The 57671-nt window shown below is 59.9% G+C and carries 48 protein-coding genes and 1 pseudogene (2 of these 49 running past the window's edge); 19 read left to right on the top strand and 30 right to left on the bottom strand.

Annotated elements, in window-relative coordinates; genetic code table 11:
- Window positions 1-74, top strand: partial view of a thermonuclease family protein gene (locus C8J36_RS20190; protein WP_132537139.1) — the 3' portion only. 445 nt of this gene lie to the left of the window's left edge; 74 of the gene's 519 nt are visible here — the last part of the coding sequence; the start codon falls outside the window, past its left edge; the stop codon is at window positions 72-74.
- A gap of 94 nt (window positions 75-168) precedes the next feature.
- Window positions 169-1368 (top strand): DUF1173 domain-containing protein, encoded by a 1200-nt coding sequence (locus tag C8J36_RS20185; protein WP_132537138.1) that lies wholly within the window; start codon window positions 169-171, stop codon window positions 1366-1368.
- 210 nt (window positions 1369-1578) lie between these two features.
- On the opposite strand, the gene C8J36_RS20180 is transcribed toward C8J36_RS20185, so the two are convergent.
- Window positions 1579-3150: a DUF4062 domain-containing protein gene (locus C8J36_RS20180; RefSeq protein ID WP_132537137.1), complete on the bottom strand. Its 1572-nt coding sequence runs from the start codon at window positions 3148-3150 to the stop codon at window positions 1579-1581.
- Window positions 3151-3626: 476 nt separating this feature from the next.
- Here C8J36_RS20180 and C8J36_RS20175 point away from each other — a divergent pair, with 476 nt between their 5' ends.
- Window positions 3627-3866: a WGR domain-containing protein gene (locus C8J36_RS20175; RefSeq protein WP_132537136.1), complete on the top strand. Its 240-nt coding sequence runs from the start codon at window positions 3627-3629 to the stop codon at window positions 3864-3866.
- Between the two features lie 60 nt (window positions 3867-3926).
- Here C8J36_RS20175 and C8J36_RS20170 read toward each other — a convergent pair whose 3' ends face one another.
- The 14 genes from C8J36_RS20170 to C8J36_RS20105 form a co-directional block, all read right to left on the bottom strand.
- Window positions 3927-4355: a helix-turn-helix transcriptional regulator gene (locus C8J36_RS20170; RefSeq protein WP_132537135.1), complete on the bottom strand. Its 429-nt coding sequence runs from the start codon at window positions 4353-4355 to the stop codon at window positions 3927-3929.
- A gap of 320 nt (window positions 4356-4675) precedes the next feature.
- Window positions 4676-4813, bottom strand: coding sequence for a hypothetical protein (locus tag C8J36_RS25040; RefSeq protein ID WP_165915119.1), 138 nt, complete (start codon window positions 4811-4813; stop codon window positions 4676-4678).
- A 343-nt stretch (window positions 4814-5156) separates the two neighbouring features.
- On the bottom strand, window positions 5157-5348 hold the full coding sequence (locus C8J36_RS20165) for a hypothetical protein (RefSeq protein ID WP_132537134.1): 192 nt from the start codon (window positions 5346-5348) through the stop codon (window positions 5157-5159).
- 66 nt (window positions 5349-5414) lie between these two features.
- Entirely contained in the window at window positions 5415-5726 is a 312-nt protein-coding gene (locus C8J36_RS20160; protein WP_132449355.1) for a DUF736 domain-containing protein, read from the bottom strand.
- A 951-nt stretch (window positions 5727-6677) separates the two neighbouring features.
- Complete coding sequence (locus tag C8J36_RS20150) at window positions 6678-7838, bottom strand: MFS transporter (protein WP_132537133.1); 1161 nt, start codon at window positions 7836-7838, stop codon at window positions 6678-6680.
- 132 nt (window positions 7839-7970) lie between these two features.
- Window positions 7971-9245 (bottom strand): glycosyltransferase, encoded by a 1275-nt coding sequence (locus C8J36_RS20145; protein WP_132537132.1) that lies wholly within the window; start codon window positions 9243-9245, stop codon window positions 7971-7973.
- Window positions 9246-9271: 26 nt separating this feature from the next.
- Window positions 9272-11662, bottom strand: coding sequence for a xanthine dehydrogenase family protein molybdopterin-binding subunit (locus C8J36_RS20140; RefSeq protein WP_132537131.1), 2391 nt, complete (start codon window positions 11660-11662; stop codon window positions 9272-9274).
- Window positions 11662-12132, bottom strand: a complete 471-nt coding sequence (locus tag C8J36_RS20135; protein ID WP_132537130.1) for a (2Fe-2S)-binding protein — start codon at window positions 12130-12132, stop codon at window positions 11662-11664. The genes C8J36_RS20140 and C8J36_RS20135 overlap by 1 nt, the downstream gene beginning before the upstream one ends.
- A complete protein-coding gene (locus tag C8J36_RS20130) occupies window positions 12116-12988 on the bottom strand; it encodes an FAD binding domain-containing protein (RefSeq protein WP_132537129.1) in 873 nt (290 codons plus the stop codon). Before C8J36_RS20130 ends, C8J36_RS20135 begins: the two co-directional genes overlap by 17 nt.
- A 69-nt stretch (window positions 12989-13057) precedes the next feature.
- Window positions 13058-13924 carry an inositol monophosphatase family protein gene (locus C8J36_RS20125; RefSeq protein ID WP_132537128.1) on the bottom strand — a complete coding sequence of 289 codons (867 nt, stop codon included), beginning with the start codon at window positions 13922-13924 and terminating at the stop codon, window positions 13058-13060.
- A gap of 10 nt (window positions 13925-13934) precedes the next feature.
- Window positions 13935-14981, bottom strand: a complete 1047-nt coding sequence (locus tag C8J36_RS20120; protein WP_132537127.1) for an aldose epimerase family protein — start codon at window positions 14979-14981, stop codon at window positions 13935-13937.
- Between the two features lie 93 nt (window positions 14982-15074).
- Window positions 15075-16961, bottom strand: a complete 1887-nt coding sequence (locus C8J36_RS20115) for an FAD/NAD(P)-binding protein (RefSeq protein ID WP_165915118.1) — start codon at window positions 16959-16961, stop codon at window positions 15075-15077.
- 180 nt (window positions 16962-17141) lie between these two features.
- Window positions 17142-18542: a fucose isomerase gene (locus C8J36_RS20110; RefSeq protein WP_132537224.1), complete on the bottom strand. Its 1401-nt coding sequence runs from the start codon at window positions 18540-18542 to the stop codon at window positions 17142-17144.
- Window positions 18543-18681: 139 nt separating this feature from the next.
- Window positions 18682-19353: a hypothetical protein gene (locus tag C8J36_RS20105; RefSeq protein WP_132537125.1), complete on the bottom strand. Its 672-nt coding sequence runs from the start codon at window positions 19351-19353 to the stop codon at window positions 18682-18684.
- Window positions 19354-19895: 542 nt separating this feature from the next.
- Between C8J36_RS20105 and C8J36_RS20100 the strand changes: the two genes are divergently transcribed.
- Window positions 19896-20651 carry an SDR family oxidoreductase gene (locus C8J36_RS20100; RefSeq protein WP_132537124.1) on the top strand — a complete coding sequence of 252 codons (756 nt, stop codon included), beginning with the start codon at window positions 19896-19898 and terminating at the stop codon, window positions 20649-20651.
- 185 nt (window positions 20652-20836) lie between these two features.
- Window positions 20837-21856 (top strand): LacI family DNA-binding transcriptional regulator, encoded by a 1020-nt coding sequence (locus C8J36_RS20095; RefSeq protein ID WP_132537123.1) that lies wholly within the window; start codon window positions 20837-20839, stop codon window positions 21854-21856.
- Here C8J36_RS20095 and C8J36_RS20090 read toward each other — a convergent pair.
- The 9 genes and pseudogenes from C8J36_RS20090 to C8J36_RS20050 form a co-directional block, all read right to left on the bottom strand.
- Window positions 21773-22111: pseudogene (locus C8J36_RS20090) on the bottom strand (Lrp/AsnC ligand binding domain-containing protein); the annotation flags it as partial. The gene C8J36_RS20095 and the pseudogene C8J36_RS20090 overlap by 84 nt on opposite strands.
- 104 nt (window positions 22112-22215) lie before the next feature.
- Complete coding sequence (locus C8J36_RS20085; RefSeq protein WP_132537223.1) at window positions 22216-23157, bottom strand: hypothetical protein; 942 nt, start codon at window positions 23155-23157, stop codon at window positions 22216-22218.
- Window positions 23157-23630 (bottom strand): hypothetical protein, encoded by a 474-nt coding sequence (locus C8J36_RS20080; RefSeq protein WP_245506653.1) that lies wholly within the window; start codon window positions 23628-23630, stop codon window positions 23157-23159. The genes C8J36_RS20085 and C8J36_RS20080 overlap by 1 nt, the downstream gene beginning before the upstream one ends.
- A complete protein-coding gene (locus tag C8J36_RS20075; protein WP_132537120.1) occupies window positions 23608-24630 on the bottom strand; it encodes a zincin-like metallopeptidase domain-containing protein in 1023 nt (340 codons plus the stop codon). Before C8J36_RS20075 ends, C8J36_RS20080 begins: the two co-directional genes overlap by 23 nt.
- 1221 nt (window positions 24631-25851) lie before the next feature.
- A complete protein-coding gene (locus C8J36_RS20070; RefSeq protein WP_132537119.1) occupies window positions 25852-26442 on the bottom strand; it encodes a hypothetical protein in 591 nt (196 codons plus the stop codon).
- 665 nt (window positions 26443-27107) lie between these two features.
- A complete protein-coding gene (locus tag C8J36_RS20065; protein ID WP_245506652.1) occupies window positions 27108-27449 on the bottom strand; it encodes a hypothetical protein in 342 nt (113 codons plus the stop codon).
- Window positions 27446-28324, bottom strand: a complete 879-nt coding sequence (locus C8J36_RS20060) for a hypothetical protein (RefSeq protein WP_132537118.1) — start codon at window positions 28322-28324, stop codon at window positions 27446-27448. The genes C8J36_RS20065 and C8J36_RS20060 overlap by 4 nt, the downstream gene beginning before the upstream one ends.
- Complete coding sequence (locus tag C8J36_RS20055; protein ID WP_132537117.1) at window positions 28321-28797, bottom strand: hypothetical protein; 477 nt, start codon at window positions 28795-28797, stop codon at window positions 28321-28323. The genes C8J36_RS20060 and C8J36_RS20055 overlap by 4 nt, the downstream gene beginning before the upstream one ends.
- Window positions 28798-28906: 109 nt before the next feature.
- Window positions 28907-30685, bottom strand: coding sequence for a ParB/RepB/Spo0J family partition protein (locus C8J36_RS20050; RefSeq protein WP_132537116.1), 1779 nt, complete (start codon window positions 30683-30685; stop codon window positions 28907-28909).
- A 394-nt stretch (window positions 30686-31079) separates the two neighbouring features.
- On the opposite strand from C8J36_RS20050, the gene C8J36_RS20045 reads away from it, so the two are divergent.
- The 6 genes from C8J36_RS20045 to C8J36_RS20020 all read left to right on the top strand — a co-directional run bounded on the left by C8J36_RS20045 (window position 31080) and on the right by C8J36_RS20020 (window position 37235).
- A complete protein-coding gene (locus C8J36_RS20045; RefSeq protein ID WP_132537115.1) occupies window positions 31080-31376 on the top strand; it encodes a hypothetical protein in 297 nt (98 codons plus the stop codon).
- Window positions 31377-31475: 99 nt separating this feature from the next.
- Window positions 31476-32417, top strand: coding sequence for a hypothetical protein (locus C8J36_RS20040; protein WP_132537114.1), 942 nt, complete (start codon window positions 31476-31478; stop codon window positions 32415-32417).
- 12 nt (window positions 32418-32429) lie between these two features.
- Window positions 32430-34034, top strand: a complete 1605-nt coding sequence (locus tag C8J36_RS20035; protein WP_132537113.1) for a serine protease — start codon at window positions 32430-32432, stop codon at window positions 34032-34034.
- 345 nt (window positions 34035-34379) lie between these two features.
- Window positions 34380-36341, top strand: coding sequence for an N-acetylmuramoyl-L-alanine amidase (locus tag C8J36_RS20030; RefSeq protein ID WP_132537112.1), 1962 nt, complete (start codon window positions 34380-34382; stop codon window positions 36339-36341).
- On the top strand, window positions 36265-36813 hold the full coding sequence (locus C8J36_RS25430) for a type II toxin-antitoxin system MqsR family toxin (RefSeq protein ID WP_245506651.1): 549 nt from the start codon (window positions 36265-36267) through the stop codon (window positions 36811-36813). The genes C8J36_RS20030 and C8J36_RS25430 overlap by 77 nt, the downstream gene beginning before the upstream one ends.
- A gap of 2 nt (window positions 36814-36815) precedes the next feature.
- Window positions 36816-37235: a type II toxin-antitoxin system MqsA family antitoxin gene (locus C8J36_RS20020; RefSeq protein ID WP_132537111.1), complete on the top strand. Its 420-nt coding sequence runs from the start codon at window positions 36816-36818 to the stop codon at window positions 37233-37235.
- 25 nt (window positions 37236-37260) lie between these two features.
- Here the strand turns inward: C8J36_RS20020 and C8J36_RS20015 are convergent, their stop codons facing one another.
- From C8J36_RS20015 to C8J36_RS19995, 5 genes are all read right to left on the bottom strand, one after another.
- Window positions 37261-42369: an N-6 DNA methylase gene (locus C8J36_RS20015; protein WP_132537110.1), complete on the bottom strand. Its 5109-nt coding sequence runs from the start codon at window positions 42367-42369 to the stop codon at window positions 37261-37263.
- Between the two features lie 294 nt (window positions 42370-42663).
- Window positions 42664-43272 carry a DUF1419 domain-containing protein gene (locus C8J36_RS20010; protein ID WP_132537109.1) on the bottom strand — a complete coding sequence of 203 codons (609 nt, stop codon included), beginning with the start codon at window positions 43270-43272 and terminating at the stop codon, window positions 42664-42666.
- A gap of 144 nt (window positions 43273-43416) precedes the next feature.
- Window positions 43417-44397: a DUF3991 and toprim domain-containing protein gene (locus C8J36_RS20005; RefSeq protein WP_132537108.1), complete on the bottom strand. Its 981-nt coding sequence runs from the start codon at window positions 44395-44397 to the stop codon at window positions 43417-43419.
- A 212-nt stretch (window positions 44398-44609) separates the two neighbouring features.
- The gene (locus tag C8J36_RS20000) at window positions 44610-44792 is read right to left on the bottom strand and encodes a hypothetical protein (protein WP_132537107.1); all 183 of its coding nucleotides are present in this window, start codon (window positions 44790-44792) and stop codon (window positions 44610-44612) included.
- Between the two features lie 48 nt (window positions 44793-44840).
- Complete coding sequence (locus C8J36_RS19995; RefSeq protein ID WP_132537106.1) at window positions 44841-45230, bottom strand: hypothetical protein; 390 nt, start codon at window positions 45228-45230, stop codon at window positions 44841-44843.
- A gap of 305 nt (window positions 45231-45535) precedes the next feature.
- Here C8J36_RS19995 and C8J36_RS19990 point away from each other — a divergent pair, with 305 nt between their 5' ends.
- The 7 genes from C8J36_RS19990 to C8J36_RS19960 all read left to right on the top strand — a co-directional run bounded on the left by C8J36_RS19990 (window position 45536) and on the right by C8J36_RS19960 (window position 56685).
- On the top strand, window positions 45536-45853 hold the full coding sequence (locus tag C8J36_RS19990) for an XRE family transcriptional regulator (RefSeq protein ID WP_132537105.1): 318 nt from the start codon (window positions 45536-45538) through the stop codon (window positions 45851-45853).
- Window positions 45846-47045 (top strand): cysteine desulfurase family protein, encoded by a 1200-nt coding sequence (locus C8J36_RS19985; RefSeq protein WP_132537104.1) that lies wholly within the window; start codon window positions 45846-45848, stop codon window positions 47043-47045. Before C8J36_RS19990 ends, C8J36_RS19985 begins: the two co-directional genes overlap by 8 nt.
- Window positions 47038-47991 carry a DUF4007 family protein gene (locus tag C8J36_RS19980; protein WP_207897570.1) on the top strand — a complete coding sequence of 318 codons (954 nt, stop codon included), beginning with the start codon at window positions 47038-47040 and terminating at the stop codon, window positions 47989-47991. The genes C8J36_RS19985 and C8J36_RS19980 overlap by 8 nt, the downstream gene beginning before the upstream one ends.
- A complete protein-coding gene (locus C8J36_RS19975; protein ID WP_132537103.1) occupies window positions 47984-51460 on the top strand; it encodes a hypothetical protein in 3477 nt (1158 codons plus the stop codon). Before C8J36_RS19980 ends, C8J36_RS19975 begins: the two co-directional genes overlap by 8 nt.
- Window positions 51457-52308, top strand: a complete 852-nt coding sequence (locus tag C8J36_RS19970; protein WP_132537102.1) for a phosphoadenosine phosphosulfate reductase family protein — start codon at window positions 51457-51459, stop codon at window positions 52306-52308. Before C8J36_RS19975 ends, C8J36_RS19970 begins: the two co-directional genes overlap by 4 nt.
- Window positions 52309-52378: 70 nt before the next feature.
- Complete coding sequence (locus C8J36_RS19965) at window positions 52379-54781, top strand: sensor histidine kinase (protein WP_132537101.1); 2403 nt, start codon at window positions 52379-52381, stop codon at window positions 54779-54781.
- Window positions 54778-56685 (top strand): hypothetical protein, encoded by a 1908-nt coding sequence (locus tag C8J36_RS19960; protein ID WP_132537100.1) that lies wholly within the window; start codon window positions 54778-54780, stop codon window positions 56683-56685. The genes C8J36_RS19965 and C8J36_RS19960 overlap by 4 nt, the downstream gene beginning before the upstream one ends.
- Before the next feature lie 112 nt (window positions 56686-56797).
- Here C8J36_RS19960 and C8J36_RS19955 read toward each other — a convergent pair whose 3' ends face one another.
- Entirely contained in the window at window positions 56798-56926 is a 129-nt protein-coding gene (locus C8J36_RS19955) for a helix-turn-helix domain-containing protein (RefSeq protein ID WP_245506659.1), read from the bottom strand.
- A 303-nt stretch (window positions 56927-57229) separates the two neighbouring features.
- On the opposite strand from C8J36_RS19955, the gene C8J36_RS19950 reads away from it, so the two are divergent.
- Window positions 57230-57671 carry the 5' portion of a hypothetical protein gene (locus C8J36_RS19950; RefSeq protein WP_132537099.1) on the top strand. 287 nt of this gene lie beyond the right edge of the window, so only the first 442 of its 729 coding nucleotides appear in the window; it begins with the start codon at window positions 57230-57232; the stop codon falls past the right edge of the window.

Raw genomic sequence — 57671 nt, 5'->3', positions numbered from 1 at the left:
CGCTCGTCGAGGAAGGGCTGGCGCGGCGCTGGGACGGGCCGAGGTTTGGCTGGTGTGACGGTGGCCGATCGTGACGGCGCCTCGGGAAATGACATCGATGGCCGGCACGCCTTCGAAACCTCGCTGGCAGGACGGGAGATCGGGGATGACGCGAAGAGGGGCAAGACGATGAGGCGGATCAGGATCGGGGGATCGGACGTGACGGTCGACGCGAGCGACTTCGCCAGGCGACTGAGCGAAGCGTTCGACAATGGCGAGCGTCCCCTCTGCCTCTGCCAACCGGACGGCGTGCCGATGTATGTCGCCCGCAGCGGCAAAGGTCATCTCCTCAAGCGGATGCCGGGGAGCGGCGCCCGTCATGGCATCGACTGCGACTCCTACGAGGTGCCGGCAGCCTTGTCCGGGCTCGGCGAGGTCGATGGCAAGGCCATCGTCGAAAGCGAGGAGACTGGCGAGACGCAGCTAAAGCTCGGGTTCAGTTTGACGAAGCTGGCCGGGCGCAACGCATCCGAGGCTGCGCGCAACGCGGCCGAGGCCGACAGCGTGAAGACCGACGGCTCGCGCCTGTCCATGCGCGCCCTCCTGCACTTCATTTGGGATCAGGCAGAGTTCAATCGCTGGCGGCCGGCCATGGAGAAGCGCCGCAACTGGGCGGTCATCCGGAAATACCTCTTGCAGGCGGCCGAGGGCAAAACCGCCAAGGGCAAGGGGCTGGCGGACATGCTCTACATCCCGGAATTCTTCGACGCCGAGAAGGAGACCGAGATCGTCGCGCGACGCGACACGTTCCTCAGCAAGACCGTCCGGTCGCAAGGCAAGCGCCGGTCCCTGGCGTTGCTGATCGGCGAGGTGAAGGAGGTCGCTCCGGCAAGGGTCGGCGCCCGCATGACCGTGAAGCACGCGCCGCGCTTCCCGTTCATGCTGCCGGACGACCTTCATCGTCGCATGAACCGGGCCTTCGAAACGGAACTGGCGCTGTGGAATGCGACAGAAGGCAGTCACCTGATCGCAGCGGCAACCTTCAGCATCGACGCCGCGGGCATTGCGGGGGTCGAGGAGATCGCTCTGATGGTCGTCACCGATCGGTGGATTCCATTCGACAGCCGCTATGACCTCGCGTTGCTCGGCGCCTTGACGCTGCGCGGCGCGAGCTTCGTGAAAAGCCTGCGCTACAACCAGCCGCGCTCCACGCCGATGGCCAGCCTCGTGCTGCGTCCCGACCGCGCGCCGCCGATCGCCATGTACATCGTGCCCGAAGACGCGGACGAGGCCTATGGCCAGGCTCGCGAGGCCCTCGCCGAGGAAAGCGGGATGGCATCCTGGGTGTGGAATGTCAGGTACGGCGCCATGCCGGACCTGCCCGGGTAGCGATTGCTCACCGACCGGCGGATTCGATTCATTGTAGCCATCCGGCTTGGCTTAGCGATAGCCTAAGACCTGCGTTCATTTGGGATACGTGGGGCTGCAGAGTTGGGGCCAGCGGAGGATAATCCACTGATCCGATTATCTCTCCTGAATGATATCCGTCCTGCCGATGTAGGAATCTGTTGTCAGCCTTAGAGCAGCCAAAGCCATGACTTAATTTGTGTACGGGAGTATATCCCGCATGTCACTCATGATCTTGATGCTATAGGTCCATTGCTTCGGATTGTCTGGATCGGTCGATGTCGGATTGACACAGAGTGTTCTAGCTCCAGATTGACTAGCCCACGCATCATTGCCTGCATTTCCTACAAAAAGAATGTCCATAGGCGAACAGCTTCGTTCCTTGACGATACGCTTTATAAAATCCTTCTTGCCTTCAAAGTCGTATTTCGTTCCGTCGATTCTTTCAAGTTTCCCAGCGGCGTCGAACCTCATCTCATTAGCTTTGATTTCATCAAATCGAGAAGTTAGAGCGCCAATTGACAGCTGAATTATTTCCCGAATGGAGCCTGATAAGATATACAATTTAACTCCTCTTGAGTATAGAATGTCGACCACCTCAGTGAAGCCAGTCATTATTTTATGGCTTTGCGCAACATCATGTAGGTGTTTTACTGTCATATCCTTTTTCGAGAATTCATTAAGCGTCAGAGCGCACCATTCCTCGTGCTTCAATAGGCCCTTCCGGAACTGGCTATGGTATTTGGCACAATCATTTACGGTGTAACCAAGTGCAACCCACAAACTCTCCCATGTCGTCCTACCCTGTTCACCCATAGCAATCGTACCATCGAAGTCAAAGATTACGACCTTAGTTGAGAAGTTGAGCATTGGATGACGTGGCTTATGCGTTTTTGCGATATTTCCACGGTTCTGCAAATAGTACTCTAGATATAGAGCTAAAAAATCATCCTCTTGACCGGCAACCAGCTTTCCAACGCAATTGAGCGCCGCTTCGATTTTCGCAAGCAACGTAAAGTCACACTGCGGAAAGTACCTAACGTGGTAACCAGTGAATTCCGATTTACTATATTTGAGACGCTCCAGCCCTGAAAGCACGTCCGTCTCGCAGCCGATAATAGACGCAAGCTGAATGATTGTCTTTCCACTCCGCTTTCTGTAGTAGAATAGTTTAAATGCATTCATTTTTACGGTATCAGGCCGCTCACTTCTCGCCCGCCTTTTTATTTGAATCTGTAAAAAAGATGCCCATTGATCGCGCAATGCTTTGCAAATATCGTCGGCGTCGTTGAATTGAGTTATGTAATTATTAAGCTTTTGCCTAAAAATATCGTCAATAAGATCGAATATGAGTGGATTGTCCACATGGCTATACTTAATTGTTTTATTTTTCCTATTGTTGCTGAATGTTTTATATTCTGAAAGGACATCAGAATTTACAAAAATATATATCGGTATTCCAATATCCCTTGCCCTGATGTATTCCTTCCTCGTTACCGAGTTGTACTTATTAAGTCGGCTCTTCATTTCTGCATCGGAAGCTTTGCTTCCATACCTGCCGCCAATTATAAGAACAAGAATATCGGACGCTTCTACTGCCTCGTAACACGACTCATCAAACGGCTGTTGGTAGTCAAAGCCGATCCCTCCTTTCTCAAAAAGAGTAGGTTGGTACCCCATTTCGTTAATAAAGTTTGCGACTGTTTCACGTACATAGCGGAGGTCGACAAATGTCGAACTGACGAATACCCTTGGCTTCGGCATTGATCCACCCCGATGCAGACACGCTAATCATAAATCACTTCGGCGAAGAGCGCGTGCCATTTTGAATAGAATGCATTTTGCGATTTGTAGTTTAAAATGCTTTCGATCGAAAAGTACAGGAATTTTACCTAAATCTTCTATTTAAGTACGTCTGAACCTGGGTAATGGGCCGCTTTCCCTGCGATGCCGTCCGACATCTGCCGGTCCGTTTCCCACCCATCTTTCGCATCAGCGGACGTCGCCAGATTCTCGCCTGACGATCAGAAATCATTCCAGAAGGATCTGTCACAGAATGGCAAAGGCGGCGCAAGCCGACTTTGGGATCCCCGCGAGTAAAGCCGCCTGCCCCCCTAACGCCACTTCCCGGCGTGATCCATTCACGACCGTGCCATTCTTCATTCGGATGAATCGATCAGCGCTCATCGATTCCAAACTGTCGTTGGACAGGAGACGAGAACAAAACGAGACTCGGGCTCATGACCGAGGACGACGACGCGCCGCTTCACCTGACCCGCATGGATCCCGCACGCAACATGGCGCGCTTCTACATGCTTGCGCTGCAGCCGACGCTGTTCGGCGGCGTCTCCGTCATCCGCAACTGGGGCCGGATCGGGACTCGAGGGCAGGCAAAGATCGAGACCTACGACGACGGCGAGACCGCAGAAGATGCTCGCAACCGCATCGAAAACACCAAGCGCCGTCGCGGATATTGCTGAGCCAGGTGTGCCGGTCGGGTGGCTGACGTTGCTACAGAAGCCGGGTTCGCCCGACACTACTCATCCGTCATCCCCGTCGTGCGCGCCGCGTCCGGCCAATTCCTTGATCACGTCCAGAACGGCCCGTTGCGAGTTCGAGGAAAGCCGGTGGAAGTCCCGAAGCAGGCTGAGGTCCTCCGGGGTTGGAAGGACCTCGGCCCCGTTTGGCGGGGTGAGCCTTGCCGTAGGACCATCGCCGTTCCCCGGAAGACCCACGAAAAAGAAGGCCATTTCCACATCGAGAGCACGGGCGGCGTGATGGAGTTTCGCGGCGCTGATACGGTTGGCACCGCGTTCATATTTCTGGATCTGCTGGAAGGTCACGCCCAGCCTGACACCGAGCATCACCTGGGACAGGCCGAGGGCCAACCGTTGTTCACGCAACCGGGCGCCGACATGGACGTCGACCGGATCGAACCGCCTGTCTCGCTCTGATTTTGCTTGCGGCATCTCTTCGGCTTCACCGTTATCGCCCGCGGTGCGCCCCCGCCACGATGCTCATTGACCCCTGATGATCGGGGAGTTCGAAACCGTGCAAAACGGCCCCATGGCCTTTAGTTCGGAGAACCTGGACATACGCCACAGGCTCCCCGACCATAAGGTCAAGGAGTGTGGTGCCTTTCGGTCGGCACCAACCGTTTGCAGGGGTTTCGACGCCCCGGAGCGGCGCGTACCGCTCCAGCTGGCAGGATTACATCGAAAGTTCGAACCTGTCGCGGACCATTATGTAACGTTTGCCGGCAGCACGGTCCCGACATGGGAAGGGAGGCTTACGCCTCCGCCTCCTTCGCCTGTTCAGTGAGGGTTGCGAGGCGCTTCAGGCTCTCGGCGCGCTCGCGCTTGGTCAGGTAGCAGGAAGCCAGTTCGGCGCGCAGTTCAGCGATGTCGAGGAAGATGTCGTAGGTCATGGGAAGCTCCTTCGTTGATAAGGAGGTCCGGCGACGTGTGAGAAGGAAGCGGGTCAAGGATCGCGGGCACGCGACCGGCGGAGCCGGCGCATGGGGGAGCCGAAATGCGTGAGCATTTTGGGGGAACCATGCGTCCTTGAGGCGCGACGCCGAGCCGTACACTGCCGCTCTATCAGGGAGGGAAAGGTCCAGTGTGGCACCCGTCGGCACCCCCGCGACGCGAAGCGGCGCCACTGAGAAACTGATCATGATCTCCGCAAGATACGGATCCGGCGTTTACGCCGCATCGCTCGGCGAGGCGATGATCGAAATCTCGCGGCCGCCGAATGACGAACGATGGCGGTCAGTGCAGCTCGTCGAGGATCGCAAGTTCACGCAGGCGCAGGGTGTCTTCCAGGAGAACGACCTCATAATCGTCGGACTTCCAGTCGAAGTCACCGCGCCTGACCTCGCCGAGACGAGCCCAGGTGTCGTCGGGCCAGGAGGCGATGTCCTCGGCGTTCGGGGTGCGGGTGCGGGTGGATGGTTCGGCCATGTCGGTGCTCCAGTTGCCGGTCCTTGAGAGGGTGGCCCCGCCCTCGCGGGCGAGGCCTTTGCGATATCAGGCGTCGCGCTTCTGGCGGGACCAGACGAGGGCGTAGTCGCCGTCGGTCTCGCTCGGCCAGAGGGCCGCGGTGATCGGGGCCGGGAAGCTCGGGTCGTCCAGCTTGACCGAGATGTAGGGCTCGCCGTCGCTCGATGTGGCCTTCCAGGCGGCGCCCACCTCGGCCATGCCGCTCATGATCCGGAAATCGGGCGCGTCCCGCGAGGTGCGGTCGATGGGGTTGAGGCGGGCCTTGAAGCCGACGGTGAGAGTGCGGACGGTGCCCAGGATGGTGTTGCCGCTGGTGGTGAATTCGCCGATGACGGCCATGGTCGTGATCCCTTCGGTTTCCTCGGGCCGCGCCCCTGCGCGACCTCGATGGGGTGTCGAAGACCGCTGGCGATCGCCACCGCATCCCGCAGGGACCGGAATGGAATGAAGGACGGCCGGGAGCGGCTTTCTTGGATCGCGAGGAATGGGAGCGCAGCGAGCAGGGGAAGAAAGTCGCGGGAGGCCGTTGCGGTCAGGCGATCGAGACGCAGTCGTCCCGCGGTCACACCCACACATCGAGGACGTGCCGGGGTGCGCCGATCATGGGAACGGAAGGGATCCCGGCAATGGCGTGTCTGTCATCGACGATTTGGAGCACAGCCAGCGGAAACACCGCCACTTTAGCGGGATCCGTAGATCTGAACGACAACGGTATCGTGCGGGAAGCGATCGAAGCCCGCGGTGCTGACGACGGGATTCCCGAAGAGCTTAACATTGGGCAAAGCCGCAGTTGGAGTGAGGATCATGGCGCGCCTCTCGTAGCGGGTGCTGTGTGGGTTGGAAGAAGAGGTTGCCGCCGCCGGGCACGACAGGGAGATACCAGAACTCTTCGACAAACTGAGACGGAGGGCAGACGCTCTCGAAGGCGCCCTTCACGTTCGGCCTGGGCGAGGCATGCGATGAGCTTGGCGAGCTTGCAGAAGGAGACGCTTTTTCCCGTCTTGACGGCCTCGCTGCCGAGCGCGACGGCCGGATGGCCCTAGCTGATGCCGGGCGTGCTGAGGAAGTAAACGACCTCACTGCGCCCGACAAAGCCGACCCGGGCCAGCATTAGGATACGGACTCGGTCTAGCAAAGGCTAGAAGAAAAACTCGAAGCCGGACAGTGTCCTTATCGTCGCCAGCAGCTCCATGCGTAGCATGGTCTTGATGAGACTGTTCTCGCCAAGGGTCAGCGTTTTCGAGAAGGATATCGATGGCACGAGAGCGGATATCTGCCTTTGTTCGAAACCTACGCGTCGGCTGCAGCAGTCTTGCCTGATAGCAGACTGACCATGCTGAGGAGAATCGCGAATGCAATATAGACCCATGCGAGGCCGACCAGCCCGCCCACGAAGCCGATGAGCGACGGCGCGAAAAGAATGCCCGAATGGCCCATGGTGGTTAGTATGCTCAGGCTGACGCCCGCATTCAGCCCAGGTTGGTTGCCGGCTGTAGAAAAAAGGATGGGGGCCAGATTAGCGAGACCTACGCCGCAAGAGGCAAATGCCACGATTGCCAGCCATGGCCAGGGCGATAGGCCAACGGCCAGCATGCTGAGCGCCGCAACGATGCCCGACATTCTGAAGGTCGCAACGGCGCCGTAACGGTTGCGAATGCTGTCGCCGCAAAACCGGGTGAGCGCCATGGCGCCGGAAAATCCCGCAAAGGCAAGACCCGCCGTGACGGTATCGGCCATAAGCTCCTTCTTCATATAAAGAGCCGACCAGCTGAGGACGCTTCCCTCGGCGCTCATGGACAAAAGCGCCATCGCCCCAATGATGTAGATCGTAGCCTGCTTGGGCAGAATAGAATGGCTACGAATGCTCTGTCGTGGTTCACCGGCATCCTCGGCGATATGGCGATATGCGAGCGCCATGCCGAAGGCAGCGAGAACGGAGACGACAAGCGCGTGCTCAAGCGGGCCAAACGCCTGAATTGCAATGCCGCCAAGCCCGCCGCCCGCGAAGCCGCCCAAGCTCCAGAAACCGTGCAACGATGACATGATTGCCCGTCCCAGTCGCTTTTCAATCGCCACCACATTGGCATTCATGGCTACATCCATGCCGCCGATCGCGCCGCCGAATAGTGCGAGGATGATGGCCGCGACCCAGACATTTGTCGTATAGGCCACCAGCGGCAGAATGATGATGACAGGGAGAGTGAGCAGGCGCAGTGTCCATTGCGATCCTCGACGAGCGACCAATTGACCCGCCAGTGTCATGGCAAAAAGCGCACCCAACCCGAAACAGAAGATGAGCAGGCCGAGCACGAATTCGCTGACACCCAATCTGGTGACAAAGCTTGGGATTTGCAGGGCCCAGCTGCCGACGACGAAGCCATTGATGAAAAATGCCGCCGCCGCCGCCCGGCGGCCAAGCCGGAGCACCGTCTTTTGGTCTATCGCCGTCATGTCGGAAGCTCCATTCGCCAGAAATTTTCAGATCTCGCATTCGACCTGACCAGTGGTCGGACAGCGCCATTTCGAGGAAAGAAAGACCTAGGCGTCCGCATCTTCGGCAACGCTTGGTAGCTATTTACTCTCCTACGCACCTTCCGCGCCGGCTTGTCCACGCGGCCTGGCCAGCGCAGACCGGATCCAGTCGTTCACCTGGTCGAATGGCATCTGAAGCTGATCCTCGATCGTCAGCAGACGGCCGTTCACGGTTATTCCATCACCGGCGACTTCAAGAACATGTCGGATGTTTTCCGATGTCCAAAGCCGCTCCCGGACGAGAGCTGCCGCTTGCGCGTTGTGCGGAAGATCGTATTTTTCAATGACATAGATAAAGCCGTGAAGCTTTTGCCACCAGACTTTTACATTGGTGAGAGCGATCCACGTGGTTTCGAGATCGGAATCCACGGACACGATCGGGACAATCGCTACCGGGACGCGGCTTGTCTTGAGATAGCCGACGATGTCGAAATCGACACAGAAGTCGAATACGTCCATCCTTTCCAGCAACGCCAGCAGATATTCCCTCTCGAACATCTTGAAGGGGCAGGTCACGTCTCCCAGAAGAAGGTCGAAATCGAGAAGGGCATGGACGCGCTTGATGATGTAGTTGGCGTAGGATTCGCTTTCCCTTGTCGTATGCCATTCCGATATGTGGGTCGCCCTGCGATCCCCAATGGCCGCTTTGTTTCCGTTGCCGATCAGTTCGCGAAGGAACAGGCCGATCTGGCCGAGATTGTTGCTGTTGTCGCAATCGGTGTACATGACATAGTCATGCCCATCCTGTGCAGCTCTTTGCATGCCCAGCAGGATCGCACCTCCCTTTGTCGACGACGATGCGCTGTCGAGCTTGGACAAGGGCAGGTCACTTGCGGGCAAGGCGTCGCGGAGCCTGAGAAGGAATACATTTTTCCAGCCGGCTTGATCGACGATCACCTGGGCCACGTCCAGGCTGCCCTCCGGGCATTCGTCGTCGACAACATAAATGCTCCAGGTCACGGGCGTGTCGCGAAACAGCCATTCCAGTTCGGCGACCTTTGCTCTCAGACCGTCCTCACCGGCCGGATTTTCGGGGGAGTGCGGCTGCAGTCGGCGGACCTCTTTCCATACGGCAAAGACGACGCCGATGCGAAGCGCGTCGGAGATAGTCAGAACGAACCGTCGGGACCGCGCCAGGAATGAAACGAGTTCGGTCAGGATCTCATCATTGCCGGTTATCTTAAGGATCGTGTCCCTGTCTGTGATATCTTCCGCGACTAACCGATCTGCAATGTGAAATGCATCGGTGCGATAGGTCCAGGAGCTCAGGAAACGAACACCATATTCGGTGTCGGGAACGATCTTTGGTCTCTTTGCATCAGTCATGATCAGCTTCGCACTCCAATCTGGTTCTAGAAAATGACCCGCGGCGATGCCGAGGGGCCGGGCCGGCCATGCGACGCTCCCAGGAGAGGCGCATGGCTTAGGTCGAGGGGCTCGGTCCTGTCGAGCATCAGCGCCAGGACGCGGGGAGGGGTGAGGGGCAGTTCCTGGACGTTTTTCCCCGTGGCATTGGCGACTGCGCAGGCAATCGTTGCCCCGACATTCAGGATCGGAACCTCGCCGGCGCCCTTCGTGCCGAATGGTCCGATCGACGGGGCGCCCTCGTGAAGGGAGATTTCGACCGGGATGACATCCTGGGCCAAGGGTACGCGGTAGCTCCCGAAACCCGATTGGACGATTTGTCCCCGCGAATCGAAGGTGACCTCTTCGTGAAGCGCATATCCAAGGCCCTGCGTGACGCCGCCTTGGATCTGTCCATTGATCGCCCGCGGGTTCAGCGCGCGGCCGACATCCTGAACGACGCGGTAGGTCAGGACATCCACGTGACCCGTATCGGGGTCCACGGCAACTTCACATTCGTGAACGGCAAATACCGGCATGTCGATCGCATCGAGAAAGTGTCCGGCAGCGCAGCCGGGCATGGCCGGAACGCCGGGACGCGTAAAGGATCCGCTGCCCGATATGGGGCCGCCCAGCGACTGCGCCCGTTCCGCCACGCTTGAGATGGAGGTGCCGGCGCCCGTCCTTCCGATGACTTCGACACGGCCGTTTTGAAGAAGCAGATCCTCGGGATTGGCCTGCAGCAGCTCGCCTGCGACTTCGAGGAGTTTCCTGCGCACCTCGTCGCAGGCGACGGAGGCGGCCGAGCCTAATGAAACCGTCGTTCTTCCGCCGCCGACACCGACATCAAAACCGGCCGCGTCCGTGTCTGCTGCCTTGACGATGATATCCTCGGGTCGCAGCCCGAGCTTTGCGGCGACGATCTGCGGCAATGACTGCATCATTGTTCCCTGACCTATCTCCACGCCCGCCGTCACAAGCGTCGCGCTGCCATCGGGATTGAGATTGACGGTTGCCGCCGAGGGGCCGACAAAAACGAACCAGGTGCCGACTGTGATCGCCCTGCCGTAAAGGCGGTCGCCAATCTCGGCTTCTTTCGATGGCTTGGACTTCGACATCTCTTCCATGCGGTCGAGCATTGGGCGCAGCACATTTCCCTCGAAGACCTGGCCCGTCGAGCCGAGGTCCCCGTCACCGAGAACATTGCGCCGGCGAAACTCCCACGGATCCATTCCGATGGCGTTGCAGATCTCGTCTGTATGGCGTTCGAGAGCAAAGACGTTGTAGACGCCGTTGCAGGCGCGAAACGCGCCGTTTGGCGCGGTATTTGTATAGACCGCACGGCTTGTTATCTTCACGGTGCCGAGCCGATAAGCGGCTCCCAGCGTGTGGGCGGTCATCGTCGTCAGATAGATCTGCTCGCCGCCGTAAGCGCCGCAATCCATCAGAACGGTCGCTTCGCGGCCGACGATCTCGCCATCTGCCGTTACGGCAGAGCGGATATAGATTTCCGCATTCTCCCGGCAGAGGCAGGTCTGGATTTCCTCCTGACGCGAATTGATCACGGCGACCGTGCGGCCCGCCGCGCGCGAAAGTGCCGCCGCATAGGGTTCGATGGAGCATCCGTATTTCACCCCGAAGCCGCCTCCCACCGGGGGCGCCGTGACCCGAACTTGCGAAGGGGGCAAATCGAGCGCTTTCGCCGTTACAGTCTTCACCGTCCAGGGCGCTTGCGTCGATGCGATGATATGGAGCCGGCCGTCTTCGCAGGACGCAATCGCGGCGCGCGGCTCCAGCTGCATATGGTTCTGGCGGCCGACACGATAGGAGCTCTCGATGATCCGAACATCGTCGCGTGCAAACGCCGCATCCGTATCTCCGCGATGAACGGTGGCTTCCCAGGCGACGTTGCCGCCACGGCGGGATCCTTCGGCCTCGAGCAGCACTTCATAGGTTTTCCAGTCCGGATGAACGAGGGAGGCATCCGGCGCCAGAGCTTCCACCATGGTCAATACCGAAGGAAGTTCCTCCAACACGACTTCGATGGCAGCTGCGGCGTCTTGCGCTTGTCTGAGAGTATCGGCCGCGAGCGCCGCGATCGGTTCGCCGTGATATCGCACGACATCCCTGGCGAACAGCGGCTGGTCGGCAATGCCGATGCCGAATTTGCCGGGCGTATCCTGTGCCGTGACGATCGCTCTCACTCCCGGCATTTTCCGGGCAATGGACGTGTCCAGGTGTACGATCCGCGCTGACGGCAGGTTCGCGCGCAGGACGAAGCCATGTAAGGTACCCGGCCCGACCTGATCCACTGTGAAGCGGGTCCGCCCCCGTATCTTGTCCCGGGCATCCCGTCTGGCGAAATTCATCACCGCATTCGAGGCTTCGGCTTCCAACATCAGCTTTCCAATCCGTGTTCTTGGCGGAGCGTCAGTGCGGCGTCGATGATGCGTTCGTAGCCGGTGCATCGGCAGACGTTTCCGGCCAATCCACGCTTGATGTCGTCGCGCGTTGCGGCGGGGTTGTCGCCGAGCAGCTTCGTCAAGCTCATGATCATGCCCGGAAAACACATTCCGCACTGCACGGCATCTAGGGCTTCGAGCGCCTGCTGCAGCGGAGAGAGCGTGCCGCCAGGACCAATGCCTTCGATCGTCATGATCGGCCTGTCCTGGACAAGTTCGATGGGAAGCAGGCAGGACGCCATGGGCACCCCGTCGACATGGACCATGCAGGCGCCGCAAAAGCCTTCGCGGCAGACGTCCTTAGCGCCGGTCAGGAAAAAATTTCCGCGCAAAACATCCAGCAAGGACGTGATTCCCTTGCCATCAAAAGCCCGTTCTTCGCCGTTCACATTAATGCGGATCGACATGTCGGCCCTCCTCCGGAGACAGTTTTTCCAGATTTTCAAATGCGCGCCGGACGAGGGCAGGCAGCACCTGTACGCGGTACCATCCGGGCGTCTCAGGCCCGTCGCGCCCGATGAATTCTTCAGCGAGGTCCGTTGCGCACTTCTCGATACGGCGGGCATTGAGCGGCAGGCCCAAAACAGCCTCTTCGAGCCGTCTCCAGCGTCGCGCAGTCATTTCGACGGATCCGACACCGATAGCGGCGTCGCCAATGGTCCCGTCCGCACGGCGCTCCACCGCGGCGCTGACGATTGTCACCGGATAATCTCCGGCCTTTCGAAGCGGCAAGCGCGCATGAGCGGAGATCACGGGCCGTCTGGGTATCAGCACGCCGGTCAACAAATAGGCCGGGAGCGCTCCCCGAACTTCTAGGAAGGTCTGCAGGCTCATACGCTGACGATCCTGCAGCGTTTCGACGTCGACCTCGGCATTCTGACACAGGAGCGCCGGTACGAGATCGGCGGCGTAGAAACCTGATGTGCAAATATTGCCGCCGAGCGTCGCTACCTGGCGCACGGCCGGATTCGCAGAACCGCTCGCAGCAGCCACGAGACCGCGCAGTTCCAATATCTCGTGAAGTTCTTCGGCAAGGCCGGCATGGGTTATCCCGCTGCCTATTCTGACGTGAGTTTCCGTGATTTCGATCTGATGCAGTGTCGGGATGCGCCACGTTGCGACATAGGTTCGCGCCATCGGTTCCTGCCGCAGGGGCGCTCTCATGATCCATGTCCCGCCGGCCATGACCGCGCCCTGCGCGCCGAGATCCGACAATGCGGCCAACGCCGCCGCTATCGTTACCGGCTGGTATAGGTCAGACATCTGCTGCTCCTGCTTAATATCTCCGGGCTGTGGATGGTGGTTGCTTCGCTGTGGCGCCTCCTCGGAGCTTCAGGCGGCCTGCTCTCGGTCCTCTTCCAGATCAATTGCCAGCAGCAAGGAAGCAGCTTCCGCGGCGCCTGGCGCCGCAGCCAGAATCGCCCCGCTTTGGGTGCCGCTCTCGATGAAATCCTCAACGATCCCACCGGCCTCGCGCACCAGAACCAGTCCGGCGATCACGTCCCAGATACTGGTACGGGCGTCCGCATATCCCTCCAGCCTTCCATCCGCGACATGGGCGAGCATCATGGCGGATGACCCGAAGCGCCGGTATTCATAACCGCGATCGAGGATATGGCTGATCTGCCGAGCGTGGGCGGCCACGCTTTTTCCCGATGTGAAGCCGACGCCGAATATAGCCTTGGAGCGCGTGGTATCCGTGCTGACCGAGATCGATTGACCGTTGCGGGTCGCGCCGCGGTTGGACGAGGCGCTATAAAGCTCATCCTTGATGGGGTCGTAGATGACGCCGAGTACCGGCTTGCGATCGATCGTGGCGCCGATCGACACGCACCAGCCTGGCCGGTCGCGCATGAAGTTTGAAGTGCCGTCAATCGGGTCTAGGACCCAGACGATACGGGTGCCCTCCCTGTCCAGACCAAATTCCTCACCCAGTATCGCATGGTCCGGAAAAGCCCCCCGCAGCTTCTCCCGGATCAACAGTTCGACGGCCTTGTCGACTGCTGTGACGAAGTCCTGCGGCCCTTTGGTTTCAACGTCCAAGGGTTTGTTCTGGGTGAGATACGAAAGGGCCAGACGCCCCGCAGCCTGCGCCGTCGCCTCGGCTACGGCCTGCATCAGTACAAGTGAATTTTCGTCGTGCTGCATTGTTTCGTCCCGTTTATCCAGATCGTGAAGTTGGCCGCTGAAGACATTCATTTCGTTTATGTCATGAAGGGCGGAACCGGTATTCCGTCACCTGTCGATAGGTTTCGCCGGGCCGCAGGACCGCGTTGGAAAAATGGCTGCGGTTGGGGCTGTCGGGGTAACGCTGAGGCTCCAGGCAGATGCCACAATGTTTTCCGTATTGTGCGCCGTCGAGCCCGACTGCCGGGCCGGCGAAACTGCCCCCGTCATAGAGCTGAAGGTGCGGTTCGGTTGTGTAGACATCCATGGCGGTTCCCGTGCGGAGACCGGTGAGCGTCGCCGCGTGGACGATATCTGCGATGGGCGATGTTCTTTCCCGCAGGACAAAGCCGAGATCGTAACCGACGCCTTGCGTGTTCTTTAACGGCCTTGCCTTGTGAAAATCGAACGGCGTGCCGGACGTGAAGCGGATCTCGCCCGTCGGGATAAGGTCGCTGTCGACCGGCGTATAGAAATCAGCGTTCGCCACGAATTCATGATCGATGGCGCTCGGAACGGGAGCGTTTTCAAATCCGGCAGGCAGGTCGAGGTTGAAGTAGCTGTGGCTGGCAAGGTTGCACAGTGTGGGCGCGTCGGTCGTTGCGGTCAGTTCCACATGCAGGGTTGCCGGCGGCAAAAGGCGATAGACGCAGCGGACATTCAGATTGCCGGGAAAACCCGCATCGCCGTCCGGAGAGCGCAAGAACATGGTCACCGACGACGCATCATAGGCTTCGAGCGTCCATGGCCGCCGGCTGAAGGCCTGACCGCAGCCGCCGCCATGCAATGTATGCTTCCCATCCTGATTGACGGGCAGCTGGTAGATTTTTCCGTCGATTACGAACCGGCCTTCGGTGATCCGGTTGGCAAAACGTCCTGCGATCGTGCCTGCATGGGACGTGTCCGCGACATAGTCGTCGATCGTGTTGAAGCCGACGACAACCCGCTGATGACCGTGAGAGGTCTGGATCAGAAGATCGCGTAGGGCCGCACCCCAGGTCAGGATCTTCGCCTCCATGCCCGCCGCCGAGCGCAAGGTGACTTCATGGATATCAACACCGTGGGCCTCTCCAAAAACGCGATCCTGCATTTCGCCTACCGTCCGATTTGTGTTCGAAGAAAAAATCGTGGCCCGGACCTCAAGCCTCCGCGAGGCAGGAGAGGGGCTTCACTCGTCTCGCTGTCAGTCCAGGTATCTGCCCGGCTCGGGATCGCGTTGCGGCGTCAAGCCGTTGTGGAAGGAGCTCGTGTCCTGTTCACCGCCCATCAGGTTCCGAATCGAGCTTGTCGCGATCGCATCCGCGTCGTCGATGAACTCGTCCCATATGCCCGGTTCGATGAGGCCGACATGCAGAAACCATCTTGCGGCCTCCGTCGGAATGCCGAGCACGTGGATGCGGTCCTTGACCTCTCCGTTAGCCGCGATCGGATGGAATGGCTTCGTCGTCACCTCGACACCGCCGACCCCCATGAAGTTTCTGATGGTTCCGGCATCGGCAAGGCTGCGGATGACCGGGTTTTCATCGAGATCGACATTCGGCGCGGCGACATAGGCGTCGATCAGGACATCGATCCGGGATGCATAACCCGCGACCTTGTCCGAATACGCGACCACGCCCGATCCATCCGCCTCGGAGAAGTTCGCCGATGGGCCAAGCAGTTCGAGCTTGCCGCACTGGATGAGGGCCAGCAACTGTTTCGCCCGGGTACGGGATGGGCCGGACGACAGGAACGCGATCGTTCGCGCAATCTTTGTTATGAACTCGTGATGCGATGCATGCGTCAGTCCACCCAGATCCACTGCCTTGCGGATCGTCGGCCTGATATGACGGAGCACGTCGAGGGCAGCCTTGACCGGATCTTTGAATTCGCCCACTTCCGCACGGGCGATGTCCTCACCGATGACCGAAACGATGGCCTGCCTGAACTCGTCCTGGCTGCCGAAGGACAATCCGCGGAATGGTGCTGCCAACGCTTCGAGATCGAGGAGCTCTTCGATCCCGAAAGATCGGGCGAGTTCCTGCATGACCTGCAAGACGGTATCGGCATCGACGTTGCGGGCGTCGAGCCGCTCGCGGAAACGGCGATTGGCATCGAGATCGAGGGTCTTCTGGATATAGACGAGATTCACCTCCGCGGTGATCCAGGGCAGGTAGTTCGTCCGGAAACATGCGGGGCCCTCAGCGCGAATGGTCGCAACGCGGGCCTGCGTGAAGAAATGCGGTACGTGTGGGAAGCCAGCTGGCCGATCGTCCTTGCCGCGCACCGGCAGTGGATAGCCGCTCCGCGAGCCAGCGACGATCAGCTTGGGTTCCCGGCCACTCGGCACATAGTGAGCATTGCCGTCGCGATAAACATATCTGCCGCCACGGCCTATCGTCAGTTCCGACAGGACGTCGTAGAAGGAGAGACCGAGCCCTCTGACGCCGATGACCTGCCCGGACAGATCATCCGGCAGTGACAGGCCGCTTTGCAGGGTCTCGAGGATGTCAAACGAACTCAGATACCGTATCAGTGAGCTTGCCGCCTTAGCCTCGCCCTCTTTTTTCGGACCGTGGGGATAACCTGAGCAGACGATAAGCCGATCGACATGCAGTGCGTCCCGTCCTGATTCAAATTTCAAGACATATTCATCGGTAATTTCGGCGATGTCGACAACGTGGTCCTGCACGCGTTTGAGTGACATGTGCTCGGGCAGATTCAGCTCGATCACGTCGAGCACGAATTTCAGATATTTGCCGTAAAGCCCTCTTGGGGCATATCCCGAAGGGCCGGGATAGTTGGCGTCTATCCGTCGCCACCATTCCATGAATGTTGGCCCATATCCCGCGCGCCAGGGGTTTTCATCCGGTGCATTCGGGAACATCGTCGCATTCTTGCAACGGGTGTTCATGAGCAGCCAGTCGGGCTGGTCGGTGCGCCAGATGCGGCCGCAGCCAACCTCCACATTGTCGATCGCGTAGATCACCAGAGGCCGGTCGGGCTGCCTTTCCGTCAGTTTGCCGGCGATCCTCTCGATCACCGAAATGCCTCGCGGACCGGTGCCGACGATTGCGATGCGCTCAGGCATCACCTTGTCGTCTCCATGCAGCCCCGATCTGCTGTTATGGAGGAGGGACATCTTGCATACAGCTTCCGTCATGTTGACCTGCATCGTTGGGACGAGTTTCGGCTCTCAGCAATTTAGAAGGTGAAGACCCGGGCGCTTTTTGGCGATGTTTGCTTAGCCACTCTTGAAAGCGGATGAGCTTCACCCCTCGTGAAGATAGAAATCCCAGCCCAGATACTGGCGGGTCGCGTCGAGGACAGCGTCACTGACTGAGGAGAAATTCGCAGCGACATGATGTTCGAAGCCATTCTCGCAGATATAGCGCAGCAACTTCTGCATCTCGGGGATTTCGACGACGCCGGCGCCCCCGAAGGTCGTCAATGGATCTTCGGTAAACTTGCCTTCTCCGATATAGCCGCAGATGCGTCCGGACGTGTCGTCCGTGCTCACCCGGATATAGGTCATATGTCCAGCCTTGATGGACCCGTCGATCGTTCCGTATGTGTTGTCTTTGCCGACGGTACCGGCAATGATTTCCTGGAAATCCATCCGGTAGTTCTTGAAGAATTCCTTCGGAAGATTACTGCAATGGAAGCAAACTGCCTTGTTGGCATTGCTGCCGTAATTGTTGTTCCAGTCGAGAAGCGCGCTGGGAGTTCCGGATGCCAGGGCCAGCATATGCATGCCGACGAGCCCGCAGACGTCGACTTCGCATGCGCTTGACATGAGTTTCGAGCTCATCATGCTCATCATCGTGCAGGGCACGACACCATAATTCTCCTCCAGCGAAGTCCAGCACTGGATGGCACTGATGGAGACCTCGGCCTCCTTCATCCATTCCTCCGTTACCGCAGCAAGCTTTGCCTGTCGCAAAATGGCGGGATGCGGTACGCCTTCGATCGAGATATAGTTTTTGATCGCATCGATTTTCTCCATGACGATCGAAGCACCGTCATCAAGCCGCGCCACTCTTCCCAGAATTTCCGAGAGATCGAGCGTGACGACCGATATGCCCGCTGCTTCGAGAAGCTTCTCGCTGTAGCGAACGGTGTTGAACGCCTGGGGGCGCGCGCCGATCGCGCCGATGCGCAGACCGTTCAGCCCGCGCATGATGCGACAGGTTGCCGAAAAGCGCGAAAGGTCTTCCTGAAACTCATCGCTGGTCGGATCGACGCAGTGAGATTTGGTTAGGGAGTAACGGATACCGTATTGCCGCAGGTTGTTGCAGGCCGACATCTTTCCGCAGAAACTGTCGCGGCGCCACTGGATCGACATCTTCTGAGGATCGTCGGGCGTTGCCTGAACCAGAACGGGAACCTTCAGGCCCGAAAGCCGTATGGTATCGGCGATCGGCCGCTCTTCTCCGAAATTAGGGAGCGTGACAACAATCCCATCAATATCGTCAGACTGTTTCTTAAAGAGCGCGGCGCATTTCTTTGCGTCTTCGAACGATTGCACCGATCCATATTGCGTATCTTCCGGACCGAGGACGACACATTTGTGGCCGGCCTTGGTAATGGCTGCAATCATGTGATCGCGGCCGGTGGCCGCAAGATGACCGGGGAAAAAGCCGCGGCTCCCGACCACAATGGCAAATGTCATCGATTTCACGTTATGTCCTTCCTGATTTTCATGCGGAACCTATGCAGGCAAGATTTGCTTTCGCGGCAAATGCCCGGTTCAAAACCGATCGCGATGTGGGGTGGAGGACAGCAGCAAAAGCGCCCTCATTTCGTCCGCGTTACACGCTCAAGACGGCATCAAGCACCGAGATCTGCTCATGCCAGTTCAAGCCTCTGCCGAAGGCTTCGTCAAAAAGCGCTGAGCCGATCGTGAAGCCCCACGGCTTTAGCTTTCTGACCTGCTTCAGGCGATCGAACGTATTGATACTGCCGGAGATAATGGTCGAGCGCTGTCCAACTGCGGTGAGCGCAGCCGATCCGAGCTCGATCGCGTCGCCATCCTTATACCGGTACATCGACAGGCAGATGCCGTCAGCGCCGCTGGCTATGACGCGCCTCCCATCCCCCACGACGTCCTCGATGCTGCCATACAGATAACGGGGAATACCCTCTCTGCGCCCGATGGTCGGAAGGTAGGAGACGGACGAGCCCTGCAGAAGAGAAACGACGGAGTCATGGAACTGACATCCGATAAGATACCGGCAGTTGTTTCTTATGGAGAACTCGGCGGCGCGTAAACAGTCGTCTTCCTTCTCTCCGAAGGATTCGAAGACCAGGGTTTTTCCCTTGTCGTAGACATGTTTGGCCAGCTCGGCTGCGGCATGTGTCGAGATGCCGGTGTCTTTGAAGCCCCAGTATTGGGTAGGAGCGTTCCATGATGCATCGAAGGTTTCTCGTGCATTTGCGACAGTCAAATCATTGTTTGTCAGCATCGCGATTATCTTGACCATTTTACTCTCTCCCTGGCCCGCTCGGGCTGCTCACTCTCAATGCCTCTGTTCGCCGCCTGGGCGTAAGCGAGAGGCATGCTCCTCCGAAAATCCGCAACAATCCCGCTTCTGGATCCAGCCTGCTTGAGAGCAGCAGCGTCCTCCGGATCGGCAATTCCATGCGCGGAAAACCTCCATTCCCGTGCACACTCATGGATCGCAATCAAAAAGCGAATCTAACAAGAGGTACGTACCTCAATAAATCTTAGCTGTCAACTTGCTGTAAGAGCTCATACTAAATGTGTGTGATTGTAGCATAAGTACCGAGTATAATTCACTTTTTTTATAGTTTTCGAGAACTCGCCGTCGCTGATCTGCGTTCCAAAGGATCGATTATTGCTTGATAATGAGGGCTATAACGACGATAATGAAGCACGTACCTCAGATACCGGCGTGTTTTTGTGGTGGTCGCGATCGGCGCGAGCGCGCGCCGGGTGTTGGACAGGGCCATCACCTCGGTGTGGCCACTGATTGACGGGTGTAAGGGCGATCAAGGAGAAGGCATGAGCATTCATCTTTTCGATCTGACAGGGAAACGGGCGCTTGTGACGGGTTCCACACAAGGGATCGGCCTCGCGCTCGCGCGCGGTCTTGCCACTGCAGGCGCCGAAATCATTCTGAATGGGCGTTGCGCACCCAAACTCGAAGCTGCGGCTACGGCCATTGGCGCACATTACAGGCTTGCCTTCGACGCGACCGATCATGCCGCCGTGCGAAGCGCTATTGACACGTTCGAGACAGAGACGGGGGCCATCGATATCCTGGTCAACAATGCGGGCATGACGCACCGCGCTCCTTTGGAGGATTTCCCGGTCGATGTTTTCGACCAACTGCTGCGGACGAACATTTCGACCGTATTCAATGTTGGACAAGCCGTAGCTCGACACATGATCGCACGTGGCGCAGGGAAGATCATCAACATAGCCAGCGTGCAGACCGCGCTCGCTCGGCCCGGAATTGCCCCGTACGCTGCGACCAAGGGCGCCGTCGGAAATCTGACCAAGGGGATGGCGACGGACTGGGCGAAATACGGCCTGCAATGCAATGCTATCGCGCCTGGTTATTTCGACACTCCACTCAATGCCGGGCTCGTTGCCGACCCCGCCTTTTCCGAATGGTTGGTCAGGCGCACACCGGCGGGCCGATGGGGAAAACTTGAAGACCTAATCGGAGCCTGCATTTTCCTGTCTTCCGATGCCTCCGCTTTCGTCAATGGTCACGTTCTGTATGTCGATGGCGGGATGACGGCCGCGCTCTGAATTGACTAAGATCGCCTCAGGGCGCATATGAAGGCGTTGGAAGGCTTTCTTTAGGTTGAGATTAAGCGGCACTCACACCGTGAAGTAGATCGGCGCAGGGTCAGGATGAGTACTTCCGTGCTCTTGATGACTGACGCGATTGAACTATCTTAAACCCCTGATTTTATGAACGGGAGAGGTTGGACGTGCGCCCTACAGTGCAGGATGTGGCGAGACATGCTGGTGTTAGTCTTGCTTCCGTCGACAGGGTGCTCAATCAGCGCCCGGGGGTGCGCGACAAGACGATTGCCAAGGTCGAGGCCGCGATAGCCATGCTCGGTTATGTCAAGGATATCTCTGCCGCCAATTTGGCGAAGGGGATTGCTTACCGTTTCGCCTTCGTCATTCCCGAAGGCTCCAACAGCTTTATGCGAGGTCTAGAAAGAGAGATCGAGGCTGTGAAGCAGTACTCTGCTGTGGATCGCACGGAGATTTCGATATACAAGGTGCCTCCGTTCGACGGCGTGGCATTGGCCGCAGCGCTGGATGCTCTTGATCCCAAGCGTTACTCTGGCGTAGCCGTCGTCGCCACTGAGGCCGTGGCCGTTCGCGATGCCTTGAATCGGTTGCGCCGAAACAACGTGCCGGTTGTGACGCTCATTTCGGATATTCCGGCTTTTCAGGCCGATGCGTATGTCGGCATCGATAACGTTGCGGCGGGGAGAACCGCGGCCAGGCTCATGGGCAAGTTTGTGGGGGGCAGATCGGGCAAGGTCGCCTTGGTCGCAGGATCCATGCTGGTGCGCGACCATGTCGAGCGGCGCCTGGGCTTTGAACAGGTCATTCGCAGCGATTACGGGCACATGCATTGCCTGCCGGTCATAGAAGCGCAGGATGACAGCCGTCGCGTTCAGGAATATCTAAGCGAATGCTTTGAGGCCCACTCCGATATCGTCGGCGTATACAACATGGGAGCCGGAAACCGTGGCCTCATCGAGGTTTTATCTGGCAACGTGCAAGAAGGGCGCACGGCGATTGCACATGAGTTGACGGATCATACACGTCGAGCGCTCGGCGCAGGCATTTTGGATGCCATCATTCATCAGGATGCCGGTCACGAAGTGCGGAGTGCGCTGCGCATTTTAAGAGCGAAGATCGAGAAGAAGGCACTGGTTGCTGGGCAGGAGATGATCCGCATTGAAATTTATGTGAACGAGAACCTGTGAGGGAATACATGAAGCACTCACGCGACATTTCCCTGTCTGGCAGATGATCCAGCGGAGCGGCGCTTGCACCCTCACGGTCTGGATGTAGAAATCGCTGCGAATGTCGCTGATACCGGGCAGCTTGAGCAGCGTTCCGAGCAGGAACCGTTCATAGCAGTCGAGGTCGGAAACGACGACCTGCACCTCGCCCGACACCAGATGACAGGAAATGACCTCGGGCAACGCCTGCACAGCCTCCCTGAAGGCCGTCGCCGGTTTTTCATGATGCGGATCTTATTCAGGCCAAACGACGGGAAACACAGATTCTGATTGTGCTCCAGTGGTCGGGCGGAATGACATCGCTGTAGGCCAGAAGCCGTTCAGACACCGCACAGGCCCTCGCACTCATTGGGCCAGAAATCGAGCTGACCGCGATCGGCGGCGCTCGAGAGGTCGGCCTCGTCGAGCGGAACGGCCGAGCGGTGGAGGTAGACCTCGCCGCGGATGCCGCGCAGGCCCGTTCGGATGGCCCGATCGACCGCGACGGCATCGAACCAGGCTTCGGGATCCTCGTCGCGCATCGTCCGCCAGACAGCATCGGAATGAAACGGGCAGCCGATGCAGGCGCTCTTCGGCGGGCGGGGATAGTCGTGCCGGTCGAGCCAGCGCAGGCAATCGTGCCGGGTCATGCGCCGCTCGATCAGCGGCCATCGGTTGACCTGCCACGCCTCGCGCGACGGTTTCATGCGCACGACCTCTTCTTGCGAAATCCCCAGCCATTGCTCGACGACGGGATGTTTAGGCGAGCGGCGGCGCGTCAGGCCCGCAAGCTCCCGGACCTTCCGGCGGATCGGCACGATCTTGAGATCGCCCGTACACTGGCGGCGGATCATGCCGATGGAAATCGTCTCGGTGGCCGTGCGCCGTGTCGAAACCTCGACGAGTTCGCCATCCTCGTCCTCGTCGAGGACCGGCACCTCGGTCCCCGCCGGCGTCACGATCTTCGTGAAAGCCGGGATCGACGCCCAGCGTCGGCCGCTCGCTGCCTCCATCAGGCTGTCACGGATGTTGCCGGCCGAGACGATATGGACTGGAAATGGCAGGACGTTCGGCGACATCAGCCAGACGAGGTGATCGTAGACCGCCTTGGGCTCCCAGCCGGTATCGGCGAAGATCGCGCAGTCGGGCATCGGCCCGATCTCGCCATGGGCCGCCATCAGGGCCAGCGTCGTCGACTGTACGCCGGCGCCGAGGCTGAGAACGCGCAGGCGGTTTGACGCCTGCGTGTCGGCGTCACGGTCAAATGCGGAGACATGCAGCATCATCGCCCCTCCCCGCCGCCGTTCAGCCAGAGGCGAAGATCGCGGCGCATGCACCCGATCGGCCCGTTGATCTCGGTAACCCGGACGTCGGTCGTCACGTATCCGTTCTCGCGGAACAGCCCCACGAAATGACGCATCACGTCGAGGTAGAGGTGGCCACCGACGAGGGCGACGTCGGCGAACGGCGATCTTCCGAAGTCGGTGAGCCCGGCGATATGCTCTCCGGGGTGATCGCCCTCCGGCATCACGCGGGCCTGTGTCCTCGGTCGCGGCCAGCGGGTGCCGAGACCTCCAGCCTTCATGGCGGCGGCGACCGCCTCGGTCATGCGCGCATCATAGGTCTCGATCGGCGTATCTGAGGCGCGCAGGCCGAGATGCGCCGACAGGAACGCGACCCTGGCGTTCTCGCCGTTCGGATCGACGGTGCGCAGCGTGCGCCAGAGCGGCCCATCATAGCGATCTGGCGCCGGCATATAGGCAGGGCCATCGCGCTTGGTCGCCGAGCAGGCAAGAATGAGAAGGCGACGGGAGGAGACGATGGACATCAGGCGGCCTCCCGCTTTCCACGTCGGCCGGCTGAAGCCCGTGCAGGAAAGCGACGGCGCGCTGCGCATGCGCGGCGGCCTGGAAGATCGCCTTTCTGTCTCTGGACAGGACGGTGAGCCAGGATTCGAGATAGCCCGCATGATCCTCGCGGGGCTCCAGTTCCGGCACGATGCCGAGATCGGCGCAGAGGAAGCAGCTTCCGAGCTCGGCCACGAGTTCCTCGCGCGCGCGTTCGCTGCGATCCTTATTGTAGCGTGAGAGATCGCGGCCGACGCGATGGGCTGGAGCCGTCCAGTGAGTGGCTTCATGGCTGAGGACGGCGACGTAGGAGCCCGCGTCCCGGAAGGCCTCGAAGGGCGGCATCTGGATGATATCGGCGTCCGGCGCAAAGAAGGCCTTCGTGCCGCCGTGCCGGATCACCGCGCCGGTCTGGGCGAAGAAGCGATCCGCATGTGCGATGCGGGCGACGGGATCGAGAACAGGCTCGGCCGGGGCATGATAGCGCTCCGGCAACCCGTCGATCTGCTCGACGTTGAAGACGGTGTAGGCGCGCATGAACGGGATGTCCCGTTCCACCTCGCCGCCGGCGCCGTCGCCTTCCGTCTTCTTGAACCGGCTGGCAAAGACCACTGTGGCGCCGCTCTCGCCCTTGCGGACATGAGCGCCGAGCTCGATCGCCTGCTTGAACGTCATCCAGATCGGGGACGAGAACCCGCGTGCAATCGCCTCCGACCAGAGCAGGAGGACATTCATCCCAGAATAGGGCTCGCCGTTGTGACGCAGCGGCCGGGTGATGCGGCTAGAGGCGTTCGCCGCGCTCCACGGCTGCATCCAGGGTTTGACGCCTTTTTCCAGATCCGCAAAGATGCGGTCGGTAATCCGCGCGTAGATGTCGGCGCGCCCTGCATCATCCTGTTTCTTCTTCATGTCCTGAACCTCCGTCTGGAGGCCGCGCCGATCGCGGCCCCGTCACGGAGGTCCGTCAGCCGGGGCATTCAGGGGGATGACGCACCCGAACCCGGCCGAGCGCAGCGAAGGACGCAAAGGGCCGGAACGAAGAGGAGGACGGCGAAGCCGTTGCGCCAGCGCCCGGGCCCGGCAGGACCGTCCGCCGGGACGGGGCCGCGAAGCGTGCCGAGCTACTTTCCCGCTATCCTCATTTTCCATCTTTTACTTGAGATCTAAGTTTGGCGTTCGACCTGCTTGCTGGACGGACATGAGAGGACTACATTCAAGTGAATCGCCCGAAGCGATACCACGTAAAGCACATTGGTTTCGGGCCTTATTGACATCCGTCCTGCCACTGCTTGAGCAAAGCGCGCCTCAAGCTCCATTGATGAAGGACAGAGCGGCATCACCGGCGCCGTCCAGGACGGCATCTCGAACGATCGTCACATCCACATCTGAAAACAGGAATTCCAGGACCGTATGTCACGCGCAAAGGGAGGCTTCACCGTCGAATTGAAGCGGCCGAAACGGCATTTGCTGAACAGGTCGGCGGCGCCGAAGGCAGGCTGGGTCACGGAAAGCGCGCTTTTGCCGGCGGAGCCGCGCGCCGACCTGGGAACGCGAGCTGGCGCATCGGTTGATCACGATGCCCGCGCCATAGCCGAAAGGCTGTTTGCACCTCGAACCGCCGAACAGGTGCGTATCCTTCCAGCCCAGACGCAAGTGCCCGATCCTCACGGCGGATTGGAAGACATATCGCCCCCGGAAACGCGTGACGTTAAGGCGGCGTTCGTGAACGCGGGAGACGAGGCTGTACCAAAAAATTCCGTATCAGCAGAGTCGGAGGAGACGGAAGATGACGTTCTCCTCTCCGGCGCCCCTGTGGAAATCGAGGTGCGGATTAGCCAGCGGACCGTACGCTTGGTCACGAGGAAAGACCTACCGCCCGGGAAGCGTTGGATGCGGTTGCTTCCGTCCGTTTTGCAGGAACGCACCGTGCCCCGCTGGAAGAGAATGCGGAGCGCGCGGGTCGCGCCACGCAAGCGTCAACGTCCCGATCACCCCTCTGACGGGAGCCATTGAGCCCCCGCGTACGAGGCAACGTGTATTCGCGCAGTGATAATGCAGGCGACATCTGAGCGAACTTGCGCGCGAGGGCCACGAGCAGACAGGCGAGGCCGAAGCCTCGCCCGCGTTGGCTCAGCCGAGAGCTGCCATCTGGAGATCGGCAGCCTTGCGATCGACGGTCGCGCCGGCATTCTCGATCTGGCGTTCGAAGGGCTTCCAGCGCTCGCCAACGATCTGCTCATAGGCCGCGACCGCGCCCTCGGCAGCCATGCGAAGGCTGTGAGACTGGAGCGCCATGTCGGCGGCGAACTCGCGCTTGCGCTGGGCGGCGCTCTGGAAGCCGACGGGACCGTCGAGATCCTCGTCGCGGGTGTCGTTGGCAAGCTTGGCGGTGAGGTCGCGGGCCTCGGTCACGGCGCGGGAGTAGAACTGGCCGGCGCCGTGGGCCGAGCCGACATAGGCGCCGACGATGCGCTGAAGGTGGATCTGCATCGCCCGGTCGCTGATGCCCTCCCGCATCGCCTCTGCGGTCTCGATCAGCAGGCGCTCGTGCAGGTCGCGGATGCCGTCGCTGTCGAGAAGGGGCAGGCCGAAGCTTTCCGAGATGAGGCTGGCCTGGTTTGCGTCCGGGCAGGCGAGCCGGACCATTTCGAGGGTCGTGCCCTTGCGTAGCTGGACGACGCGGGCGGTGGAGGAAGCGGTGGAGCGGGCGGCCTTGGCCATGGTGTGATCCTTTCGAGGGTCGTCTCCAAAGCGGCTCCGGCCTTTGCCGGTCTTCCCTTCGGTGCGGTCACCAAGAACCGGCGGAAGACGGGGGCTTCAGGGTCCGGGTTCTGCCAGGCGAGCGGAGCGGGCTTGCGGCCAAGCAGGGCTCTTCAAGCCCTCGCGCGGGGACGCGGGTGCGCTTTGCGAGATCGGCGGGACCCGGCCGCCCCGCGGCGCGGCACGCGGCCTTGAAGCCCACGGCCGCCGGTTCAGACCGCAACAAACCGAAGGGGAGACCGACAAGGGCCGGGAACGGGAAGCCGGGATCGAGAACGGATCACACCATGGCCTGGTCACGGCGCTGCTCGACGCTGCCGGCCTCCCCGGGCAGTCTCGCGCGGAAAAGGTCATCAAGGTCCGGTCGACCTGACCTTCACGCCAACCCGCCTCACTCGGAGGCTGCCTTCCTGCTGCGACAGGGGCGTACGCGACGCTTCCACAATGCCGGTCAAGATGGTGGAGTCGGAAGAGGGGCACCGATAAAGGCCAGCACAGGCCACCCGACGCCCGACGCTAACCGGCCTCGGCTCTGGCACAATGCAACAGATCGTCTCGATCGTCGGGACCGGCGTGATGTCCTCCCGTAGGATCTGCCCAACGACGGATATAAGATCGCACGGCTTTCACGCGGCGTGCTGCGCTGACAGCAGGCGACTTCGCCAATGCTCGATGGCTTGATCCTGCCGGGCAAGCTTGCGGGACAGCGCATCGATCTCGGGTTGCCGCTCGGCCGTGATGGCGGCGAGGATCTCACGATAGCGCTGCATGAAGCCGGCCGGGTCGGGCGACCTATCGCGACAGGAACGCCGGCGTCTGTCGCGTAGCGCGGGCATCGCCGCGGTCATGGCGCGGACGATCTGCCGTTCGATCAGGTCCAGCTGACGCCGGGTCTGCCGGCGTGCCTCCTCCATTCGGGCGAGCGCGCCGGGATCGAACGGTCCGGGGTGAGGATGGTGCCGCATCATGGAGCGCCCCTCCCCTGCAATCCTGCGAATCCGGACGGCCCATCATAGACGCGATGACGCTCTTCATCGATGACGAAACCGAAGCGGCGGCCGCTACCGCCGTACTCGTCAAACGGAACGAGAAACCGACGCTCGTGGACGTTCGACGTTCGCTTGCCGCCGATGGTGGCGATCACCTCGGTCATCCCGGGCACATGATCGGACCGGATCGCCGAGATCACGATCCAGTCGCCGGCATGCGCCCGCTCAAACGCACGACGGTCCTTTACAGTGGACTCCCCCGGCTGGAGGGTTCGTCCCGAGAGGCGTTCCCATGCGTCCGGCCAACGGTCGCGCACCGTACGGTCGGCAAGCTGCCGCTCCTGGGTGGTGAACAGATCCGGGAAGGCCAGCGCGACGATCGCCCATTCGCAGTCGTGCTCATACCATCCGCTGGAGGAGCGCAGCACGGAAGGGACTTTGCCATTGCGCTCGATGGAAAGATGGAAACCGCCATGTCCTGCGGTCGAATGGCAGATCACGCCCTCGGCATAAATCGTGGCGCCCTGCGACGCGCCCCATGGCGTGCTCGCCGATGTGCGAACGTCGCGTCGGCCGAGCGCCAGGCGCTCGCGGCGATCTTCGAGATGCCGGTCGAGATGAAGGCGGAAGTCGGCTTCATCGGCGAGAGCGCCGCCATGGCCGTAGACGTCGGACCGTGTCCATGTCTCGATGGCCCCGGAAAGACGCCAGCCGGTGGCCAGATAGAAGCTGCCGTTCCGGCCGGGGACCATGACAAAGGCGTCGTCGCCCACTCGAGCGGCCAGCAGGTCGTCGGCCGTACGCCCGAAGGTGATCGAGTCGGCAGGAGAAACATTCGAGGAGATGCCGGTCATGCGACCGCCCTCCCCTCGACAACATCGGCGGCGTGCTCGTCGGCCGTGACCGGCTCGAGCACCGCATGACGATAGCCGTTGAGCTCGCGCCACTGCTCTGCCGCAGTGAGATCGTCCGCGAGATGGATGAGCTCACGATCGTCGTATGGGCCGGAAAGAACGCGCACCGTACCGATCCGGGGACGCTCGACGATCGTGAAGGTCAGGCGGCTGCAAAGGTCGAAGGTCCGATGGACCCGGACAAGGATGATCCCGCCTTGCCCGAAATCGCCCTTGTGGAGGGTGAACGTCGCCGGAAACCCCTCGATCCCGCGATGGCCTCCCGGCCGCTTGCGGATCAGACGACCGACATTGTTGGTGTTCTCCCAGAGCGCCACCTTGCGGCTGTGATGGGCGGGCGGTCTTGCCGTGCCGTCGGCGTAGCGGATGATCGCACCGAGCGGCGCGAGGTCGTGGATATGCTGTGCGGACATGAGGTCCTCCATGATGTGGCGTGATGCGCGAGGGGCTGAAAACAGAACCGCCGCCGGCTTGCGGCCGGCGGCGGTGATCGTTCGGAAAGGAGACGAGGGAAACGCGCGCCTATTCGGCGGCTTCCCGGAAGGTTTCGGCCTCGTCGGGTGCCGCCGTGCCATCGTGTTCGTCGTTGATGTCGTCGGTCGCGATGCTGGCGTCGTCCGCGCTCTCGTCGTCCGTAGCGTCGACGCCATCGATTTCGGCCGGCTCGTCCGGCAGGCCATCGGCATCGACCTCCGCGCTTTCCTCTCCGTCGTCCGCCGCACGGTTTCGCGCCATCCAGTCGGCGAGCGCCTCCGCATCGGCTGCAAAGCACGCCGACGGATGAACGAACGGTGTCTCCCCGAAATGCTCCACCAGAGCGGCGCGCGTGTCGCGGACGCGGGCACGCGGCAGCACGGGCGTGTCCTTGCACGCGCCTTCGAGCGCGCCACGCGACAGGCATGACAGGAATGCCTCCGTGCCCATGTTCGGCAGGAACGCGTCCGCTCCGATCGCCTCGCCGACGATCTGCGCGACAATCCCGCTGTTCGTCTGGTTCACGCGGGCCGAGAGAACGTCGATCAGCATCGACCGGGCCACGATGCGCAGTGTGTCGGTATCGAACGCGAGCGTGCCCTCATCCCCGATCAGCTGGACCGCATGGCGGGCAAAGCGCTTGCCGCCATAACTCGTGACGCCCGAGCCCGACTGCACCGAGACGTTGAGGCCCGTGAAGGCCAGCACCAGCAGCGCCATCAGCGTGTCGTCCTCGATCGGTGCGCGGGCGAGCGCCTCATGCAACGCATCGGTCTGGAAGTCCCCGATCATGCTGCGGCCGTTCTGGGTCACGTCGGGCCGCGGCTTCGTCGTCACGACGGGCTCGTCGTTCGACGCATGGTCGTCGGCCTTCGCTGCCTTGCCTTTCGGCGCCTTCGGCTCCGGCATGCGGTAGGCGACCGACTGGACCTTGCCGTCACGGTCGAGATACCAGGCGCTGTGGTCGGACTTGGCCGGCTTGCCGTAAATACGCTCGGCTTTGGGCGGCAGCTTCACCTCGCCCCATTGCGTCGTCTCGGCGATCGCGCCACGCTTCGGCAGATGGTTCGCCATCCACTCGTTCTGTGCGCCGAGAAACGCCTCGACGTCGGTCGTGTACCGGCTGTCCTGATCGGCGGGCGCGAACAGGTCCTCCTGCCACACGATGCCGTAGGCCTTGGCGAGATCCTCGTCGAAGCTCGCATCCTTCGCCAGCATGCGTGTCTTCGTCAGCGCCTGCGCGACGCTCCACCACGTCACCTGGGGATCGCCCTTCTTCGGCTTGTGCTTCTTCCAGACCTCCGCCTGCTCCTCGCGCGAGGCTGCCGCGATGGTGCGCAGCTGCTGCTCGTTGGGCATATCGCCCTTCGACATCTGGTCGAGCATGGCGGGCAACACGTTGGCGAGAAGCCGCAACTTGCGGATCTGGCGCACCGGGAAGCCAAGGGCGACGCCGATCGCCTCCTCGGTCCAGCCGAGCGCGACCAGCCGCTCGATAGCGCGCCATTGGTCCACCGGGTTCAGCGGCTCGCGAACGATGTTCTCGACCATCGAGCGCATCGCGCCGTTGTCGTTCGCCGCCTCCGCGACGAGGACCTCGATCTCGTCTAGGCCAGCGGCAATCGCCATCCTGACCCGCCGATGACCGGCATCGATGATGTAGCCGTTGCCGCCGCCGGTTTCCGGCGAGATCAGCGGCGGCTGCACGATGCCGACGGCCTTGATGGTCGCCAGCATCAGCGCGTCGGCCTGCGGGTTGGATTTCGTCTGGCGGGCGCGGTCGGGGTTTTCCTTCAGCGCGCGCGGATCGACCTTGATCAGATGCATGACTGGCTCTCCTGTCCGGGGTTTTCCGGACCGCCGTCTGGCGGCCCTTCCTTGTCTTCATTCCGAAGACGTCCCCCGAACCGCAGGGCGGCACGCGCTGCCGCAACCTGAAGACCGAGCATCCCTGCCCGGCCGGACCAGCGGGGCCAAAGCCCTGCGCCGGACGACGGGCCGGGATCGCGAGGACGACGGTTGAGCGTCAGCGACGGCGGCGAAGCCGGTCTGCGAGGAGGTTTGCTCTACTCGCTCTTTTCTGTTTTCCCCTCGGCCCCCCCCATACCGACGCTTCTGCCCACCTCAGAAGGGTATTTTAGATGCCGAGACCGAGCCTTCCCGAACGAGAGATATTACGCCAGAATTGCTATTGACGGGCCGAACTTGAGAAAGGATCCCGATGAAACCCTTGCTTATCGTTGAGCTCCCCAGACAGCGGCCGCCGCTCGTGTGGTGGAGTTCGGACAGCTACATCGTCGGGGCGAGCGCCCGGCTGGATGATCCGGCCCGGATCGACTTCGACGAGGCCTTGTCGCGGTATGCCGCCCGGCACGACGAGGTATTGGTCTTCGAGACCTATCGGGAAGCCAGAGCTTGGGCGGAACGCTACACCGGACCAAACTGGCTGGAAATCAGGGCCTCGCTTGTCCGTATCGAAAACTTTCCACCGAACGATCTGGGGCTCGTCGCCGAGTAGGCTGAAGAATTACCCAAACCCTATGTAGTAAAGCATCCCTGATTGTGCTCATCTATGTGGAGCAAAGTTCTGGAGAAAATTAGTCGGCGGGGGACGGACATGGCACACGTTACTTTTGTGCACGGAATATCCAACAAGCCGGCGCCAGCCGAGCTCGAAGAGATATGGCTTCGCACGCTTGCAGGCGGGTTAAATGGAGTCAATCTTCATGGCGAAGGCATCACGACGTCAATGGTCTATTGGGCCGATGTCCTGTATGCAGAGTACGATAAGGACGTCGCTGCCTACGAAAGCCTCGATGCTAAAACGCCGAAGGCCGCAGACGCCGACGCACAGACCCGAGCCCCCATCACGGCAACCAGCGAAGAGGCATCCTTCATCAGTGGCCTCGCCTTCAAGCTTGGTGGCACGATGGCCGCCGCGGAAGCGGTCGAGGCCATCCCTGCGAACCGCAACCTCGAAGGATTGCCATACGAGCGCATCCCTTTGCCCTGGCCGGTGAAGAAGGCGTTTCTGGAGACGTTCTTGCGGGACGTTCATCACTACCTGTTCAACACGACGTTTTCTCCCCGGCCCGGCACGACGTACAAAGTCCAGGACGAAATCCGAAAGAGGTTCGTGACGGCAGTGCAGGCCGCCGCCAAGTCCGGTGGACCGCACATCGTGGTCAGCCACAGCATGGGAACCGTGATTGCCTACGATTGCCTGAAACGGGTCAAGAAAACAGCGCATGTCGATGGCCTGATCACGATCGGCAGTCCGCTCGGACTGGACGAAGTCCAGGACAAACTCCAACCGGGCTGGAGCCGGCCAAACGGCTACCCTTCCGAGAAGGTCGATGGTGCCTGGATCAATGTCTTCGATCGCCTCGATCCCGTCGCCGGCTTTGACCCGTTCATCGCCAACGATTTCCAGATCGAAGGCAGGTCGAAGGTGAAGGACATCGAGGTCTCCAATTCCGGCGCGTGGCGGCATTCCATCGTCAAGTACCTCAAGGCGGATCCGCTCCGGCAGGAACTCCGACGGATGCTCGAACTCTGAGGACCAACTGCGATGGCGAAAGAGATCAAAGCGTTTCAGGACAAGACAGCGATCGGAATCTTCAGGTCGCTCACGAGCCAGGATCTCAAGACGGTTCTGAAAGCCGCCTCCGAGAGCAATGCATTCCACCCGTCTCCTGCCTTTGACGATATTGCCGATTTCATCGCGAAGAACGACCTGACAAAGATCATTCCGAAAGACATCGAAATCGCGAGCATCGTCGCCGACACGGTGCCAGCCGCGATGGCGGCGCTGGAAAAAGCCGGCAAGGACGGCACCCTCGATCGAGTCTCGCAGCAGCTCAAGGCTCGCGCCTGGAAGGACATCGTCGTCGACATGGCGGGCGCCGGCGGCGACGCGGCGCGCACGGCCGTGACATCGGCGATGGACGAATACAAGCTGCTCTACGACCAGAACCCCGGAGACCGGGTCCGCGCAGGGCTGAACCTGATCGCGCTGTCGACGGTCGCGCGCCAGCTGGATGCGCCGGTCCCCATCACGATCGATCGGATGCAACTGGCAACGTCCGTTATGAAGAGCCTCAATGAGGTTCCACAGGCAGATCGGGGATCGAACTTTCATGCCTCGAAGGCAGAGGCCTATGTCGCCCTGAACGATCTTGGCAGGGCCGAGCGCGAGATCGGCAAGGTCGTCAGGAACCCCGCAACCAATGCGGCAACCGTCGCTGGCATGATCCGACAGTTCGGCGATGTCTGGGGCCTGAATGCGACCGAGCGTGGCGACGGGATCGTACAGGCGCTTCGCGCGGCTCTGCTGAAGAAAGACTACGACCACGCACTGCTTGCGCCGGAAAAGGTTCGCGACCTCGTCGAACAGCCTCCACCGTCGGACTTGCAACTGGAAGCGATCCTGGGCCCAGACGGACCTCAGACCTTCGAGTGGTACAGACAGGGCCTGACAGCCTCGTTATCGGTGGGCGTCGTGAGAGTAGCCGGCGTGGCGACCCGCGTGGGGACAGGATTTTTGATCCGGGGCGGAGACGTCATCCCCCATTTGGGGGATGAGCCCTGCCTTCTCACGAACTCGCATGTCATAAGCGACGACCAGGACGATCATGCCTACTGCGACCAGCAGAAGATTGCTCCTCCGATGTATCGGGAGGATGCCGAAGTTGTCTTCGAAGGGGCCGGAAAGGGGGTCGGATATCGCTTCTCCTCAGCCCGGTCGTGGACGATCAAGACCCTCGACGCCACCCTTTTGAGGTTCGAAGGTCTTGCTCCGAAGGTCAGCGCATTGCCGCTGGCAAAGCGCCTGCCGCTCGCCGACGGCAAGCAGCGGGTCTATGTCATCGGATATCCTGGCGGCGGTGAGCTTTCCATCTCACTCGAGAACAACCGTCTTTTGGACCACGAGGGTCCGCCCCAGGGGGTGCCGTCGGACAATCCCTATCGACGAGTTCAGTATCAGGCACCGACGGAAGGGGGAAATTCTGGCAGTCCCGTGTTCAACGGACATAACTGGCAGGTCATCGCGCTTCATCATGCCGGCGGAAAGAATATCACCCGCCTGAACCAGAACCCCGAACGATGGCCGGCAAATGAAGGCATATGGATACAGTCCATCTGTGAGGCAGGACGTCTTGAAGCGATGGACTGAGTTTCGCTGTGGAAGATAATGTCTGGAGTTGTTTCGCAACACCAGCCTTTCGGTTAGAGGCACAAGCAGAAGTTTGAGCTCGTTCTTTTTTAAGATCGTCTACTTTTAACGCGATCGATTTCGTGTCATCATCGCGTAATAGATTTGTATCGCCGACTTCTACGCAAGCCATACCGCGCCAGGTTATTATTTTAATTTGGCGACGTGCCTGTCGAGGAATTTGCCGTTATTTTTTTGAATTCCGAAAAATTGAACCGCTTCCGGTAACTATAGCGATGAATTTCTCTTAGTATTTTTCTAAATATAGCTGTCAGATCGCATCCAAGAACGCACTGGGAGAGGTCGATGCGCATCAATGAAGCCTTCGCGCAACTTGCAATCATTCAGGATCAGCTTCCGGTCGGCAGTTCGAACCGTCCGGGCACATCCCGGGTCCCGACGGCAATCACCATCCACAACACCGACAACACGGCCAGAGGCGCCGATGCGCCCGCGCACGCCAGGTACATGAAAGGAGCGGACGCGAAACGCCGGAAAGTCTCATGGCATTTCACGGTCGACGACAAATCTGTCTACCAAAGCCTGCCCGTCGGCGAGATCGGCTGGCATGCCTCGACCAGCGCGGGCAATGCCAGCAGCATCGGCATCGAGATCTGCATGAACGAGGGCCTGGATGAAGCAGCGGCCTATGAGAAGGCCGCTCTTCTGACCGCGGCACTTGCGAAGCAGCATAGCATTGATGTCGCGACGGCAGTCGTGCAGCACCATCACTGGTCCGGAAAGAACTGCCCGCGCGTGCTTCGTGCCAAGCCGAACGGTTGGCGCGATTTCATCGATCGCGTCAGGGAACTACATGGGTCCCTTCGCGCAACGCCATCCGCGAGGATCGGCATCGAGGACGACCACCATCTCGCCGCAGATATCGAAGTGGCAACGGGTGAAGAGGACATCGACCCCACACCGCGCGGCCAGACCATCTCGTTCGCCGAATTCGCACGAGATGCCAACGCCCTGTTCTGGCCGGTCATCACCTCCGATCCGCAAGCCATACTGGTGTCCTTCGAGCGCAAGAACGGGACGATCGCCGGCGCACCCGGCCGCCGGTTTCTGGCGGACCGTCAGAACGGCGCACGATACCATGTCGGGATCGACATCTTCTGCCGTGCCGGCGATGAGGTGGTCTCCTGCACGAGCGGCAAGATCGTTGCATTCTATCCGTTCTACACTCGCCCGACGACGGGAGAGGAGACCTATGCCCTCTTCATCGCCCATGCCGGCGTCGTGGTGAACTACGGCGAAGTCACAGCCAGTTCCGCGCGTGTGTACGGCTGGGCAGTGGGAGATCAGGTCGAAGCGGGGCAGAAAATCGCGCGCGTCAGCGGGACGGCCATGATCCACTTCGAAACCTACGTGCCGGGGACGAAAGCCAATGCCCGTTGGCTGCCGGGTTCGCCACGCCCGACCTCTCTTCTCAATCCCACAAGGCTTCTCTTCCGATTGGCCGCGACCGGGATCCGGATCGGCCTCGACGGAAAGGCGACCACCGCGTCCCCGCTCGCTTTCGGAAACATCACACCTCCCGTCGACAGGCTGGAAAGCGGACCTCATCCGGGCAGCGGTGGCTGGCACAGCAAATTCGATGGCCAGGATTGGCGATTCGACGAACGGGGTGTCTATACGAAAGACAGGTCGGGCGCTGAAATCCTCCGACGGACGCCTGGTGCGCCATCGACATGCAGAAAGATCTGGAGCCTCTACGCACCGCTCGTCTTGGCATCATCCCAGAAGCATGGCGTCAATCCAGCCCTCATCATGATGACGATCGCGACGGAAACCGGCTTTGCCTCAGCTGACGGCTTCACGGGCAAGAAGACCTTCCGCTGGGAAGCTCACGTCGACAACGAGGATGTCGATCCACCGTTCAAAGGAGCCTATTCGGCGGGGCCGATGCAGGGTCTGTCGACATCGGTCCGGGATCTGATCGAGAGAAGGGGAACCGCATTCGAGCTGGATTACGATCGGTTCGAGGTTGCGCCCGCAATCCGTTCCAAGCCGTCTTCACCGCCCGCAACACATCCTCTTTACGATCCAGAGACCAACATCGACCTTGGCGCCGGAGAGATCCGGTCCCGATTTGCAGCGACCGATGACGATCCCATTCTCGTGGCGGCTGCCTTTAACGCAGGTGGCCTGTACCAGTCGAACGGCAATGCCTGGCATTTAAAAAGCCATGGCGACCATCTCGACCGGGCGGCCCAGTGGTATGGCGATGCATGCCAGGTTCTCAGCGAAGAGGGTGTTACCTGAGAAGCCAGATGCCGGACGAAGGGATGGAACCACAAGGCCGCCGGTTGAGCGTCAGCAATGGCGGCAAAGCCGACCTGCAAGCAGGGTTTCCTTCCTCTTCCCCTTGCCTCTGGTCTCCATCGGAACGCATCTTGCATTACCCCCTTTATGGTGGCATATCTTCGTTATGGAGAAACAGCGTCCGACTTATGATCTCGAAGCGATCAAGCTGGCGCTCGGATCTGTCGGCACGCTGGCGATGACGACGTCGGCCCTGCGGGACGCTTTGGCGCTGGGCTTCGATCGAGGCGGCATTGTCGAAACGATCGCCGGCATGGATCGGCGCATGTTCTACAAGTCGATGACGACGTTTGCCGATCATCGTGTCTGGCAGGACGTCTATCATGTCCCGGCACGTGGAATGGTTCTGTATGTCAAGTTCCAGGCGGACGTCGTCACCGAATTTACGGTCATGGCGTTCAAGGAGAAATGATCATGGTGACTGCCAAGAAGATTCTACCGGAGACGATGGTCTCGCCGGAAACCGGTGAGACCCTGCATCGTGCGGTGCGGCCCTTCGTGGTTGCCTATAAGGGAGAGACCGTCACCGTGACACTGCCGGGTTATTATCCGGCGGAAGGCGACGACGGCGTCCATGTCGGCGATGACATGGCGGTCGTGGATGCAGCCTTGCGCTCCCTGAAAGAGGCGAAGGAAGGCCTGCCGTCGCCAGCAACGATCCGGCGCGTGCGCACCAAGCTGAAGCTATCGCAGCGGGAAGCGGGCAACCTACTGAAAGTTGGAGAAAACGCCTTCGACAAATACGAACGCGGCCTGGTGGAGCCAAGCGGCCCGACCAGCCAGTTGATCCGCATCCTCGACCGACATCCGGAGTTGATCGAGGAATTGCGCTGAGCAGAGAGAGAATCCTACTTACGGCCTATGCCGCAAGTGCTGTTCCATCGGCCGACCCATCGACATAGGTGGCTAGCGACGCCTCGATCTCGACCAGTTGCTCCCGCTTCATGTTCAGTTCCGCGACATAGGCAAAGACCTCCCCGACGCGAGTCCGGTAGGACGACAGCCGGCGTTCGGCGTCACCCAGCCGGGATCGATGGCCCTCACGTTCGCCCTCGAAGTTCGAGACGGCATGCTCCAGCCGCGAGATCGCGCCGAGCGGCGTGATCGTCATGTCGAGACCGACCTCTTGATCGACGCCGGTGCGCCGCAGCACCGTCTCGTAGCGATAGCCGTAGCGCCCTAACCGCTCGCCGGAGAAGACGAGATCGAAGCCGCCGATCGAGGCGATGACGCTCTGGTTCTCCACCTGAAGCTGGACGAGCGTCAGGATCTCCTTCATCAGCGCCCGTCCGGCAAGCTTGCGCTCGGTATAGCGCTTACCCAAGACGATCATCGCAAAAGCATCGCCCGCGGTCGGAACCAGCCGTTCGAGATCCTCGCCGATCTCGGCGATGCGCCGGGTGGCGTGTTCGATGTCGCGTTCCGCATCGCGGATCTGGCGGCGGATGGCGAACTGGTCGTCGTCATGGGCCGCGCGTAGCCTATCGAGGCGGGCGATCTCGGCCTCCAGTCCGGCCTTTCGCATCAGCCGCTCGTCGCCCGACGCAATGGCCTTGGCCATGGCGAACTGGCTCGCCTGCCCCTCGCCCATGTCCTCCAGCCGCCGGATCGACGTATCGCCGGACAGGGCCGCCGCGATGAAGCGCGCCTTGCGCTCGTTGTTCTGCCACATCTGTGCATCCATCGATCCGAGCGTCGCATAGGCGAAGATGTCGATTTCCTCATGCTGGTTGCCCTGGCGGATGATGCGACCCTCGCGCTGCTCGATCTGCGAGGGCAGCCACGGTACGTCGAGATGATGCAGCGCCTTCAGCCGGAGCTGCGCGTTGACGCCGGTGCCCATGGTCTCGGACGAGCCGATCAGGATGCGCACCCTGCCCGCGCGCACGTCACCGAACAGCCGTTGTTTGGCTTCGGATTTCTTGAAGTCCTGCATGAACGCGATTTCGGAAGGTGGGATGCCGAGCCGGACGAGTTCGTCACGGATCCAGCGATAGGCCGAGAAGCCCCGGCTCTTCTCGACGCCGAGCGTGCCGAGATCGGAAAAGATCATCTGCGCAGCACCGGGCAGGTCGTAAGGCTTGCCGTCTGCTCGGAGATAGACGTTGTCTGCCGTTTCCCTCCAGATGCGCAAGGTGTTGGCGACCAGCAGATTCAGCTTGTTGTCCGGCTCGTTGTCCTCGTCAGGATCGACCAGACGGAGGTCGATGGCCGCATGGCGTCCGTCGGTGATGACGGACAGCAGGATGTCGTCGCCGGGCTGTGGCGGACCGTTGCGCTGTTCGATCTCCGTGATCCGGGCATCGAGCAGGCGTTGGTAGGCCCTGAACGCATGCGTCGCCTCCGCGGTGACGATCCGGCGACTGCCGGTCGAAACCGCCGGCACCTTTACATACTGGCGCAGGTCCGCCGGCATCACCACGTCCGCGAAAGAGCGAAACATGGCGATCAGCTCGGGCACGTTGACGAACTGGCTGAAGCGGGTCACTGGCTTGTATTTACCGGACGGCTGCAACTCCAGTTCCGTCGCGGTATCCCCGAACGTGCTCGCCCAGGCGTCGAACTCGTGCAGGCCGCGTGCGGCCAGCGCCTGCCCGTCCATCAGCCGCTGCGCCGTGAACATCTCGCCGAGCGTGTTGGTGATTGGCGTGCCGGAGGCGAGCACCAGCGCCCGGCCGGGATTCTTCGTCTCCACGAACCGGGATTTGACGAACAGGTCCCAGGCGCGCTGCGAGCCGCCGGGATCGACGCCCTTCAGCGTCGACATGTTGGTGGCGAAGGAGAGCTTGCGGAACTCCTGCGCCTCGTCGACGATGATCTGGTCGACGCCGATCTCGCCGATGGTCAGAAGATCGTCCTTGCGGGTGGCGAGATCGGTGAGCCGTTCCTTCAAGCCCTCCTTCAGACGTTCGAGACGCTTGCGCGAGACGCGATCCTCGCCGTCGACCTTCGCCATCAGGCTCTCGTAGAGCTCCAGCTCGTCCTGGATCATCTGCTGTTCGAAGGCGGAGGGAACGGCGATGAAGCGGAAGGCCGAATGGGTGATGACGATCGCGTCAAAGGTGGCGGTCGCGGCCCGGCTGAGGAACCGCGCTCGCTTGTCTTTCGTGAAGTTCGTCTCGTCGGCGACGAGGATGCGGGCGTTCGGATAGAGCGCCAGAAACTCGCGGGCTGCCTGCGCCAGGCAATGGCCGGGCACGACCAACATCGCCTTGGCGATCAGGCCAAGCCGACGCTGTTCCATGATGGCGGCCGCCATCGTCATCGTCTTTCCCGCGCCAACGGCATGCGCCAGATAGGTCGAGCCCGCCGAGACGATCCGCCAGATGCCGCGCTTCTGATGCCCGTAGAGCTGGAAGCCGCCGCTGGAGCCGGGCAGCTGCAGATGCGAGCCGTCGAACGCCCGCGGGGCGATGTTGTTGAAGCGGTCGTTATAGATCCGGGCGAGCCGGTCGGTGCGGTCGGGATCGGACCAGACCCAGGACTGGAATGCCGTCTTGATCTTCGAGAGCTTCTCCTTCGCCGCCTCCGTGTCGACGACGTTCAGCACGCGCTTCTCGCTGTCGCCGTCCTTCACCACGTCGAAGATCTGCGGCACGGACGAGTTCAGCGCGTCTGAGAGAAGCTGACCGGCATGGCGGCGGTCGGTGCCCCATTCCGACGTGCCGGCGGCGCTGTATCCGAGCTGCCGCGCATCGACCGTCCAGGACGCAAGCTGCGGCATGTGATGGATGCGGATCTCCGCCCCCATTGTCTCGGCGACGAAGGTGACGATGTCGGCGGCCGGTATCCACGGCGCACCGAGGCGGGCGGTAATGTCGGAGGGCCGGAGGTCCGCAGGCTGCACGGCCTGGAGCGCCACCACGTTGCGCGCGAAGTCCGGATCGAGCGCCGCGGCCGCTTCCGCCGCCTTCAGCTTGTCGCGGACGGGGCCCGAGAGATAGGCGTCGGCCGTCTGCCAGGACCCGTCGGACGGATCGTGGTAGATGGCGGTTCCGAGGTCCGCGACGACGTCTTCGACGGGCCGATGCAGCAGTTCGGCGATATGGTCGGGATCGACATGGCCGCGTTCGTTCAGCACCACGGCGAGTGCGTCGGCGGCCGAGGCGATAACCGGCGGCGCGGGCGGCACGATCACCCGATCGGTGAAGATCGGTCCGGGCTTTGCCGTGTTCGTCTCGAGGTCGTACTCCTCGATCGAGGCGACCAGCCAGCAGTCGGGATCGTCGCGGAAGGGGATGAGGTTCGGCTGGCGGTGCGTCTCGCGCACCTCGCCGGTCTCCGCGTCCTCGCTGTTCGACACCACCGTTAGGTTGATCGGGCCGAAGCTGCGCACGAATGCGCTCCAGGCGATGCGAAGCCGGACCTGCGCGTCGCGCCATGGCCGGTCCAGTTCCTGCGCCTTCAACACCTGGCGCACGGCGTCGCGGATCGGAATCAGCTTCTGGACGATCCGGACATGCTTCTCCGGCAGGCCGTCGCCGCTTCGGCCGCGGCGCGTGGGAACCGCGACGGGAATGCCCTCGACGATCTGCATCAGGCCGTGCCTGACATCGACGAGATAGCTGCCCTCGCGGATCGTCGCGCCTTCGGCGACCGTGCCTATGCGGACGGGCTCGGTAACGTCGGTGTCGTCTTCGGCATCGACGGACTCAGGCTTGCCGTCGTAAAGGGCTTCCGGAAGAGAGAGGATGGCGGCGTCGAGGGCGGTTGCCAGATCGGCGTCCGGTCGGGGCTGGCAGGTGTAGGCCTCTCCGAAGGGACCCGACGTCAGCGCGTGGTTGCCAAGCACGAAATCCGGATGCCGCGCAAACCAGCGATTCACACGGATCGCACCCTCCTCGCCGGTCGCGGCGCGGACCTCGTCGATGTCGAGCCATGTCTGATCGCCCTCGGGCTCACCGGCCTGGCGTTTGCGGAAGAACAGGATATCGACCACGACGTCCGTGCCGGCGTCGCGCCGGAAGCTGCCTTCGGGCAGACGGATCGCCGCGATCAGGTCGGCGAACCTCGCGATATGCTCGCGCGCTGTCGTATCCGCCTTGTCCATGGTGCCGCTCGATGTGACGAAGGCGGCAAGCCCGCCGGGCTTCAGCCGGTCGATCGCCTTAACGATGAAGTAGTCGTGCAGCCGGAGGCCGAGCGTGCGGAACGCCGGATCGCTGCGGACCGCTCGGTCGGAGAAGGGCGGGTTGCCGATGGCGAGATCGAACGTCGCCGGCAGGTCGATGCGGGTGAAGTCGGCGGCAAGGATGCGGGCACGGGGCTGGAGAAGCCGGGCGATCCGCGCTGTCACCGGATCGAGCTCGACACCGGTGACCTGGCTGACCGATCGTAGCTCTTTTGGCATCAGCGCCGGGAACAGGCCCGTGCCGATCCCCGGCTCCAGCACCCGCCCTCCCCGCCATCCCAGCCGCTGGAGCCCCGCCCAGATCGCGCGTACGATGAACTCCGGCGTGAAGTGGGCATACTGGGTGCAACGGGCGAGTGAGGCGTAGTCCGCAGCCGAAACCGTAGTCTCCAGTTCCGAACCGATCTCCTCCCAGCCCTTGGCGAAACCATCCTCGCCGGGGCGGCGGAAGATGCGGGTCGCAAGCTCCGAGGCACCGAAGCCCGTGAAGCGGATGAGCTTCTCCTGCTCCGCTCGGGTGGCCGGACGCACCGCGCCCTCGATCTTGGCGGCAAGCCGGATAGCGGCCAGCGCATCGCGAGCCCGCGCCTTCCAGGAGCGGGCAAGGCCACGGACGCAGTCGAGGTGGAAGTTCTCGCCGCGCTGCCGTGAGACGGCAACCGTCGCAGTTCGGCTTGCCGAAGGCGTGCCCGCCGCCGCCGGAGAAGCGGGCGGTGGGTCGTCATCATCGCGTGCTGGATCCGGACCCGGCGCGAAGGCCGTGACGCCGAGATCGAGACCGGAGGACAGGGACGAACTGCCGAAGAGGTCGAGCGTGAAGGGATCGTCGTGCAACATGGAATATCTCCTTGAGAAGAGGGCGCGCCGCCGCATTCCGCCGGGGAGACCGGCAGGCGACGGGCGCTGGAGGATGGAAGGTTAGTTTGGTCGAGCGGGCGTTCAGTCGGTCCCGGCCATGGTCAACCGGTGGACGCCGCGAGCGTTTCCAGCCGAGCATGGGTGTCCGGGCCATCCGCCGCGATGTCAGCCATATTGGCCGGACTTTCGGCGTCGTGCATGAGCGGCGTCATCGCCGTCAGAGGGATGACTGGAGAACGACGGTCGGGTGAACATCCACCATGTCGTCGTCCCTTACGCCGCAACGGCGTCGGGCAGATGCCGGAACTGCACCGGCAGCTTGGCGGCAATCTCGGTCTCGGTCAGATCGTCGAGACGCTTCACAAACGTGCCCTCGCGGCCGCCATACAGCAGCACGGTGCGTGTCCCGCGCAGGGCTTCCGGCCAGCGCACACCGGCATAGCCGCGATAATCCTCGTGCGTGGCGCTCCAGATGTGCTCGAGGCGTTCCTCGCGCGTCATCGCCCTAACCGGCCACGTCTCGCGCTCGACGATGGCGGCCTTCATGCGATCCGGCGAGGCTCTGTCGGAGAGATCGCAATAGCCGTGCAACCAGCGGATGCGTCCGTCGATCGAAAGCGTGAAGAAGACACTGGTGACGTTACCGACCAGGAACTCGCGCATCGCGAACATGTCGCCGCGCATCCAGAGCGGGGGCAGGATCTCGAACATATGGTCGTGTTCGACCTCGCCGATCTCGAACCATTCGCCGGCGTGCAGCGCGCCCGAGTGACGGCCTGTCGTATCCGGGTCCTGTGCATGGCGGTCGAACAGACGGTACATCTCATGGCGGGTCGCAACGCCATGGAAGACCTTGATGGAATGGAAAGACGGGCTTTGCATCGGGGGCGGCTCCTTCGGCCTGTCCGGGCTGCAAGCGCCAAGCGATCCACCTGACCGCTCATCCCTCTTCAGCCCTTCCGGACCCCTCCCCGCGGCCGCCATTCCGTCCGGTCGGGTCAAGGGCCGGCGCAGCCGGGCGAAGCTTCACCCTTGACGCGGCCGGCGGGCATGCGGCAGCCGGGTTTCCCCTCCCCTTCTTCCCCGTCCCTCCTCTCGTCTTTTCCGCTCTTCGATCCCTTTCGTCTTCAGCACCGCATTCCAGTCCTCGCCCGACGGGCGCAACCGCTGCCAGCCGCAATCCGCCCCTTCCGCTATGTCCCGGCAGTGGGCGGCGAAGGCCTCGCCCTGGCTGTTGGCGTCGGTCGCCGCGACGAGCAAGGCACCCGGCCGCGCGACGAGCACGCGAATGGCCGCATCGGTCGCCGGCGACCAGCCGCCGCCTGTGCTGAGATAGAGCGTGCCTTCCCGCAGGCCCTCGATCGCGGCAAGGCTCATGGCGTCGATCGCCGCTTCCGTGACACAGAAGCGTTCGGCATCGGGGGAACCGAGCCGGAACAGCGTCTTGGCGCCGCCGCTGGCAAAGCCCCGCCAGTCAGGACCGCGCTCCTCCCAGCCGGTCACAGTCCCACCCTCGTCGGTATGCGCCGCCCACATGGAACCCTTGGGACCTTCGCGAAGGACGTCCTGGCTGAGCGCGGCGCGGATGATCGCATCCGGGAGAAACCGTACCTCCGAGAGGTAGCGCCAGGTCGCTGAACCGGGCCACGGCTTGCGGCGCGTCGTCCAGCGGTCAGCAACACCGGCCTCCGGATCGCTCGTGCGGGACTGGCGCTTCCAGGCCGGCTCGCTCGCGACGAAGCCAACCAGATCGGCGATCCGCGTCACGGCCTCCGCGAAGTCCACGCGATCGAGGTGCATGACCAGCGAGAACAGGTCGCCCTTGGCGTCGGAGAGCGGGTCGAACCAGCCGCGTCCTTCATGGATGACGATGACGATCTCTGCGCCGCGCCGGTGCTTGACCGCACGCCGGGTGCTTTCCTTCACGTCGATGGCAAAGCCGGCCTTCTCCAGTACGGCGGCGCAGGCCACCCGGCCGCGCAAATCCTCGATATCCCTTTTTTCCATGTCCGCTTCCCGGTGCTCTTCAAGCCCGGTCCCCTTTCTTTCCAGCCTATCCTTTCCGCGGAATTGCGGAAACCACCTCTCCCCGCCCCGGCGAGCGGACGGGGGCAAGGGCGCGGGTAGGCAAGGCGGGCGGGAACCGCCCGGCCCGCGGCGAAGCCTCCCTTGCGGCCGTGCGGACGCCGACGGCACGCGCCCGGAAGGGCGAACCCGGCTCAATGAGCCGGGCCGAATTCGAAAGGATCGTACTCGACGAGCGTTTCGACATCGGCGCTGTCGAGCTCGTCGCTCGGCAGGACGGCGAATTCGCCGTCGATCCGAAAGAGCGTGACCGGGACCATGAGGATGCGGGAAAGTGCGAAAGCGTGGGACTGTGCGAGGGAAAAATCGTGCGACATCTGAGGGCTCCACCTTGGAGCGAGGCCGATCCCCGCTCGATGGCTCCGTCAGTGTCCTTGCCCGGCCGCGATCACCGCGACGGCGAAGCCGGGAGCGGCCGCACGCTTGCGTAGCGGACCCCGAAGCGGGTTGATCGTGGAAGGCCGGGAAAGGACCAGGAAAGCCATCCACAAAGAGCGGGGTCGGACTTGCTTGCGAGGTGGCAATACGCCCGGTACGCCTTTTCCGGGTGGGGTCCTTCGGCTAAAGCCATCGAGCCGCGAGTTAGTCATGGTTTCGTCGGCAAAGGCCGGACCGCGCATCGGTTTGGGAACATAGGCGATGATGTCGGCTTTCTCGCAGGATCCGATGTCCTCGATCTTGAACTCGCTAGCGTGTGCTGCCTGTCTGCGGGCACCTTGGAAATCTTCCTCGCCACGCTGAAAGAGATCGCCCACATCGCCCGATCGCTTACTGTCCGAGAGTCCGCCATTCGGAGCATTCGCACAGCAAGGCGTAGTGACCAGCCATTGGATCGAGCAAATCCATCGTGCTGTTGGGTAGTTGTTCGTGCCCCCATGCAGCGCGCAGGCCAGAAAGAGCTTCGAAATGATCGAGGTGCAGTCTTAGCCATTTGCCAAATTCGTTTGGACGTTCGTTCAGAATTCGGTTCACAACTTCCGCGTCGTAGTGGTTAGCCCTATCGCTATGGTTTTTTTACCATAAGGTGGCATTGTATCGAATCAGATCATACGGGTGACGCGTGACGGATAGTCAAGATATCAACTTTGGCAAGCCGCCCTTCAATCCTGTCGTAGCATCCGGGAGGGTGCTCCGATCAACGCTGGCTGCAGCGTTGGCCGACACGCTGTCCTCCCGTAAACTCAGTCAAAGCGACGCGGCACGGATATGCGCGACGGATCAACCCACCCTTTCAAAAGTATTGAAGGGACGTCATGTGGGTGTAACCGCCGACAAATTATTTTACTGGCTTGCAGCTCTTGGTTGCGACATTGAAGTCCACGTAAACAAAGCGCACGCCCTGAAATCAGGAGAGGTGCGGGCGGTGATTCATGACTAGAGCCGGTTTCTCTCTTGCGAAGGTGTCATCGCCCGCCGCAAATGAGGCGATTTATCTTGATCATCATGCGACTACGCCAGTCGACACGCGGGTGGCTAATATCGTGTTCGATATGATGGTTTCAAGTTTCGGCAACGCCAACAGCGTCGACCACGTCTTTGGCGAGACCGCCGCCGCGATCGTGGCCGATGCAAAGGGCCGTGTTGCCGAGCTTGTCGGCTCAGAGCCTGACAACGTGTTTTTCACATCCGGCTCAACAGAGGCCATCCGGCTCGCAATCTCCCATGCGATCGGCCCAACACGCGCTTCACCGTTGCGCATCGCTCTCACACGCGTCGAACACCAGGCCCTGATCGACACCGCCCGTCTTGCCGAACGGCTTGGCCTTGCCGTTGTCACCTGGATCGACGTCGATGATCGTGCAAGACTTGTTTCTGAAAGCCTTCACGCCGCCTTGGAAAGTGGCACCGATCTCGTCTGTGTTATGGCAGCCAACAATGAGGTTGGGACAATCTATCCTCTCGGAGAGATCGTGCCTCTCGTCCACAGACACGATGCCGCGATTTTGGTCGATGCGACTCAAGCCGCAGGACGTATAGCCTTTGATGCCTTCGGCGCCGATATCGACTACCTCATTCTGAGTGGACATAAGATATACGGCCCAAAAGGGATCGGAGCGCTGGTTTCCGGTGTCTACGAAGCCAGCCGGGTTTACGGGCTAGGTGCCACGCATGATGCTACACCTAACGTTCCAGGTATTGCGGGGATGGGTGAAGCCTGCCGGATCATGCTCTCCGAAGGCGGGGACGAAACTCGCAGGATCGCACATATGCGCGATCGCCTGCAAACGAATCTGACCCGACAAATTCAAGATCTCGTTGTGAATGGCGACCAGGAAAACCGATTGGCGCACAACCTGCACATTTCAGTCCCGGATACGCCTAATGACCTGATCATCAGTCGCCTTCGGAAGAAAGTGGCAATTTCGACCGGAGCGGCATGCATGTCTGGCGCCCAAAGCTCTTCCCATGTTCTGCGTGCGATGAGCATGGAGGATGGTTTGCAGGAAGGCGCGCTGCGCATTGGGTTGGGACGATTTACATCTGAGACCGACATCGAAAACGCCGCCGCTGAAATCATCGAGGCCGTGCGCGATGTCCAAAATGCCATGGCAGGAAAAGAATATGAATGAAGCTGTAGCTTTTGCCCAGATGACAATCCCATTTCGCTTCTCGGGCCATGAATCCTTTGCATGCCGTTATGCGTGGCTTCCGAAGGCATACCGTGCCATCGCAGCTAATCCTTCGATTTTCTTCGATGAAGAGCTAGCCATGGTCGAACTTGGCATTGGCAAGAACATGGTGAGGTCGCTACGCTTCTGGGTGGACGTCATGGGCATCGCGTCGCCGGACGGATTGAAGCGCCATGAGTTGACGGAATTCGGGCATGCGGTGTTTGGCCCGGAAGGGTTTGATCCCTTTCTTGAGGATGAGCGAACACTCTGGCTGCTGCACTGGAATGTATCCTCAAGAACCAGCTCGGCATTGTTCGCGTGGCACTATATGGTCGGACAATGGCCATATCCCGAATTCACGCGGTCGGAAGCCCTCGAGGCGTTCAAACGCCAGTCGGCGAAACTCGGTCACAAGCACTCTGAAGTAACGCTCGCTCAGCATCTGGATGTCTTCATACACACCTACCATACAAACAAGAGCGGAAAAGTAGGGGTCGAGGATTCCCTGGACGGCCCACTAGTAGATCTCAACCTCCTCATTCCAACCGGCGAACGCAAGGGCGAAGCTGGTCGCTGGGAGACCGTTTATTCCTTCCGCCGAGAAGCGAAATCCGAAATAACCTCGCTCATGTTCGAGTATTGCGTGCTGGACTATTGGGATCGCGTCAGTCCGGACGAAAAAACACTGGTGTTGCGATCGGTCGCGTCCGCTCCCTGCTCGCCGGGTCAGGTGTTCAAGCTCACGGAGGAAGATGTTCGCAGCCGGCTTGAGGACATCTCGCAGGCGGGTATCCGCAGTTTCAGCTATCAGCCATCTGCTGTTCAGGGCCTGTTGACGCGCCAGACGGCGGGAACACGACCCACCCTTGCCGAGATCTATGAAGAGGACCTTCTCCATGCCTAAGGTGCGGCGGACAATATCCGAACTCCTGAACGTCCCAGCACGGTTTCTTCGCTCAGCGCAGCTGGAGAAGGATTTCCACGACTCCCGGGCGCTGGAAAATTACATTGTGACCCCTGCGATGGCGGCAGCCCTACTTCGGATCACCGATGGTCTGCGCGACGGATCGAGCCGCCGCGCATGGCGCGTCACCGGCGACTACGGCGTTGGAAAGTCATCGTTTGCTCTCGTGCTTGCCCATCTGCTCGCCCATTCTGTTGGTGACGATACCGCAAGGATTGCTGACTCGATCGGATGGACGGAGGAACAGTCAAGCCGGCTGGCCCTGTGGCCAATTTTGATCACTGGCAGCCGCGAGGGGATCGTCGACGCCATAGCTCGTGGTATCCGCGAGAACCTGGAATTCAAACGGGGGACGTCTAAACCCGCTGAGTGGAAGGCAGTCGACAAGGCGCTCGAGGCTTGCCAGAAATCCCCAACTGCTCGTTCTTTGGAGCGCCTGCTGGAAGCTCTTCGTGCGAAGGGTCTCGAAGATGGAAAGGGCATTGTCCTTATCGTTGATGAGCTTGGAAAACTTCTGGAATACGCGGCCCAAAACCCAGACCGACAAGATGTTTTCGCATTGCAACGGTTGGCGGAGCTCGCTTCCAGGAGCGATGATCAGCCATTCGTGCTGCTCGGGATTCTGCATCAAGGTTTTCAGGCATACGCGGAGCGCTTGCCAGCAGCCGTTCGCCACGAATGGGATAAGGTGGCGGGAAGATTCGAGGAGATTGTTTTCGACCAGCCTCTCGCCCATACGGCGGCACTTATAGCCGGGGCCCTTGGGAGCGCCACCAGTCTGTTTCCGTCGCGGATCATCACCGAGGCCAGGGAGGCCGCAAACGCAGCCGGCTCCATGGGTTGGTTGGGTGGCGCGACGAGCAGTATCGCAAACCTGGACGCGGGGCAGCTTTATCCACTCCACCCCACTCTCCTGCCGCCGCTCGTACGATTCTTCGCGCGGTTTGGGCAGCACGAGCGCTCGCTGTTCGGTTTCCTCCTGTCGTCGGAACCGTTTGGTCTTCAATCATTCGCCGAACAGACGGTCGCAGGCGACGGATGGTACGATCTTGCCGATTTCTATGACTATGTCCGCGCCTCGTTTGGGCACCGCCTCTCCGGAGCCAGCTATCAAAGCCATTGGCTCCGGATTGTCTCGACTATCGATGCAGCGGCTGAAATCGACGCATTGCAGATCAAAGTCCTCAAGGCAGTCGGCATCCTTAATCTCCTCGACTCTGACGATCTGGTCGCCAACGAGCGTTCGCTGAAAGCCTGCTTTTCGAGAGAAGACGCTTCTACGGTGACTGACGCACTGAAAAACTTGACGTCGCGCGGCCTGCTTTTCAAACGCGGTGAACGGGGTGGCTATCGCCTTTGGCCCAACTCGAGCGTCAATCTTCATGCCGCTTTGCAAAATGCTCGGCGCGCAGTCCTCGAGGTGGACAACGTTAGCGGACAGATCGGGCAGTTCCTGGATACCTCTCCTATCCTGGCCCGCCGGCATTATATTGAATCGGGAACCATGCGGTACTTCGAGGTCCGCCATGTTCAGGCCGACGCGGTCGAAAAGTCCGCTCTGAAAGCAACGAATGCAGACGGGGTCGTCCTGTTGGTTCTGGCCGATACCGATGATGATCGGCAGATTGCTCTAGATGCCCTTAAAGCCCAGTTTTCCAAGATGGAAAAGAATGTTGTCATTGGCATCCTCCAACCCTTGGCGAGCCTTGGACACGAGCTCGCTGAGGTGAAACGATGGCAATGGATCGAAGACAATACGCCGGAACTCGCACACGATGAATTTTCGGCGGCAGAAGTTTCGCGACAGTTAAACGAGGCTAAGCGAACGTTATCAGCGCATTATATTGAGATGTCAGGGCTGTCGCGGCATGGCGCCGGCAGGGTTAAGTGGTGGAACCGCGGCGAGATCGTCGAGATAGAAGGAACACTCTCCAATACCCTTTCTCAGCTATGCGACGGAATGTTTCCGCTCGCGCCTAAAATTGCCAACGAACTGATAAACCGGAATATGCTCAGCAGCGCAGCGGCATCTGCGCGCATGCGCTTGATTGAAGGAATATTCGGGGCCAGTGACAAGCCTTTGCTGGGCATAGAGGCAGAGAAAGCACCTCCTGAAAAATCAATGTATCTTTCCGTCCTACAGGCCGGCGGCATTCATGTCGAAAAGGACGGTCGTTACGAACTTGTAGAGCCGAACACCGACGAAGATCCCCTGAACCTGAAACCAGCAATGTCGAAGATCATTGGTCTGATCAGGGGCGGCAAAGGGCATCGCATTTCCGTGCCGTCAATTCTCTTGGAGCTGAAGAAAGATCCGTATGGCGTTCGAGACGGGCTAGCGCCTTTGCTCTTGGCCCTTGCTTTGAAGATCCACAGTCATGAACTCGCAGTCTATGACGAAGGCACGTTTCTCGCCCGTTTTGGGGCTCATGAATTTCTTCGGTTGTCGAAGGCAGCTGCTTCCTTTGAGATCCAGTATTGCAGCGTTGAAGGCGTGCGCTCCGAGGTCTTTGCCCGGCTCGCTGAAGCGTTTGCCAAGGGTATCCAAGAGCGTCGGCCTGTTCTCCTGGATGTCGTCCAGGAGCTATGCCAATTCGCCGCGAAACTACCAGAATACACCCGAAAATCACGAACCCTTTCTCCAATGGCGCTAGCTGTTCGGGAAGCCCTGATGACGGCGCGCGAGCCTGCAACCTTGCTGTTTCAGGATCTTCCAAAGGCATGTGGCCTGGAGCCGTTCGACGCTGATGGTGGTGGCGAGTACGCCGATGCCGAAAAATTCGTTATCGATCTGAACTCGGCCGTCAACGATCTGCAAGGTGCATACTCTGAGCTCCTGGAACGCATTATCCTTCGGGTGGCTGATGCCTCTGGGGTTGAAAGCGGTACATTTGATCGGGCTGCTCTGGCCTCTCGCGCTGCAAGGGTATCACTAGCAGCGCGCGAACCGAAGTTGCGTGCATTCGCTTTGCGGTTACGGGATCCCGGACTGTCCGATGATGGTTGGGCAGAGGCTCTCGCAAGTTTTGTCGTTGCTCGTCCACCAAGTCGCTGGATGCCCGGAGATGAGGTGCGTTTCGGAGAAGAGATCGGTGCTCTGGCTGAATTATTCGCAAAAGTGGAAGCCGCAGCATTCAGTGGGATTGATGATCGGCCGGCTTTCGATGCGATCCGGCTCAATTTAACGCGGGGTGATGGAGAAGATCTCGTCCGCGTGCTTCAGGACGTCAAACTTTCGCCGAAAGACGAGGCCTCACTCGAGGCACTTGCTGCAGATCTACCCCAAGGAGATGCAAAACGCATCAAGTTCCTCACTAACCTGCTATGGCGTGAGTTGGAGAAGACCCAACCCAGCGTAGCCACAGCAACATTAGACGGTCGGGCACCAGTAGGTAAACTTAAAAAATGAAGCTTTATGATTCCGACATCGCATCGACGTTCGGGGGCAAGACGCCTCGACATATCCTCAGCCTGAGCGGTGGCAAGGATAGTGCCGCTCTGGCGATCTACCTTCGGGATCGTGTGCCGGAAATCGAGTACATCTTTCACGATACCGATAAGGAACTCCCCGAGACATACGACTATATCGCTAGGCTTGAAGCGATTCTCGGCAAGCCAATTGTGCGCACAACCCCGGTTGATAGCTTCGATCACTGGCTTGCAGTCTATCGCGGAATGCTGCCTTCAAATCATCGCCGATGGTGCACGAAGATGCTGAAGCTTAAGCCGTTCGAAGCATATGTCGGCGACGGCCCGGTTATCAATTATGTCGGGCTGCGAGCTGACGAAAACCGCACTGGCTACATCAGCACGAAATCAAATATCTTGGCTGTCTATCCTTTTCAGGATGACGGCCTGGTTCGCGCTGACATCATTCAAATCTTGGAAGATTCAGGTTTAGGTCTTCCGCCTTATATGGATTGGGGCAGGTCAAGATCCGGATGCTATTTCTGCTTCTACCAGCAGAAAATCGAATGGGTACGCCTTCTCGAAACCCATCCTGAGCTGTTTTCGCTCGCGATGGAGTATGAGGAGAAGTCGGTTCAGTTCGGTGATCAGTTCTATTGGTCCCAAAGTGAATCGCTGCGAGAGTTGGCTCTCCCCGAACGAGTAGGCAAGATCAAGTCAGACTGGGAAGTTTCCCAAGCACGAAAACGATCAAAGCGGAAAAACCGGTCTCTTGTCGAGACCTTGGGCGGCCTTGAGGCGGAAGATGACAGCCACTTGCGTGACGGCTGCCTAGTGTGCTCAATTTAATACCTAAACGTGTGGATATTGAATTTTCTTTAATCCTTAACGGGTACTTGGAATTGTTGGGGAATTTCAATTGACCGGTTTTAAAGTAACTGCACGAACCATTTTTCATCTCGGAGCTGATTTGATCAGCTCCGACGCCGTTGCACTCTACGAACTTGTCAAAAATGCCTTTGACGCGGGTTCACAATCCGTGTCAATCGACATCCGCCAAACGCTTCCCATCGAAACAGTTAACCCGGTTATCGATCAGATAGCCACTGCGCTGGAATCTCGCCTTTCCGCAAAAGAACTGGCGTCGGAATTCGAGCGTTGCAAGAATCTTGCATTGGCGTCTCTGGCCCGCGTTGATGACCTCGAATTGAAACAATCGCTCAGAGCATCCCTGACGCTTGAGCGCCTGTTGCACGCCTATGAGGGTGTCAACTACATCGCGGTCACCGATTCCGGCCATGGAATGTCTGAGGAAAAGCTCAAGGACAATTTTCTCACGATCGGGACAATGTCGCGCAAGAATCCGCTGGAAGCACAACGGGCCGGCACTCAGGCATTGGGGGATCGGCCGATTCTTGGAGAGAAAGGCGTGGGACGGTTGTCGACAATGCGCCTTGGATCCAGGCTGCGCGTTGAGTCTTTTGAAACCGGCGACCGGCACGTCAATATTCTGGAGATCGACTGGTCTTTGTTCAATCGGAACCCCGAAGTCCGATTGGAGTCGATCCCGTTTGCGCCAAAAAAGGGTGGGCCGAAAACCTCGGAAAAGGGCACCCGTCTTCTAGTAACCCAGCTGTCGACCGAATGGAATTTGAAGAAAATCGAAGACATCGCGCGTGAACAGTTCAGTCGACTAAACGACCCGTTCGCCGATCGTTCCAATTTCTTTATCAGTGTCAAATTTAATGGCGATGCGGTTCCAATCCCGCCTTTCCGAAAAATTCTTCTCGACAACGCCCACGCCGTTGTCACTGCCAGTTTCGGCCCGGACGATCCCGATGATCTTTTGAAAAACGGGCAAATCAAACGCGGCGCCCCGCTTCGCCTGAGGGGCAGTATCGACTATCGAATGCGTCACCGTTCCCTCCCGATCGACATGAGCGGTACGCATCTGCGGACAACGGCGAATGCGAGCGACGAACTTCTGGCGGCCTTGGGACCGTTTACCCTCAAGCTTTATTGGTTCAATCGTCAGGCACTTGAGAAAATCGACACCATCGGCGAGATCCGGCAGGTGCAAAAGCTCGTCAACCAGTGGAGCGGCGGCGTGATGGTTTATCGCGACGGCTTCAGAGTCGGTAGCTATGGCCAAGGCGCGGACGATTGGTTGGATCTTGATCGTAAGGCGCTCGCCTCCGGGGGATACAAGGTTAATCGAGCCCAGATCATCGCTCGACTATCGATTTCATCCGTCGCAAACCCACATCTGGTTGACCAGACGAACCGTGAGGGTCTTCGAGATTCGCCGGAAAAGGCGGCTCTGGTAAACCTTTTGAAGCATATCATCGAAAGTATTTTCCGGCCGTTTTTGAATGCGGTCGAGAATGAAATTCTCGCGCGTGAGCCCGTCGATCTCAGCAGCGTCTCTGACAGGGTTTTGCGGCAGCGCCGAACAATCGCGACCACGCTTCGGCTTCTTTACCAACGCTACCCGCAAGTGAAGTCGGATCCGGATATCGGCGGACGTATCGACGATGCGATGAACGAGATCGGCGAGCTCATGCGCGGGCTGGAAGCCATGGGTGAATCTTACGAAAGGGGTCGAATGGAAATGACAGTGCTGGCCGGAATCGGTCTGTCTGTCGCTTCCATCGCGCACGAACTGCGACAGGCAACGACGAATGCCCTGGAGATCGTGGATAAATTACGTAAACGCCGAGCCCCGACCGATGTCGCCACTGCGCTTGCCCCTCTTGGCGCGCAGCTGAAAACGCTCCAGACTCGATTACGCGTGCTGGATCCGCTGGTGTCTTCGGGTCGGCAGGTCAAGTCAGAAATTGATCTGAGCGAATGGGTGGCCAATGTCGTCCAGTCCGCGATGCCTGTCTTTGAGCGCGACAACATTGTCCTTCAGTTGAGTTTTGCGAACAGGAGCCGTGACCAGAAATTCGTCGAGAAAGTCGTACCCGGAATGGTCGTCCAGGTGATTGGAAATCTCCTTGATAATGCCCGATACTGGGTCAACCGCAGACGTCTGGAAGAACCGAGACTGGCCCCGAAAGTCATGGTCGAGGTCGACGTTCCCAAGCGGGAAATCAGAATCAGTGACAATGGTCCAGGCATCGAGCCCGCCATGCGCGACAATATTTTCCATGCCTTTGTCACGACAAAACCAGTTGGAGACGGTTTGGGGCTTGGCCTGTTCATCGCGCGTGAGATCGCAGGTTACAGTTCCGCATCCCTCGTTCTTCTGCCGGAGGCCGACGTCCCAGAAGGCATGGAAACAACATTTGCACTTCGATTTGGAGTCAGCCTGAAATGATAAGCGCGCAATCCGTCCGAGATATTTTCGACCAGAACGGCATAAAGCATGTAGCGATTATCGACGATGTATTCGACCCGCCGGGAGAAAACCTGTCTGCGGCAGAAGAAGAAAATCTGTACAATTCGATCGTTGCTCTGCCCGATCTTATGGGAGACCTCAACGCCGTCGGCGTCTCAATCAACGAACCGACTGATCTTACATCTCTTGCGATCGCAAAAATCAAACAGCTTGCGGCCACAGGGCATGGCTCAGGCGAGACTATATGGGCGGAGATTGAAGCAATTTCCGACGGCCGCCGCGTCAAACTGGATAAACTTGCGGCTCTGCTTAAAAAGGAGTTGAAGGTCTCAGTCAAAAAAATCAGTGCTGCGAAAGCCAAAAAGAAAGGCGTCGTCGTCCCCGAGCACAGCAACGTCATTTTTCTCGATTACGAGCTTGAGGCAGGCAAGGGCGGCGGAGATCTGTCTTCCAGTTTTGTGAAGCGCATCTATCAGCAATTCAAGGGAAAGGACGCTGTCCCGCTCCTGATCCTGATGTCATCGATCGACCTGCAAGAGGCTGAGGTAGCCAAATTTCAAAAGCAGTCCGATTTTCTGAGCGGAATGTTCTATTTTGTGCCGAAGGACGATCTCTATGAGGTCGAAAAACTCCATTATCGGCTGGCAGCGTTTGCTCAAGCATTGCCAACCGGACAAGTGCTCCAAAAATTCGTCGAGTGTCTGGACTCGAGTCTGCAGGACGTCCGAACGTCCGTGTTCAATGATATTCGTTCGTTGAGCATCGCAGACTATGCATTTTTGCAGACGATGCGTCTGCATGAAGATGGGCAGCCGATGGGTGAGTATCTGATGTGGATGATCAGCGCCCACCTTGTGAAAGAACTTGGCGGGATGACGGCGATGAAGACCGTCGAAAAGGCCGTGAGCAAGCTCAGTTTCGAGCATTTACCACCAACGCAGGCAAAACCTTCTGCCAGTCTGGGCGCGCTCTACTCTAGCGCCGTTTTAAGACCAATTGGCGATTTGCCGGACAAAGATCTCGAGCCCGAGAACTATGTGCAGTTCGGCGACCTTTTTCGAAAGGGCACGTCCAAGAACGTGTGGGTTTGCATTACGCCGCCGTGCGATCTGGCGTTTGGCGCAACCCGTACGATTCCCTCGTCCCGCAGTATTCTGTTCCTGCCGGGAAAGCTGATGCCTATAGACAAACAGCTGAAAGCTTTTGAGCAGCGGCAGCCCCGAACCGAACTCGTCCTTCTGAACAAGGAGATGAGCCGCATCGTTTGGGATACTAAGAGCGTGCTCCAGATAGAGTGGGGCAAACTCCAGGAAACTCTCAGCGCAATGAAAATGAAGCGCGTCGCGCGTGTTAACACGCCTTTCGCGCTGGAAATTCAGCGCAGCTTTGCGACCGATCTGACTCGGATTGGCATGCCTGTGCCACCGCCTATCTATAATCCGGTCCAGGTCCAGCTTTCCTGTTTTGATGAGACCGACAACGAACGAGTGTTGACGACAGTTGAGACCTCCGGAGCCCATTTGACGGGCAGTGATAGGGGAGAAAAGCTAGTCCTGGGTGCTGAGTTCATGGCTGGGTTGCCAAAAATGCTCGCTGACGCTTCAGCAATTCTCGATGCCAAACATACCGCACGCGTTGCCAAAGCGGCGCAGTTGGGCCCAGGCGCGATAACAAATGCCCTGCAGGCCAAGGAGAAGGTAGCGCTCGCGAGACAAAACGCGTCGACAATGAATGGAATACGCGGACCCTTCAAGTTGCCGATGAATGGCGAACAACTAGTTGTTCTGGACAATCTTATTCTGGTCCACGATGAGAGCGAGGTCCCTTTTCTGAGCGACTGGATTCCCCTCAAGATAAAAGTCGTTCGCGACAAAGCGGAGTGAACCAGCGCCATCTGCAAATACAAGTTGGTGTTCTAACTGCTCAGCTGTCTTGAGCCCCTATAATTAGGAAACGTCCCGAAAAATAGGAAGGGTGCCGCTTAGTTGTATTCAATCACACCACTCCCCATGCCCGAAACCTCCCCCTGCCCGTCATTTCCCGCAAGGGCAACTGCGCCGCGAGGTGGCGCGCCCCTTGCGGGGTGATACCGAGTTCCCGTGCGATGAGGTTCGCAGAAACCACCGGCTTTGCAAGGGGTTTGAGTAGCAGCGGAACAGAAAACCTACGTACGCTTGTTTTGGCCAAGGGTTATCTGTTGATAGATTTCTGCACGGGTTTATGTGAATTTTTCGGGGTCACGACTATCGTTCGGGATCGTCTCGCACATTTCACATCAAACCGGGGTTTGTTGCGATTGTATTGAATTGGTGACTGGGCAAAACCGACATGACAATGACATTGATCAGTATCCAGATATGCCTCCTCGTCCTTTTGCTAAACTCATCCGTCCGGGCACAGGCCGAAACCCTTTTCAGAAGTTCAATCGTGTCGAACGATCTGGATTTTATCCAAGAGACCGATCCTGAGGAGCAGTCATGCACGACGTATAAAGGCCGGTTCCGCGCGGAAATGCCGGATAAACGACATGAAACGCTTTTGGTCGATAACGTAGATGTTCTTCAGATTGCCTTCAATGACGAGACATCGCTGGCGGTTTGGGTGCATCCTGATTTCGGCGGCTGGAAAAGAGCCCAGGGGACGCTTGTTGCCCTGGAAAGCGCTCTTGCCAAGCTGCCTCTCTTCATGCGCTCTCGCCTTGACCATGTCGTTCTGCATAGTGGGAACGAGACTGCTTTCGCAGAAGATGCCGGGCGTTTTTTCGTCCTGTACTCCGAAAATATCGATGAAAGAATTTCAACACACGATCTCGAAGAGACGGTTTTCCATGAAGCGGTCCATGCATCAATGGATATTCCAGTCGCGTCCT

It is taken from the genome of Rhizobium sp. PP-F2F-G48, from assembly GCF_004342335.1.
Taxonomy (GTDB): Bacteria; Pseudomonadota; Alphaproteobacteria; order Rhizobiales; family Rhizobiaceae; genus Ferranicluibacter.
This window is presented reverse-complemented; position numbering and strand designations above follow the sequence as displayed.

Coding starts and splice junctions, on each gene's coding strand:
- C8J36_RS19985 (WP_132537104.1), top strand. CDS start 45,846: ATGACTAGAGCCGGTTTCTCTCTTGCGAAGGTGTCATCGCCCGCCGCA.
- C8J36_RS20170 (WP_132537135.1), bottom strand. CDS start 4,355: ATGCCGCAAGCAAAATCAGAGCGAGACAGGCGGTTCGATCCGGTCGAC.
- C8J36_RS25040 (WP_165915119.1), bottom strand. CDS start 4,813: ATGACCTACGACATCTTCCTCGACATCGCTGAACTGCGCGCCGAACTG.
- C8J36_RS25430 (WP_245506651.1), top strand. CDS start 36,265: ATGGCGACCATCTCGACCGGGCGGCCCAGTGGTATGGCGATGCATGCC.
- C8J36_RS19960 (WP_132537100.1), top strand. CDS start 54,778: ATGATAAGCGCGCAATCCGTCCGAGATATTTTCGACCAGAACGGCATA.
- C8J36_RS20010 (WP_132537109.1), bottom strand. CDS start 43,272: ATGCAAAGCCCGTCTTTCCATTCCATCAAGGTCTTCCATGGCGTTGCG.
- C8J36_RS20000 (WP_132537107.1), bottom strand. CDS start 44,792: ATGTCGCACGATTTTTCCCTCGCACAGTCCCACGCTTTCGCACTTTCC.
- C8J36_RS20150 (WP_132537133.1), bottom strand. CDS start 7,838: ATGACGGCGATAGACCAAAAGACGGTGCTCCGGCTTGGCCGCCGGGCG.
- C8J36_RS20130 (WP_132537129.1), bottom strand. CDS start 12,988: ATGTCTGACCTATACCAGCCGGTAACGATAGCGGCGGCGTTGGCCGCA.
- C8J36_RS20145 (WP_132537132.1), bottom strand. CDS start 9,245: ATGACTGATGCAAAGAGACCAAAGATCGTTCCCGACACCGAATATGGT.
- C8J36_RS20045 (WP_132537115.1), top strand. CDS start 31,080: ATGAAACCCTTGCTTATCGTTGAGCTCCCCAGACAGCGGCCGCCGCTC.
- C8J36_RS20135 (WP_132537130.1), bottom strand. CDS start 12,132: ATGTCGATCCGCATTAATGTGAACGGCGAAGAACGGGCTTTTGATGGC.
- C8J36_RS20115 (WP_165915118.1), bottom strand. CDS start 16,961: ATGCCTGAGCGCATCGCAATCGTCGGCACCGGTCCGCGAGGCATTTCG.
- C8J36_RS20120 (WP_132537127.1), bottom strand. CDS start 14,981: ATGCAGGATCGCGTTTTTGGAGAGGCCCACGGTGTTGATATCCATGAA.
- C8J36_RS20175 (WP_132537136.1), top strand. CDS start 3,627: ATGACCGAGGACGACGACGCGCCGCTTCACCTGACCCGCATGGATCCC.
- C8J36_RS20180 (WP_132537137.1), bottom strand. CDS start 3,150: ATGCCGAAGCCAAGGGTATTCGTCAGTTCGACATTTGTCGACCTCCGC.
- C8J36_RS20055 (WP_132537117.1), bottom strand. CDS start 28,797: ATGTCCGCACAGCATATCCACGACCTCGCGCCGCTCGGTGCGATCATC.
- C8J36_RS20080 (WP_245506653.1), bottom strand. CDS start 23,630: ATGCCGGCGCCAGATCGCTATGATGGGCCGCTCTGGCGCACGCTGCGC.
- C8J36_RS20140 (WP_132537131.1), bottom strand. CDS start 11,662: ATGTTGGAAGCCGAAGCCTCGAATGCGGTGATGAATTTCGCCAGACGG.
- C8J36_RS20040 (WP_132537114.1), top strand. CDS start 31,476: ATGGCACACGTTACTTTTGTGCACGGAATATCCAACAAGCCGGCGCCA.
- C8J36_RS19970 (WP_132537102.1), top strand. CDS start 51,457: ATGAAGCTTTATGATTCCGACATCGCATCGACGTTCGGGGGCAAGACG.
- C8J36_RS20125 (WP_132537128.1), bottom strand. CDS start 13,924: ATGAATGTCTTCAGCGGCCAACTTCACGATCTGGATAAACGGGACGAA.
- C8J36_RS20105 (WP_132537125.1), bottom strand. CDS start 19,353: ATGGTCAAGATAATCGCGATGCTGACAAACAATGATTTGACTGTCGCA.
- C8J36_RS20065 (WP_245506652.1), bottom strand. CDS start 27,449: ATGATGCGGCACCATCCTCACCCCGGACCGTTCGATCCCGGCGCGCTC.
- C8J36_RS20030 (WP_132537112.1), top strand. CDS start 34,380: ATGCGCATCAATGAAGCCTTCGCGCAACTTGCAATCATTCAGGATCAG.
- C8J36_RS20165 (WP_132537134.1), bottom strand. CDS start 5,348: ATGGCCGAACCATCCACCCGCACCCGCACCCCGAACGCCGAGGACATC.
- C8J36_RS19975 (WP_132537103.1), top strand. CDS start 47,984: ATGCCTAAGGTGCGGCGGACAATATCCGAACTCCTGAACGTCCCAGCA.
- C8J36_RS20085 (WP_132537223.1), bottom strand. CDS start 23,157: ATGCTGCATGTCTCCGCATTTGACCGTGACGCCGACACGCAGGCGTCA.
- C8J36_RS19980 (WP_207897570.1), top strand. CDS start 47,038: ATGAATGAAGCTGTAGCTTTTGCCCAGATGACAATCCCATTTCGCTTC.
- C8J36_RS20070 (WP_132537119.1), bottom strand. CDS start 26,442: ATGGCCAAGGCCGCCCGCTCCACCGCTTCCTCCACCGCCCGCGTCGTC.
- C8J36_RS20020 (WP_132537111.1), top strand. CDS start 36,816: ATGGTGACTGCCAAGAAGATTCTACCGGAGACGATGGTCTCGCCGGAA.
- C8J36_RS20110 (WP_132537224.1), bottom strand. CDS start 18,542: ATGACATTTGCCATTGTGGTCGGGAGCCGCGGCTTTTTCCCCGGTCAT.
- C8J36_RS20035 (WP_132537113.1), top strand. CDS start 32,430: ATGGCGAAAGAGATCAAAGCGTTTCAGGACAAGACAGCGATCGGAATC.
- C8J36_RS20100 (WP_132537124.1), top strand. CDS start 19,896: ATGAGCATTCATCTTTTCGATCTGACAGGGAAACGGGCGCTTGTGACG.
- C8J36_RS20060 (WP_132537118.1), bottom strand. CDS start 28,324: ATGACCGGCATCTCCTCGAATGTTTCTCCTGCCGACTCGATCACCTTC.
- C8J36_RS20050 (WP_132537116.1), bottom strand. CDS start 30,685: ATGCATCTGATCAAGGTCGATCCGCGCGCGCTGAAGGAAAACCCCGAC.
- C8J36_RS20160 (WP_132449355.1), bottom strand. CDS start 5,726: ATGGCCGTCATCGGCGAATTCACCACCAGCGGCAACACCATCCTGGGC.
- C8J36_RS20015 (WP_132537110.1), bottom strand. CDS start 42,369: ATGTTGCACGACGATCCCTTCACGCTCGACCTCTTCGGCAGTTCGTCC.
- C8J36_RS20005 (WP_132537108.1), bottom strand. CDS start 44,397: ATGGAAAAAAGGGATATCGAGGATTTGCGCGGCCGGGTGGCCTGCGCC.
- C8J36_RS20075 (WP_132537120.1), bottom strand. CDS start 24,630: ATGAAGAAGAAACAGGATGATGCAGGGCGCGCCGACATCTACGCGCGG.
- C8J36_RS20185 (WP_132537138.1), top strand. CDS start 169: ATGAGGCGGATCAGGATCGGGGGATCGGACGTGACGGTCGACGCGAGC.